40 protein-coding genes, 5 tRNA genes, 5 rRNA genes and 1 riboswitch (2 of these 51 running past the window's edge) are annotated in these 57671 nt (G+C 39.9%); of the genes, 30 read left to right on the top strand and 20 right to left on the bottom strand.

Annotation, left to right across the window (positions count from 1 at the left end; all coding sequences use genetic code 11):
* The 4 genes from WH390_RS12855 to birA form a co-directional block, all read left to right on the top strand.
* A 23S ribosomal RNA gene (locus tag WH390_RS12855) occupies positions 1-551 on the top strand (it extends 2353 nt beyond the left edge of the window).
* Between the two features lie 154 nt (positions 552-705).
* Positions 706-821, top strand: a 5S ribosomal RNA gene (gene rrf / locus WH390_RS12850).
* A 135-nt stretch (positions 822-956) separates the two neighbouring features.
* On the top strand, positions 957-1997 hold the full coding sequence (murB, locus tag WH390_RS12845) for a UDP-N-acetylmuramate dehydrogenase (RefSeq protein ID WP_032116413.1): 1041 nt from the start codon (positions 957-959) through the stop codon (positions 1995-1997).
* The gene (gene birA / locus WH390_RS12840; protein WP_032116414.1) at positions 1994-2956 is read left to right on the top strand and encodes a bifunctional biotin--[acetyl-CoA-carboxylase] ligase/biotin operon repressor BirA; all 963 of its coding nucleotides are present in this window, start codon (positions 1994-1996) and stop codon (positions 2954-2956) included. Before murB ends, birA begins: the two co-directional genes overlap by 4 nt.
* 41 nt (positions 2957-2997) lie before the next feature.
* On the opposite strand, the gene coaA is transcribed toward birA, so the two are convergent.
* Positions 2998-3951 carry a type I pantothenate kinase gene (gene coaA / locus WH390_RS12835; RefSeq protein WP_032116415.1) on the bottom strand — a complete coding sequence of 318 codons (954 nt, stop codon included), beginning with the start codon at positions 3949-3951 and terminating at the stop codon, positions 2998-3000.
* A gap of 397 nt (positions 3952-4348) precedes the next feature.
* Between coaA and WH390_RS12830 the strand changes: the two genes are divergently transcribed.
* The 14 genes from WH390_RS12830 (at position 4349) to WH390_RS12765 (ending at position 19949) form a co-directional block, all read left to right on the top strand.
* Positions 4349-4424, top strand: a tRNA-Thr gene (locus WH390_RS12830).
* A 24-nt stretch (positions 4425-4448) separates the two neighbouring features.
* Positions 4449-4533 (top strand) — tRNA-Tyr (locus WH390_RS12825).
* A 98-nt stretch (positions 4534-4631) separates the two neighbouring features.
* Positions 4632-4706: transfer RNA gene (locus WH390_RS12820), tRNA-Gly, on the top strand.
* Between the two features lie 6 nt (positions 4707-4712).
* A tRNA-Thr gene (locus WH390_RS12815) sits at positions 4713-4788 on the top strand.
* Between the two features lie 128 nt (positions 4789-4916).
* Positions 4917-6101, top strand: coding sequence for an elongation factor Tu (tuf, locus tag WH390_RS12810; RefSeq protein ID WP_032116381.1), 1185 nt, complete (start codon positions 4917-4919; stop codon positions 6099-6101).
* Positions 6102-6381: 280 nt separating this feature from the next.
* Complete coding sequence (gene secE, locus WH390_RS12805) at positions 6382-6765, top strand: preprotein translocase subunit SecE (protein ID WP_032116416.1); 384 nt, start codon at positions 6382-6384, stop codon at positions 6763-6765.
* Position 6766: 1 nt separating this feature from the next.
* The gene (gene nusG, locus WH390_RS12800) at positions 6767-7312 is read left to right on the top strand and encodes a transcription termination/antitermination protein NusG (protein ID WP_032116417.1); all 546 of its coding nucleotides are present in this window, start codon (positions 6767-6769) and stop codon (positions 7310-7312) included.
* A 143-nt stretch (positions 7313-7455) separates the two neighbouring features.
* Positions 7456-7884: a 50S ribosomal protein L11 gene (rplK, locus tag WH390_RS12795; protein ID WP_032116418.1), complete on the top strand. Its 429-nt coding sequence runs from the start codon at positions 7456-7458 to the stop codon at positions 7882-7884.
* 3 nt (positions 7885-7887) lie between these two features.
* Positions 7888-8589, top strand: a complete 702-nt coding sequence (rplA, locus tag WH390_RS12790; RefSeq protein ID WP_032116419.1) for a 50S ribosomal protein L1 — start codon at positions 7888-7890, stop codon at positions 8587-8589.
* Between the two features lie 305 nt (positions 8590-8894).
* Entirely contained in the window at positions 8895-9392 is a 498-nt protein-coding gene (rplJ, locus tag WH390_RS12785) for a 50S ribosomal protein L10 (protein WP_032116420.1), read from the top strand.
* A 61-nt stretch (positions 9393-9453) separates the two neighbouring features.
* Complete coding sequence (gene rplL / locus WH390_RS12780; RefSeq protein WP_032116421.1) at positions 9454-9825, top strand: 50S ribosomal protein L7/L12; 372 nt, start codon at positions 9454-9456, stop codon at positions 9823-9825.
* A gap of 345 nt (positions 9826-10170) precedes the next feature.
* Positions 10171-14199: a DNA-directed RNA polymerase subunit beta gene (gene rpoB / locus WH390_RS12775; protein ID WP_032116422.1), complete on the top strand. Its 4029-nt coding sequence runs from the start codon at positions 10171-10173 to the stop codon at positions 14197-14199.
* Between the two features lie 115 nt (positions 14200-14314).
* The gene (gene rpoC, locus WH390_RS12770) at positions 14315-18541 is read left to right on the top strand and encodes a DNA-directed RNA polymerase subunit beta' (protein WP_032116423.1); all 4227 of its coding nucleotides are present in this window, start codon (positions 14315-14317) and stop codon (positions 18539-18541) included.
* A 73-nt stretch (positions 18542-18614) separates the two neighbouring features.
* Positions 18615-19949 carry a polysaccharide deacetylase family protein gene (locus WH390_RS12765; RefSeq protein ID WP_072012876.1) on the top strand — a complete coding sequence of 445 codons (1335 nt, stop codon included), beginning with the start codon at positions 18615-18617 and terminating at the stop codon, positions 19947-19949.
* A gap of 143 nt (positions 19950-20092) precedes the next feature.
* Here the strand turns inward: WH390_RS12765 and thiH are convergent, their stop codons facing one another.
* From thiH to thiC, 6 genes are read right to left on the bottom strand one after another with little or no spacing between them, the layout of a single operon-like run.
* Complete coding sequence (thiH, locus tag WH390_RS12760; protein WP_238565706.1) at positions 20093-21214, bottom strand: 2-iminoacetate synthase ThiH; 1122 nt, start codon at positions 21212-21214, stop codon at positions 20093-20095.
* Positions 21211-21981, bottom strand: a complete 771-nt coding sequence (locus WH390_RS12755) for a thiazole synthase (RefSeq protein WP_032116425.1) — start codon at positions 21979-21981, stop codon at positions 21211-21213. The genes thiH and WH390_RS12755 overlap by 4 nt, the downstream gene beginning before the upstream one ends.
* 3 nt (positions 21982-21984) lie before the next feature.
* Positions 21985-22185, bottom strand: coding sequence for a sulfur carrier protein ThiS (gene thiS, locus WH390_RS12750; RefSeq protein WP_032116426.1), 201 nt, complete (start codon positions 22183-22185; stop codon positions 21985-21987).
* A gap of 2 nt (positions 22186-22187) precedes the next feature.
* Positions 22188-22937 (bottom strand): HesA/MoeB/ThiF family protein, encoded by a 750-nt coding sequence (locus WH390_RS12745; RefSeq protein WP_032116427.1) that lies wholly within the window; start codon positions 22935-22937, stop codon positions 22188-22190.
* Entirely contained in the window at positions 22930-23583 is a 654-nt protein-coding gene (thiE, locus tag WH390_RS12740; RefSeq protein WP_032116428.1) for a thiamine phosphate synthase, read from the bottom strand. The genes WH390_RS12745 and thiE overlap by 8 nt, the downstream gene beginning before the upstream one ends.
* Complete coding sequence (gene thiC / locus WH390_RS12735) at positions 23567-25501, bottom strand: phosphomethylpyrimidine synthase ThiC (protein ID WP_032116429.1); 1935 nt, start codon at positions 25499-25501, stop codon at positions 23567-23569. Before thiC ends, thiE begins: the two co-directional genes overlap by 17 nt.
* Positions 25502-25618: 117 nt before the next feature.
* Positions 25619-25736: riboswitch (TPP riboswitch) on the bottom strand.
* A gap of 144 nt (positions 25737-25880) precedes the next feature.
* Here thiC and nudC point away from each other — a divergent pair.
* The 6 genes from nudC (at position 25881) to WH390_RS12705 (ending at position 30530) form a co-directional block, all read left to right on the top strand.
* Entirely contained in the window at positions 25881-26672 is a 792-nt protein-coding gene (gene nudC / locus WH390_RS12730; protein WP_032116430.1) for an NAD(+) diphosphatase, read from the top strand.
* A 105-nt stretch (positions 26673-26777) separates the two neighbouring features.
* Positions 26778-27842 carry a uroporphyrinogen decarboxylase gene (gene hemE / locus WH390_RS12725; protein WP_032116431.1) on the top strand — a complete coding sequence of 355 codons (1065 nt, stop codon included), beginning with the start codon at positions 26778-26780 and terminating at the stop codon, positions 27840-27842.
* 174 nt (positions 27843-28016) lie between these two features.
* Entirely contained in the window at positions 28017-28685 is a 669-nt protein-coding gene (nfi, locus tag WH390_RS12720; RefSeq protein ID WP_406850597.1) for a deoxyribonuclease V, read from the top strand.
* Between the two features lie 74 nt (positions 28686-28759).
* Positions 28760-29347 (top strand): DUF416 family protein, encoded by a 588-nt coding sequence (locus tag WH390_RS12715; protein WP_339053767.1) that lies wholly within the window; start codon positions 28760-28762, stop codon positions 29345-29347.
* Positions 29348-29568: 221 nt separating this feature from the next.
* Positions 29569-29841 carry an HU family DNA-binding protein gene (locus WH390_RS12710; protein WP_119711947.1) on the top strand — a complete coding sequence of 91 codons (273 nt, stop codon included), beginning with the start codon at positions 29569-29571 and terminating at the stop codon, positions 29839-29841.
* 98 nt (positions 29842-29939) lie between these two features.
* Positions 29940-30530 (top strand): DUF1481 domain-containing protein, encoded by a 591-nt coding sequence (locus tag WH390_RS12705; protein WP_406850596.1) that lies wholly within the window; start codon positions 29940-29942, stop codon positions 30528-30530.
* A gap of 5 nt (positions 30531-30535) precedes the next feature.
* Here the strand turns inward: WH390_RS12705 and purD are convergent, their stop codons facing one another.
* The gene (purD, locus tag WH390_RS12700; RefSeq protein ID WP_406850595.1) at positions 30536-31819 is read right to left on the bottom strand and encodes a phosphoribosylamine--glycine ligase; all 1284 of its coding nucleotides are present in this window, start codon (positions 31817-31819) and stop codon (positions 30536-30538) included.
* A 16-nt stretch (positions 31820-31835) separates the two neighbouring features.
* Positions 31836-33425 (bottom strand): bifunctional phosphoribosylaminoimidazolecarboxamide formyltransferase/IMP cyclohydrolase, encoded by a 1590-nt coding sequence (gene purH / locus WH390_RS12695; RefSeq protein WP_406850594.1) that lies wholly within the window; start codon positions 33423-33425, stop codon positions 31836-31838.
* A 650-nt stretch (positions 33426-34075) separates the two neighbouring features.
* On the opposite strand from purH, the gene WH390_RS12690 reads away from it, so the two are divergent.
* From WH390_RS12690 to rrf (WH390_RS12675), 4 genes are all read left to right on the top strand, one after another.
* Positions 34076-35618: ribosomal RNA gene (locus tag WH390_RS12690) — 16S ribosomal RNA — on the top strand.
* 87 nt (positions 35619-35705) lie between these two features.
* Positions 35706-35781 (top strand) — tRNA-Glu (locus WH390_RS12685).
* Between the two features lie 375 nt (positions 35782-36156).
* Positions 36157-39060: ribosomal RNA gene (locus WH390_RS12680) — 23S ribosomal RNA — on the top strand.
* A gap of 154 nt (positions 39061-39214) precedes the next feature.
* A 5S ribosomal RNA gene (gene rrf / locus WH390_RS12675) occupies positions 39215-39330 on the top strand.
* Together the 16S, 23S and 5S rRNA genes with 1 tRNA gene alongside form the textbook arrangement of a ribosomal RNA operon.
* A 112-nt stretch (positions 39331-39442) precedes the next feature.
* On the opposite strand, the gene pssA is transcribed toward rrf (WH390_RS12675), so the two are convergent.
* Both pssA and WH390_RS12665 read right to left on the bottom strand, forming a co-directional pair.
* Complete coding sequence (pssA, locus tag WH390_RS12670) at positions 39443-40804, bottom strand: CDP-diacylglycerol--serine O-phosphatidyltransferase (RefSeq protein ID WP_032116203.1); 1362 nt, start codon at positions 40802-40804, stop codon at positions 39443-39445.
* Positions 40805-40997: 193 nt separating this feature from the next.
* Entirely contained in the window at positions 40998-43631 is a 2634-nt protein-coding gene (locus WH390_RS12665) for a bifunctional acetate--CoA ligase family protein/GNAT family N-acetyltransferase (RefSeq protein ID WP_032116204.1), read from the bottom strand.
* Positions 43632-44074: 443 nt separating this feature from the next.
* On the opposite strand from WH390_RS12665, the gene WH390_RS12660 reads away from it, so the two are divergent.
* Entirely contained in the window at positions 44075-46414 is a 2340-nt protein-coding gene (locus tag WH390_RS12660; protein WP_052044938.1) for a pentapeptide repeat-containing protein, read from the top strand.
* A gap of 291 nt (positions 46415-46705) precedes the next feature.
* Here the strand turns inward: WH390_RS12660 and WH390_RS12655 are convergent, their stop codons facing one another.
* Both WH390_RS12655 and WH390_RS12650 read right to left on the bottom strand, forming a co-directional pair.
* Positions 46706-47107: a hypothetical protein gene (locus WH390_RS12655; protein WP_032116205.1), complete on the bottom strand. Its 402-nt coding sequence runs from the start codon at positions 47105-47107 to the stop codon at positions 46706-46708.
* 146 nt (positions 47108-47253) lie between these two features.
* Entirely contained in the window at positions 47254-47628 is a 375-nt protein-coding gene (locus WH390_RS12650; protein ID WP_032116206.1) for a CesT family type III secretion system chaperone, read from the bottom strand.
* Positions 47629-47979: 351 nt separating this feature from the next.
* Here WH390_RS12650 and WH390_RS12645 point away from each other — a divergent pair, with 351 nt between their 5' ends.
* Positions 47980-48981, top strand: a complete 1002-nt coding sequence (locus WH390_RS12645; protein ID WP_032116207.1) for a tRNA/rRNA methyltransferase — start codon at positions 47980-47982, stop codon at positions 48979-48981.
* A gap of 85 nt (positions 48982-49066) precedes the next feature.
* Here WH390_RS12645 and emrB read toward each other — a convergent pair whose 3' ends face one another.
* The 7 genes from emrB to nrdF form a co-directional block, all read right to left on the bottom strand.
* Positions 49067-50608, bottom strand: a complete 1542-nt coding sequence (gene emrB, locus WH390_RS12640; protein ID WP_032116208.1) for a multidrug efflux MFS transporter permease subunit EmrB — start codon at positions 50606-50608, stop codon at positions 49067-49069.
* Positions 50609-50620: 12 nt separating this feature from the next.
* Positions 50621-51787 carry a multidrug efflux MFS transporter periplasmic adaptor subunit EmrA gene (gene emrA, locus WH390_RS12635; protein WP_032116209.1) on the bottom strand — a complete coding sequence of 389 codons (1167 nt, stop codon included), beginning with the start codon at positions 51785-51787 and terminating at the stop codon, positions 50621-50623.
* A gap of 149 nt (positions 51788-51936) precedes the next feature.
* Entirely contained in the window at positions 51937-52485 is a 549-nt protein-coding gene (gene mprA, locus WH390_RS12630; RefSeq protein WP_032116210.1) for a transcriptional repressor MprA, read from the bottom strand.
* A gap of 530 nt (positions 52486-53015) precedes the next feature.
* Positions 53016-54005, bottom strand: a complete 990-nt coding sequence (gene proX, locus WH390_RS12625) for a glycine betaine/L-proline ABC transporter substrate-binding protein ProX (RefSeq protein WP_032116211.1) — start codon at positions 54003-54005, stop codon at positions 53016-53018.
* A 74-nt stretch (positions 54006-54079) separates the two neighbouring features.
* On the bottom strand, positions 54080-55132 hold the full coding sequence (proW, locus tag WH390_RS12620; protein ID WP_052044939.1) for a glycine betaine/L-proline ABC transporter permease ProW: 1053 nt from the start codon (positions 55130-55132) through the stop codon (positions 54080-54082).
* Positions 55125-56324 (bottom strand): glycine betaine/L-proline ABC transporter ATP-binding protein ProV, encoded by a 1200-nt coding sequence (gene proV, locus WH390_RS12615; RefSeq protein ID WP_032116212.1) that lies wholly within the window; start codon positions 56322-56324, stop codon positions 55125-55127. The genes proW and proV overlap by 8 nt, the downstream gene beginning before the upstream one ends.
* 548 nt (positions 56325-56872) lie before the next feature.
* A protein-coding gene (gene nrdF, locus WH390_RS12610; RefSeq protein WP_032116213.1) for a class 1b ribonucleoside-diphosphate reductase subunit beta crosses the window boundary here: on the bottom strand, positions 56873-57671 show its 3' portion. The gene runs 167 nt beyond the window's last position; only the last 799 of its 966 coding nucleotides appear in the window; its start codon lies off the right edge, out of view; the stop codon is at positions 56873-56875.

The following is a 57671-nucleotide window of genomic DNA, read 5'->3' as shown; positions in this document are numbered from 1 at the left end:
AGCGTGACGGCGCGAGCAGGTACGAAAGTAGGTCTTAGTGATCCGGTGGTTCTGAATGGAAGGGCCATCGCTCAACGGATAAAAGGTACTCCGGGGATAACAGGCTGATACCGCCCAAGAGTTCATATCGACGGCGGTGTTTGGCACCTCGATGTCGGCTCATCACATCCTGGGGCTGAAGTAGGTCCCAAGGGTATGGCTGTTCGCCATTTAAAGTGGTACGCGAGCTGGGTTTAGAACGTCGTGAGACAGTTCGGTCCCTATCTGTCGTGGGCGAAGGAAGATTGAGGGGGGCTGCTCCTAGTACGAGAGGACCGGAGTGGACGCACCACTGGTGTACAGGTTGTCATGCCAATGGCATCGCCTGGTAGCTAAGTGCGGAAGAGATAACCGCTGAAAGCATCTAAGCGGGAAACTTGCCTCAAGATGAGTCTTCCCTGACAGTAATGTCCTATAAGGGGTGTTCGAGACGAGGACGTAGATAGGCTGGGTGTGTAAGCGTAGCGATACGTTGAGCTAACCAGTACTAATGACCCGAGAGGCTTAACCTGACAACACCGAAGGTGTTTTTGGAGAGAGAATTTTAGCTTGTTTTGAGATTGAATCTGGTCGAATTTTGCTGAAGGCCGAGGTGTGTTTGCTACTGAGGTAGGTGAGCAGCCTGTAAGGCAGCGAAATGAGACGGGATAAATAGAAAAGAATTTGTCTGGCGGTAATAGCGCGGTGGTCCCACCTGACCCCATGCCGAACTCAGAAGTGAAATGCCGTAGCGCCGATGGTAGTGTGGGGTCTCCCCATGTGAGAGTAGGGAGCTGCCAGACTTTGATTATGTTAAGAAAGCCACCTTTGGGTGGCTTTTTGACGTTTTATTGTTTGATTTTGTAACTCTTATCTATTCTCTATATATCTACATTAATAGACTATATAATTACTATATATTAATTGAGTTTTGATATATGCATTCTGATAATCATAATGAATTAAAAAAATATAATACTTTTAGTCTTGATGCTAAGGCAAAAGCAATATACTCGGCTACTTCAGTAGAAGAGTTGCTTATGTTATGGAAAAATGCACGACTAAAAGGGTGGCCTATTTTATTATTGGGCGGCGGGAGTAATGTTCTCTTCATTAGTGACTTTGATGGCCTGGTTATTTTAAATCGAATTATGGCGTTAGAAATAACTGAATCAGCTAAGGAATGGTTTATTCATGTTGGCGCAGGAAATAATTGGCATCAATTGGTTGAAACACTTATAAAAAATGGCATCTATGGATTAGAAAATATGGCGTTAATTCCTGGATCTGTAGGGGCTGCGCCTATACAAAATATCGGTGCTTATGGTATGGAATTTAAAGATGCATGTCATTATGTCGATATTGTTAATCTAAATAATGGTCAACAATATCGTTTGGATGCCGCTGAATGTCAATTTGGTTATCGGGATAGTATTTTTAAGCATAAATATCGTGAAAATTTTGCTATTGTTGCAGTTGGTCTGAAGCTTAACAAGCTATGGCAACCCAGATTAACCTATGCTGGTTTGACTTCCTTAGCAGCACAAACAGTGACAGCGGAAACTATCTTTGACGCTGTTTGTAAAATCCGGCAAAGTAAGTTACCTGATCCATTTTTGGTAGGAAATGCGGGTAGTTTTTTTAAAAATCCCGTTATTTCTAGTATGGCGGCAAATGAAATAAAGGCCCATTATCCTCGATGTCCAGAATATCCTCAAATTGATGGTACAGTAAAGCTTGCTGCTGGATGGCTCATTGATCAATGTGATCTAAAGGGTTATCAATGTGGTGGCGCGGCAGTACATAAGGAGCAAGCATTGATTTTAATTAATAAAAATAATGCGACTGGAGAAGATATTGTAGATTTAGCCCGTTATATCCGAAAAAAGATTATAGAGAAATTTGCTATTACACTAGAACCAGAAGTGCGTTTTATTGGTAAATATGGTGAAGTAAATGCTATGGATGCTATTTCATGAAAGATGTAACTATTCCTTTAAAACTCATCAAAATACTTTCTGATGGTAGTATACATTCAGGCGAGCAGTTGGGTGAATTACTTGGCATGACGCGAGCTGGTATTAATAAACACATTCACACACTACGTAAATGGGGTATTGAGGTTAATACTATTACTAGTAAGGGTTACCAACTTACTAGAAAAATGGATTTATTAGACTACGAGCGAATTTATGGTTTAGTGAGACGCGGAAATATAATAGTAAAACCGGTTATTAATTCTACCAATCAATATCTACTTGAGCGCATTGATCAATTAAGTTCTGGTGATGCTTGTGTTGCAGAATATCAAACAGCCGGTAGAGGGAGGCGTGGTCGATATTGGGCTTCTCCTTTCGGCTGTAATCTTTATTTATCATTGTACTGGCATTTAGACCAAGGGCCGGCTGCTGCCATGGGTCTAAGCTTGGTTGCGGGGATTGTGATAGCTGAGACCCTTAATAAATTGAGCGGTAGTAATATAAAAGTTAAATGGCCTAATGATCTTTATCTTAATGAAAAAAAGCTTGCAGGTATTTTAATTGAAATGGTAGGTAAAACTGGCGATGCGGCACATATTGTGATTGGTATTGGGCTTAATATTGCAATGAGTCGTAATTATGAAACAAATATTAATCAAGGATGGATTAATCTTGAGCAGGCTGGTATTCAAATAGAAAGAAATGTGATCGCAGGTCAGATCATTATGGCATTACGTCATGAATTAGTGCAATTTGAGAAATATGGTCTTGTTCCTTTTATTAAGCGTTGGCTGGCGTTGGATAATTTTTTACATAAAAAAGTAAGATTACATATTGGTGATCACCTTGAAATCGGTATCGTGAAAGGTATTAATGAACACGGCGCAATTTTGTTAGAACAAAATGGTGAAATTGTTTCTTATATAGGTGGTGAAATTTCATTACGGCCAGATAATTAGAACAATTGAGTCGAAGCTAATCATCGACTCAATGTTTGAAATTATTTTCTTAATCTAACATTTGTAATTGAATGATTAGAGCCTTTAGTCATGATCAAACTGGCTCTTTCTTTGGTTGGTATTATATTCTCTTCCAAATTTATTTTATTAATTTCTTCCCATATTGTTTTAGCTGTATTGATTGCTTCTTCTTGCTCTAATTTAGAATAATGGTAGAAATAGGCGTGAGGGTCGGAAAAAGCGCCTTGGCAAAATTTCAAAAATCGACTGATATACCATTTTTTCAATAAATTTTCCGGAGCATCAACATAAATTGAAAAATCGACAAAGTCAGATACAAAAACATGATGGGGAGCATGCGGATAATCCATTCCGCTTTGCAAAACGTTTAAACCTTCCAAAATAAGAATATCAGGCTGCTCAATCACTTGCTTTTTATCGGGAACGATATCATAAGTAAAATGGGAGTATACCGGAGCGGTAACCTGTTTGACTCCAGATTTTATATCAGAAACAAATTTTACTAAACGATGCATATCATAGGATTGCGGAAATCCTTTTTTCTTCATTATTCCACGTTCGTTTAAAATCTGATTTGGGTATAAGAAACCATCTGTTGTAATAAGATCAACTTTACGATGCTCGGGCCACCGACTTAATAAAGTTTGTAATAGGCGAGCTGTGGTACTTTTACCAACTGCAACACTGCCTGCAATACCGATAACATAAGGTACTTTAGTACCATTAGTACCTAAGAATTGTTGTAAAACTGTTTGTCTACGTAAATTTGAACTGATATAGAAATTAAGTAGCCGTGAAATAGGAAGATAAATTTTATTTACTTCATCCATTGAAATTTCATCATTGATACCCTTCAGTTCCAGCAGCTCTTTATCCGTTAGTAGCTCTAGTGGAACAGAATCACGTAATGTTGCCCAATGTTCACGGTCAAATTCTAAATAAGGTGTTATTGAAAAGTTTTGTTGTTGTTTCATAAGTCAACATTTACCTGTGTACAGGTTGTCATAATCATTCATAACCAATAAAAAAATAGATTGCATAATAACGATTGAATATCTTTAGGCGTAGAGTTTTTTCTGTTTTTTTTGTATTAATTAAATAATTGATCACAATTCATCCGTTTTTTATTTTTAGCAATGAAATAATATTGTATGTTTTACGATACGTTTTTATTAGTGAGAAAAATTTGATGTCATTTTTCACTAGAGTAAATAGTAAATAAAAAATTTATACTGTTGAGTATTTAAACATTTACTATAGAAAAAAGCAGCAAAAAAGGTTAAAGTGAGTGTTTTATAAGCAAAAGAACAAATATTTTAATTTTTTTGTTGCAACATGCTCGTTCTCTACCTAGAATGCGCAGCACCTGATGCCGGCATAGCTCAGTTGGTAGAGCAACTGACTTGTAATCAGTAGGTCCCGAGTTCGACTCTTGGTGCCGGCACCATTAAAAATTTGGATATAAGTAAAAGGTGGGATTCCCGAGCGGCCAAAGGGAGCAGACTGTAAATCTGCCGTCACAGACTTCGAAGGTTCGAATCCTTCTCCCACCACCATAAGTTTCATCTTAAGTGTTCAGCTTAAAATGCTACCTCGATGCAAAATACTTAAGATAAAATTTGCAGCTGATTAAAGTCAGGTAGCCGAGTTCATCGCGGGCATCGTATAATGGCTATTACCTCAGCCTTCCAAGCTGATGATGCGGGTTCGATTCCCGCTGCCCGCTCCAAGATGTGCTGATATAGCTCAGTTGGTAGAGCACACCCTTGGTAAGGGTGAGGTCGGCAGTTCGAATCTGCCTATCAGCACCACTCCTAGAATGTGTTCTTAATTGTTCCCTGATTTTTTTCCTGCGAAAAAACAAGCAACGAGTATATGACTTTTACTGCTTGGTTAATGTGGTGTAACCACCGATTCCGTGTCTTAGAGGGACAATCTAATGTCTAAAGAAAAATTTGAACGTAAAAAACCGCACGTTAACGTTGGTACAATCGGCCACGTTGACCATGGTAAAACAACTTTAACTGCAGCAATCACCACCGTATTAGCGAAAACTTATGGCGGTAGTGCACGTGCATTTGATCAAATTGATAATGCACCGGAAGAAAAAGCGCGCGGTATCACAATTTCTACCTCTCACGTAGAATATGATACGCCAACCCGCCATTATGCCCACGTTGATTGCCCAGGCCACGCAGATTATGTAAAAAACATGATCACCGGTGCGGCACAAATGGACGGCGCGATTTTAGTGGTTGCGGCAACAGATGGTCCAATGCCACAAACACGTGAGCATATCCTATTAGGTCGCCAGGTAGGAGTTCCTTACATCATCGTTTTCCTGAACAAATGTGATATGGTAGATGATGAAGAGCTGCTGGAATTGGTTGAAATGGAAGTGCGTGAGCTTCTTTCTCAGTATGATTTCCCAGGAGACGACACGCCGGTAATCAAAGGTTCAGCGTTGAAGGCGTTGGAAGGCGTTGCTGAGTGGGAAGAGAAAATTCTAGAGTTAGCGAAAGCATTAGATGACTACATCCCAGAGCCAGAGCGTGCGATAGATAAACCGTTCTTGTTGCCAATCGAAGACGTATTTTCAATCTCAGGCCGTGGAACCGTAGTAACAGGCCGTGTAGAGCGTGGTGTAGTTAAGGTTGGTGAAGAAGTTGAAATCGTCGGAATTAAAGAGACGACCAAAACGACGTGTACGGGCGTAGAAATGTTCCGCAAACTGCTGGACGAAGGTCGTGCAGGTGAGAACGTAGGTGTATTATTACGTGGTACCAAGCGTGAAGATGTAGAGCGTGGTCAAGTATTAGCAAAACCAGGTTCAATTAATCCGCATACTCAATTTGAATCAGAAGTATATATTTTGAGCAAAGATGAGGGCGGTCGCCACACGCCATTCTTTAAAGGTTACCGTCCACAGTTTTATTTTAGAACGACGGATGTAACGGGCACAATCGAGTTGCCAGAAGGCGTAGAGATGGTAATGCCAGGTGATAATATCAACATGAAAGTGACGTTGATAGCGCCAATCGCGATGGATGAAGGATTGCGTTTTGCGATCCGTGAAGGTGGCCGTACAGTCGGTGCCGGTGTCGTTGCTAAAATTATTGCTTAATCTTTAGAGCAATAATTGTAAAAAGGGCATCATCTGATGCCTTTTTTATACTAGCTTGGATAATTTAAGAACCTATCTCATCAATAGTTTATATGGTAGTTTAATTATTGGTGAGATAGGCTCTGATTAAAGAATTATTGGATGTCTCTCAATAGTTGAATGTCATACTGGTTTATGGCGTAAAGTGAGATACAATAGTGGTATGTTTTATTTCGGTCAAATTTGAATTGTTTTACGAGGCAAATTGACTTTTTATTATATCATAGTAGCGGGTTGATTTATGAGTGTGAATAGCGATGCTCAAGAAAGCGGACGTAGTTTTGATGTAGCAAAATGGGTATTAGTCGCGATTCTTTTAGTTATTGCTATTGTTGGTAATTATTATTTCCGACAATACAATCTTGCATTACGTGTCATAGCAGTTGTTGCTATTGCCGCGCTTGCTGGTGGCATTGCATTGTGGACAGCAAAAGGAAAAGCAACTTTAGTATTTGCTCGCGAAGCTCGTATTGAAATGCGTAAAGTCATTTGGCCAACGCGCCAGGAAACATTACAGACAACATTAATTGTTGCGGCAGTTACTGCCGTTATGGCACTAATTCTTTGGGGATTAGATGGTATACTGGTGCGTTTAGTTTCATTTATTACAGGCCTGAGGTTCTAAGATGTCTGAATCCCCTAAAAAACGCTGGTATGTTATTCAAGCATTTTCTGGTTTTGAAGCTAGAGTTGCCCAGTCATTGCGTGAACATATCAAGTTGCATGATATGGAAGATAAGTTTGGTGAAGTGATGGTGCCAACCGAAGAAGTTATGGAAATTCGAAGTGGCCAACGTCGTAAAAGTGAACGAAAATTCTTTCCAGGATATGTTTTAGTTCAAATGACTATGGATGATGCTAGCTGGCATTTAGTGCGCAGTGTACCACGTGTTATGGGTTTTATTGGTGGTACACCAGATCGCCCAGCTCCTATTAGCGATAAAGAAGTTGATGCGATTATGAATCGCTTGCAGCAAGTAGGGGATAAGCTGCGACCCAAAACACTGTTTGAGCCAGGAGAAATGGTTCGTGTTAGTGATGGTCCATTTGCAGATTTCAACGGTGTGGTTGAAGAAGTTGATTATGAAAAGAGCCGTCTTAAAGTATCGGTTTCTATTTTCGGTCGTGCAACACCGGTAGAATTAGATTTTAGTCAAGTAGAAAAAGTGTAATACACTTGGCAACTTGCTAAAGGCGGGAAATTTAGCTACAATTTCGCGCTTTTATTTTTTATAGTCTGAAAATTGCACAGGTCATTATATACACAGGGGAGCTTCATAATTGAAGCGACATTACCCAATTAGAGGAAATATGCATGGCTAAGAAAGTACAAGCCTATGTTAAGCTGCAAGTTGCAGCAGGCATGGCTAATCCTAGTCCTCCTGTTGGTCCAGCTTTGGGTCAGCAAGGTGTGAATATCATGGAATTTTGTAAAGCGTTTAATGCTAAGACAGATAGCTTAGAAAAAGGCTTGCCAATTCCAGTTGTAATTACTGTCTATTCAGACCGTTCATTTACATTTATAACCAAGACACCACCTGCCGCCGTATTACTGAAAAAAGCAGCAGGTGTTAAATCAGGTTCAGGTACACCAAATAAAGAGAAAGTTGGTAAAGTAACCAGCGCACAAATTCGTGAAATTGCTGAAACTAAAGCTGCGGATATGACAGGGGCTGATATTGAAGCGATGATGCGTTCAATTGAAGGTACTGCTCGTTCCATGGGCTTGGTGGTGGAGGGTTAATCAATGGCTAAACTAACCAAGCGTATGCGCAATATCCGTGAAAAGATTGATGCAACTAAACAATATGATATTACTGAAGCAATTACACTCTTGAAAGAATTAGCGACGGCTAAATTTGTAGAAAGCGTTGACGTTGCAGTTAATCTTGGTATTGATGCACGTAAATCTGATCAAAATGTTCGTGGGGCAACTGTTTTGCCGCATGGTACCGGTCGTTCTGTTCGTGTTGCGGTATTTACTCAAGGAGCAAATGCTGAAGCTGCAACAGCTGCTGGAGCTGAATTAGTTGGTATGGAAGAACTGGCTGATAAAATTAAAAAGGGTGAAATGGACTTTGATGTTGTTATTGCTTCGCCAGACGCAATGCGCATTGTTGGCCAGTTAGGTCAGATTTTAGGACCTCGTGGCTTAATGCCAAATCCTAAAGTTGGTACAGTAACGCCTAATATCGCTGAAGCGGTTCAAAATGCCAAAGCTGGTCAGATCCGTTATCGTAATGATAAAAACGGTATCATTCATACCACTATCGGTAAAGTTGATTTTGACGATAGTAAATTAAAAGAAAACCTTGAAGCACTATTGGTTGCGTTGAAAAAAGCAAAACCCTCTTCTGCTAAAGGTGTTTATATTAAGAAAATTAGCCTATCTACTACGATGGGAGCAGGAGTTGCTGTTGATCAAGCAGGATTATCTGCGTCAGCATAATTTTTGAGTATCATTTTTAGCTTTACCTTTGTGTTAAATTTGTATAGAATTTGGCGCCTTATGTTTGCTATTTCTATTTTAAACAGAAAATAGCAAACGCTGAATTTAGGTTGGTGCCTGGCCTTATCCAGGCCCCGTCCAAGACCGTAGGTGTAAGTGATTACTTAATATCCTACGTAGACGGTGACAGAGCCACTAAGATTAATTTCTGGATTCTGCTCACCGTATTTAACGCTCAAACATATGGGATGTTTTGAGTGATGTGAGTCCCGGGGTAACCCGGTTAATCCAGGAGCAAGAAGCTAATGGCACTAAATCTTCAAGACAAACAAGCGATTGTTGCTGAAGTCAGCGAAGTAGCCAAAGGTGCGCTGTCTGCAGTTGTCGCGGATTCTCGTGGTGTAGCTGTAGATAAAATGACTGAACTGCGTAAAGCAGGTCGCGAAGCAGGTGTTTATCTGCGTGTTGTTCGTAATACGTTGATGCGCCGTGTTGTTGAAGGTACTGCTTATGAGTGCCTCAAAGAAGCGTTTATTGGTCCAACCTTGATTGCTTTTTCTAATGAACATCCGGGCGCAGCAGCTCGTTTGTTTAAAGAATTCGCGAAAGCGAATCCAGCATTCGAGATTAAAGCAGCAGCCTTTGAAGGAGAGCTTATCCCAGCGAATCAAATCGATCGTTTGGCAACTCTTCCAACTTACGAAGAAGCAATTGCGCGTCTGATGTCAACCATGAAAGAAGCCTCTGCAGGTAAATTGGTTCGAACTCTGGCGGCACTACGCGATCAGAAAGAAGCTGCTTAAAGCTATTTCCGTTGTTGCTTTTTAACGTATAAAATATTTCTGAATTTTAGGAACCCTTGTTATGTCTGTAATAACTAAAGAACAAATTCTTGATGCAGTTGCAGAAATGTCTGTAATGGACGTTGTTGCACTGATCACTATGATGGAAGAGAAGTTTGGCGTTTCTGCTGCGGCAGCAGTCGCAGTTGCTGCACCAGGTGCAGCTGAAGCAGTTGAAGAAAAAACTGAATTTGATGTTATCTTGTCTGCTATTGGTGCTAACAAAGTTGCGGTTATTAAAGCTGTTCGTACAGCAACTGGCTTAGGACTAAAAGAAGCTAAAGAAATGGTAGAATCAGCGCCAGCAACAATTAAAGAAGCAGTAAGCAAAGACGAATCTGAAACATTGAAGAAATCGCTGGAAGACGCGGGTGCTTCTGTTGAAGTTAAATAAGCTTTGCTTTAAGTTGGCAGCCTAATTTTATAGGCTGACGGCTGGTGATTTTTTAGTCACCAGCCTTTTTGCGCTATAAAGTGTATTAGGGTATCAGTAATATTTCACACTGTTTAGTTACTGAGTGATCCTTTCAATGCTTTTTGCTATTGACGACTTAATATACTGCGTTTATGACTCTGACAATTAAAGCTTGGTAGTTATATAATGCAATGAAATGATTTAAGAGTAATAGCAATAAGTATTATGGAAAATAATCTGTTTTCCGTTCCAAAAAATAGTGTTGCAGATGCTGTCCTTTAGGACGGACAGAGTGGGCCACTGATCAGCAAGCTGAGGAACCCTATGGTTTACTCCTATACCGAGAAAAAACGTATTCGTAAGGATTTTGGCAAACGTCCGCAAGTTTTGGATGTTCCTTATCTTTTATCTATCCAACTTGACTCGTTCGCTAAATTTATCGAGCAAGATTTAGAAGGTCAGAATGGGCTGGAAGCAGCATTCCGTTCTGTATTTCCAATTCAAAGCTATAGTGGCAATGCTGAATTGCAATATGTTAGCTATCGTCTTGGTGAACCTGTATTTGATGTTAAAGAATGTCAGATCCGTGGTGTCACTTATTCTGCTCCTTTACGGGTTAAGCTACGCCTTGTTATTTACGAGCGTGAAGCACCAGAAGGCACAGTAAAGGATATAAAAGAGCAAGAAGTTTACATGGGTGAAATTCCACTCATGACAGATAATGGTACTTTTATTATCAATGGTACAGAGCGTGTTATTGTCTCTCAATTACATCGCAGCCCTGGTGTATTTTTTGATAGTGATAAAGGTAAAACCCATTCTTCAGGTAAGGTATTATATAATGCACGCATTATTCCTTACCGTGGTTCATGGTTAGATTTTGAATTTGATCCTAAAGATAATCTTTTCGTTCGTATTGATCGCCGTCGTAAATTACCGGCGACCATTATTCTACGTGCGATGGATTATGGTACCGGAGAAATCCTCAATCTCTTTTTTGAGAAAACGATTTTCCAAATCAGTGATAATAAACTGTTGATGACGTTGATACCTGAACGTTTGCGTGGTGAAACGGCTTCTTTTGATATTGAAGCCAACGGTAAAGTCTATATTGAAAAGGGCCGCCGTATTACTGGACGTCACATTCGTCAGCTAGAAAAAGACCAAGTCAGCAGCATTGAAGTACCTGTTGAGTATATTGCTGGTAAAGTGGTAGCTAAAGATTACATTGATGAAAGTACCGGCGAATTAATCTGTACAGCTAATACAGAGCTTTCTCTGGATATGTTGGCACGTCTAAGTCAAGGCGGTCATAAAACCATTGAGACCTTATTTACTAATGACTTAGATCATGGTGCGTATATTTCAGAAACATTGCGTACTGATCCAACAAATGATCGTTTAAGTGCATTAGTTGAAATTTACCGTATGATGCGTCCAGGCGAGCCACCTACTCGCGAAGCGGCAGAAAATCTGTTTGAGAACTTATTCTTTTCTGAAGAACGTTATGATCTTTCCGCTGTAGGGCGCATGAAATTTAATCGCTCACTAGATCGTGAAGCAATTGAAGGCTCAAGCATCTTAAGTAAACAAGATATCATTGATGTGATGAAAAAACTCATTGGTATTCGTAACGGTAAAGGTGAAGTTGATGATATTGACCATTTAGGTAACCGTCGTATTCGTTCGGTTGGCGAAATGGCTGAAAATCAGTTCCGAGTTGGTTTAGTGCGAGTTGAGCGTGCGGTTAAAGAGCGTTTATCATTAGGTGATTTAGATGCATTAATGCCTCAGGACATGATTAACGCGAAGCCTATTTCTGCTGCGGTTAAAGAGTTTTTTGGTTCCAGCCAATTATCGCAGTTTATGGATCAGAATAACCCACTGTCTGAAATCACACATAAACGTCGTATTTCAGCATTAGGGCCAGGTGGATTAACACGTGAACGAGCTGGCTTTGAAGTTCGTGACGTACATCCAACGCACTACGGACGTGTATGTCCAATTGAAACACCTGAAGGACCAAATATCGGTTTGATTAACTCATTGTCTGTCTATGCACAAACCAATGAGTATGGTTTTTTGGAAACGCCTTATCGTTTGGTACGAGATGGTATCGTTACTGATGAAATTCATTATTTGTCAGCGATTGAAGAAGGTAACTACATCATTGCTCAGGCGAATACTGTTTTAGATGATGATGGTCGGTTTGTTGAAGAATTAATCACTTGCCGTAATAAAGGTGAATCCAGTTTATTCAGCCAAGATCAAGTGGAATATATGGACGTTTCAACCCAGCAGGTTGTTTCTGTTGGAGCTTCATTAATTCCATTCCTTGAGCATGATGACGCAAACCGTGCATTGATGGGCGCGAACATGCAACGTCAGGCGGTACCGACGTTACGCTCAGATAAACCATTGGTTGGAACGGGTATGGAGCGTGCTGTTGCTGTTGACTCTGGGGTAACAGCGGTAGCTAAACGTGGTGGTACCGTTCAGTATGTTGACGCTTCACGTATTGTTATCAAAGTTAATGAAGATGAAATGTATCCTGGTGAAGCTGGCATTGATATCTATAATCTGACTAAATATACGCGTTCTAATCAGAACACTTGTATTAATCAAATGCCATGTGTTTCGCTCGGTGAACCGATTGAACGCGGTGATGTTTTGGCTGATGGACCATCGACTGATTTAGGTGAATTGGCGCTTGGTCAAAATATGCGCGTGGCGTTCATGCCCTGGAATGGTTACAACTTTGAAGATTCTATTTTGGTATCTGAACGAGTGGTACAGGAAGATCGTTTCACCACCATTCATATTCAGGAATTAGCTTGTGTATCGCGTGATACTAAGTTAGGGCCAGAAGAGATTACGGCAGATATTCCTAACGTAGGTGAAGCTGCATTATCCAAATTGGATGAATCAGGTATTGTTTATATCGGTGCTGAAGTAACGGGCGGCGACATTCTGGTTGGTAAGGTAACACCGAAAGGTGAAACGCAATTAACGCCAGAAGAGAAATTGTTGCGCGCCATTTTTGGTGAAAAAGCTTCTGATGTTAAAGATTCTTCACTGCGGGTACCAAATGGGGTATCAGGAACGGTTATTGATGTACAAGTCTTTACCCGTGATGGCGTAGAGAAAGATAAACGTGCGTTAGAAATCGAAGAAATGCAGCTTCGTGATGCGAAGAAAGACTTAACTGAAGAGTTGCGTATCTTTGAAGCAGGTCTATTTGCCCGTATCCGAGCAGTACTAACTAATGGCGGTATTGAAGGTGAAAAACTGGATAAATTACCGCGTGAACGTTGGTTAGAATTATCCTTAAAGGATGAAGAAAAACAAAACCAGCTAGAGCAATTAGCTGAGCAGTATGATGAGCTGAAAGCTGAATTTGAGAAGAAGCTAGAGGCTAAACGTCGTAAGATCACTCAAGGTGATGATTTAGCGCCAGGCGTATTGAAAATCGTTAAAGTTTATTTGGCAGTAAAACGCCAAATCCAACCGGGCGATAAAATGGCCGGCCGGCATGGTAACAAAGGTGTTATTTCAAAAATAAACCCTGTTGAAGACATGCCTTACGATGAAAGTGGTAACCCTGTTGATATCGTTTTGAACCCACTGGGCGTACCATCACGTATGAATATTGGTCAAATTCTGGAAACCCATTTGGGGATGGCTGCTAAAGGTATTGGTGATAAAATCAATGCCATGCTGAAACAACAGCGTGAAGTAGCCAAATTGAGAGAATTTATTCAGAAAGCTTATGACTTAGGAGATGATCCTCGTCAAAAAGTTGATCTCAGTACCTTTTCTGATGAACAAGTTCTGCGGTTAGCACATAATTTGAAGAAAGGTATGCCAATTGCGACACCGGTCTTTGATGGTGCAAAAGAAAAGGAAATCAAAGAACTATTGACTTTAGCTGAGTTGCCGACTTCCGGTCAGATTACATTGTATGATGGTCGTACAGGCGAGAAATTTGAACGTCAGGTGACAGTTGGCTATATGTATATGCTAAAACTGAATCATCTTGTTGATGATAAAATGCATGCACGTTCAACAGGCTCCTATAGTCTGGTTACTCAACAACCGTTGGGTGGTAAAGCACAGTTTGGTGGTCAGCGTTTTGGTGAGATGGAAGTTTGGGCTCTGGAAGCATATGGCGCCGCTTACACCTTGCAAGAAATGCTTACCGTTAAATCCGATGATGTGAACGGACGTACTAAGATGTATAAAAACATCGTAGACGGCAACCATCAGATGGAACCAGGGATGCCGGAGTCTTTCAATGTATTATTGAAAGAGATCCGTTCGCTGGGTATTAACATCGAACTGGAAGACGAGTAATAAGTGATGTTGTAAAGCTTAGTCGCGACTAAGCTTTATAAATTGTTACACTGGGTTTAGGAGGAAGTGGGTAAAACCGCTTCCTCGCAGGTTTAACTCCGACAGGAGCCATTCCGTGAAAGACTTATTAAAGTTTCTGAAAGCACAGACTAAAACAGAAGAGTTTGATGCGATCAAGATTGCTCTGGCCTCTCCAGATATGATCCGTTCATGGTCATTTGGTGAAGTGAAAAAGCCAGAAACTATTAACTACCGTACGTTCAAACCTGAGCGTGATGGTCTTTTCTGTGCACGTATTTTCGGGCCAGTTAAAGATTATGAATGTTTGTGTGGTAAATATAAACGATTAAAACACCGAGGTGTGATTTGTGAGAAATGTGGTGTTGAGGTTACTCAGACTAAAGTGCGTCGTGAACGTATGGGTCATATTGAGTTGGCTTCACCGACAGCACATATCTGGTTTTTAAAATCATTACCGTCACGTATTGGTTTGTTACTTGATATGCCTTTGCGTGATATTGAGCGGGTACTCTACTTCGAATCTTATGTTGTGGTCGAAGGGGGTATGACAAGCTTAGAGCGTGGACAAATCTTGACTGAAGAGCAATATCTTGATGCTTTGGAAGAGTTTGGTGATGAATTTGACGCTAAAATGGGTGCAGAAGCTATCCAATCTTTGCTAAAAAATCTCGATTTGGAGCAAGAGTGTGAAGTGCTACGTGAAGAGTTAAATACAACTAACTCTGAAACTAAGCGGAAGAAATTGACTAAGCGTATCAAACTGCTAGAAGCGTTTATTCAGTCTGGTAATAAGCCTGAGTGGATGATCCTGAATGTACTACCGGTATTACCGCCGGATTTGCGTCCGCTTGTTCCGCTAGATGGTGGTCGCTTTGCAACTTCTGATTTAAATGATTTATATCGTCGCGTTATTAACCGTAACAATCGTTTAAAGCGTCTATTGGATTTGGCTGCGCCTGATATCATTGTACGTAATGAAAAACGAATGCTACAAGAAGCGGTTGATGCACTGCTGGATAATGGACGTCGTGGACGTGCGATTACTGGTTCGAATAAACGTCCGCTGAAATCTTTGGCCGATATGATCAAAGGTAAGCAAGGCCGTTTCCGTCAGAACTTACTGGGTAAGCGTGTTGATTACTCAGGTCGTTCTGTTATCACGGTTGGTCCTTATCTTCGTCTGCACCAATGTGGTTTGCCGAAGAGAATGGCATTAGAATTATTTAAGCCATTTATTTATGGTAAATTGGAATTACGTGGATTAGCGACAACGATCAAAGCAGCCAAGAAGATGGTTGAGCGTGAAGAAGCTGTCGTCTGGGATATTCTCGATGAAGTGATTCGTGAACATCCGGTGATGCTAAACCGTGCTCCAACGCTGCATCGTCTTGGTATTCAGGCGTTTGAGCCTATTTTGATTGAAGGTAAAGCAATCCAATTACACCCACTTGTGTGTGCTGCTTATAACGCTGACTTTGACGGTGACCAGATGGCTGTTCACGTCCCGTTAACTTTAGAAGCGCAGTTAGAAGCGCGTGCCTTAATGATGTCGACAAATAATATTTTGTCGCCAGCCAGTGGTGAACCTATCATAGTACCTTCTCAAGACGTGGTACTTGGTTTGTACTATATGACACGTGATTGTGTAAATGCTGAAGGTGAAGGCATGGTATTGTCTGGCCCGAAAGAAGCTGAGCGGGTTTACCGTGCAGGCTTAGCATCATTACATGCTCGCGTTAAAGTCCGTATTACAGAAGAAGTCCGTGATGGTGAAGGTAATGTTGAGGTTGCAACTCAGTTAGTTGATACCACAATTGGTCGCGCTATCTTATGGATGATTGTACCTAAAGGCCTGCCGTACTCATTGGTTAATCAGCCGTTGGGTAAAAAAGCAATTTCTAAAATGCTTAATACTTGTTACCGTGTTTTAGGTTTAAAACCAACCGTTATCTTTGCCGACCAGATCATGTACACCGGTTTTGCTTATGCAGCTCGTTCTGGTGCTTCTGTTGGTATTGATGATATGGTAATACCGGAGAAGAAAGCCAGTATTATTGCTGAAGCTGAAGCTGAGGTTGCTGAAATTCAAGAACAGTTCCAATCAGGTCTGGTTACTGCGGGCGAACGTTATAACAAAGTTATTGACATTTGGGCTGCGGCTAATGAGCGTGTCGCAAAAGCGATGATGGAGAATTTATCCACAGAAACCGTTGTTAACCGTGATGGTCAAGACGAACAACAAGTTTCGTTTAACAGCATCTTTATGATGGCTGACTCTGGAGCACGTGGTTCTGCCGCACAGATCCGTCAGTTAGCGGGTATGCGTGGTTTGATGGCGAAGCCGGATGGTTCAATTATCGAGACACCGATCACCGCTAACTTCCGTGAAGGTTTGAACGTATTACAATACTTCATTTCAACTCATGGTGCACGTAAAGGTCTAGCCGATACCGCCTTGAAGACAGCAAACTCAGGTTATTTAACCCGTCGTTTAGTTGATGTTGCACAAGATCTGGTTGTCACTGAGGATGATTGTGGTACCCACGACGGTATTTTAATGACACCAGTTATTGAAGGTGGTGACGTTAAAGAACCTTTACGCGAACGTGTCTTGGGTCGAGTCACCGCGGAAGATATATTAGTACCTGGTACAGCGGACATTTTAATACCACGTAACGCCTTATTAAGTGAAAAATGGTGTGATGAACTGGAAGCTAACTCTGTTGATAGCGTAAAAGTACGCTCTGTTGTAAGTTGTGAAACTGACTTCGGTGTTTGTGCGAAATGTTATGGACGTGATTTAGCGCGGGGTCATATCATTAATAAAGGTGAAGCTGTTGGTGTTATTGCTGCTCAATCAATCGGTGAGCCTGGCACACAGTTGACAATGCGTACATTCCATATTGGTGGTGCGGCATCACGTGCTGCTGCGGAATCGAGTATTCAGGTACGTAACAAAGGTAATATCAAACTAGTTAATGCTAAGTTTGTAACAAATTCCGAAAGTCACTTGGTTATCACTTCTCGTAATACAGAATTGCGAGTGGTAGATGAATTTGGTCGAACCAAAGAAAGCTATAAAGTTCCTTACGGTGCACACCTGAATAAAGGTGATGGTGATGGCGTTAATGGTGGTGAAACCGTTGCTAACTGGGATCCACATACTATGCCGGTTATCAGTGAAGTTGCGGGTATTATTCGTTTCTCTGATATGGCAGATGGACAATCTATTATACGTCAGACAGATGAACTAACGGGTTTATCATCAATTGTTGTGCTCGATACAGCTGAGCGTACTGCGGGTAGTAAAGATTTGCGTCCTGCATTGCGTGTTGCTGATGCGAAAGGCAATGATGTATTAATTCCGGGTACTGATATGCCAGCGCAATATTTCTTGCCTGGTAAAGCGATTGTTCAATTGGATGATGGTGCAACAATTAATATTGGTGATACCTTAGCTCGTATTCCACAAGAATCGGGCGGTACTAAGGATATTACTGGTGGTTTACCACGGGTTGCTGATCTATTCGAAGCACGTCGACCAAAAGAGCCGGCTATTTTGGCTGAAATTAGCGGTATTATTTCTTTTGGTAAGGAAACTAAAGGTAAGCGTCGCCTAGTTATCACACCGATAGATGGTGATGATGCATACGAAGAAATGATACCTAAATGGCGTCAGCTTAATGTCTTTGAAGGTGAGCGAGTTGAGCGTGGTGATGTGATTTCTGATGGCCCGGAATCACCGCATGATATTTTACGTTTGCGTGGAGAGCATGCTGTTGCTCGTTATATCACCAATGAAGTCCAGGAAGTTTATCGTCTACAAGGCGTTAAAATTAACGATAAGCATATTGAAGTTATCGTTCGTCAGATGTTACGTAAAGTCACAATTGTTGATGCTGGTAGCTCTGAATTCTTGGAAGGTGAACAAGTAGAGTATGCACGCGTTAAAGTAGCGAATCGTAAATTAGAGCAAGATGGAAAAGTGCCTGCTACCTTCAGTCGTGATCTGCTAGGTATTACCAAAGCGTCTCTGGCGACAGAGTCCTTTATCTCAGCAGCGTCATTCCAGGAAACAACACGTGTGCTTACCGAAGCTGCGGTGGCTGGAAAACGTGATGAACTTCGTGGTTTGAAGGAGAACGTCATTGTTGGCCGTCTAATTCCTGCCGGTACAGGCTATGCATATCATCAAGATCGGATGCGTCGTCGTCATATGGTTAATGAACCTGTTGAATCATCACAAGTTAGCGCTGATGAGGCAACGGCTAATTTGGCAGAATTGCTAAATGCGGGTTTTGGTAACCGAGACCATGAGTAATGCAGCTTGATCTGTAAAAAATGCCCTCATAACGAGGGCATTTTTATAGCTATATTATGGAGAAAATTAAATAATGACACGCTGTCGTTTTATTACTTTATATATATTGAGTATTTTTATTTCTTTTTTTCTCAGTTTTCCACTTTATGCGGAAAACAGCATGGTTCCATTGTTAGAAAAACGTCTTGATGTTGATCTCAACAAACCAATGAAAGTTAGCCAGGATAGTGTGATTTATGCGGTAGTGGGAGGAAAAATACGGCCAGCTGGTTGGTTATTGAAAAATTCGGTTTTACTTATGCAACCGGCGAAAAATAATTTTTACCGTTTTCATTTTGGTAATAGTGTTGGCTATATTACTCAGCAACAAGCTTTTGAGGCAAAAAAAAATCAGTTTCCGGCTGATACTTTAAAACAATTAGATCAGCCAGTTTATGACTATTTAGTGACCACTGAAAAAACGCCTATCTATGAAAATGCAGATGAGAAAAGCACGGTTATTGTTTTTCTGTCCGCCAATTTGCGTTATCCAGTACTAAGTCGAATAGCGAAGAAAATTGAGTTTGACTCATCATCCATGAGCTCTTGGTTTATTATTGATCTTGGTGGTAGACTGGCTTTTATTGATGGTCAAGATGTTTCATTAGATAAAGGGATCCCAATTCTCACCTATCATCATTTACTTCCTGATAATGAAAATAAATTATTTCGCCATATTTCAACAACTACTTCGGTAACAGCTTTTAAAGCTCAAATGGATTACTTAAAACAAGCGGGTTATCAGACAATTACCTTGGATGAAGTTGATGGTTATTTAAAGAAAAAAATTAATTTACCAGGTAAGGTAGTCAGTATAACTTTTGATGATGGCTTAAAATCGGTTTATCGCTATGCTTATCCAATCTTGAAAGCGCATGCGCAGCTGGCAACGCTTTTTGTTATCTCCTCGCGGATTAAATTTCATGATCAAAAATGGGATCCGAATGGTTTACAATTTATGAGTAGACATGAGTTGAAAAACAGTCGCGATGTCTTTGATATTCAATCTCATTCCCATTTTCTGCATAGATTAGATAATAAAAATCAACCGATTATTTTTAGCCGATCTTATCGTACAGTAAAACTTGATTTTGCCCATTCTCGTCGTGTATTAGCGCCATTTAATCCCTTTCAACGTTACTTGGCATATCCTTTTGGTGCCTATAATGGACAGGTCATGGATGCGGCAAAAGCTGCTGGAATGATGTTGGCACTGACGACTATTCAAGGTAAAGTGAAACTGGGTGATAATCCGTATGCATTGAAACGATTATATGCCTTGCGGAATGATCCAATGGAAAGATTTGCCCAAATGGTGGGCAATGGCGAGCAACAAATTATTAATAAAGACATTATTGTTGATCAATAAAGACTTATTATGTAGGTACTACTATAGGTAAGATCATAGCTAGGCAAATTTTTATTCTATTTAGTTGCTAGAAAAAAAGGAATTAAAAATTAACCATGTGATTGAGTAGACCCGCTATCACCACCGATTAAGGTGGTGTTTTATTAACGGCCTAAATGGTGATCCCAATCTTTCCAGACGGGTTGGAGTCCAGCATTAATAATAACCTTAGCCATGGTTTCAGCGCTGCGATTATCATAGACAGTAAATTGCTCCAGTGCTTGATGATTATCAGCATAACCACCGGGTTGAGTTTTTGAACCAGCGCTAAGGGTATTGATAACCAGTGGAATAATATTATCACGGAAAAAAGGAGATTCACGGGTTGATAATGAAAGCTCAACTTCGGGTGCCAATAAACGGAAAGCGCAAATTAATTGAATTAATTCTGCTTCGTGGATGGTTGATGCTGGCTGAATACCCCCTATACAAGCGCGTATTCGGGGGAAAGAAATAGAGTAACGGCTTTTCCAATATTTTTTTTGCAGATAAGATAGATGATTTGCGACGAGATAATAGTCAACTCGCCAATTATCGGATAATCCGATTAGTGCACCTAAGCCGATTTTATCAATACCGGCCTGGCCAAGGCGATCCGGTGTTTCTAGACGCCAAAAAAAATCTTGTTTTTTCCCCCGTAAATGGTGCTGCTGATAAGTTGGTTGATGATAAGTTTCCTGGTAAACCAGTACACCATCTAAGCCAATTTCTTTCAGTTCACTATATTCTGTAATTGTTAATGGCTGAACCTCCATCAATAGCGTACTGAAATATTTTTTAATTAATGGAATATATTGGCGAAAATAATTCATCCCCACTTTGCTTGGATGTTCACCGGTTACCAGCAAGAGATTATTATATCCAATGGAACGTAGCGCTTCGCATTCTGCAATAATTTCTGTTTCGTGAAGTGTTTTTCGTTTGATTGGGTTGTGCATGGAAAAACCACAATAAGTACAATTATTAGCACATAGGTTAGACAGGTAGAGCGGTACATAAAGACCAACAGTATTGCCAAAGCGCTGGCGGGTTAATTTTTGCGCTTTTTGAGCAATAACTTCCAGATAGGGATAAGCAGCGGGTGAAATGAGAGCCATAAAATCATTCAGGGACGGTCTGTCTGAGCAAATCGCTTTTTCAACCTCTTGAGCCGATTTGCTATTAATTTGTATCGCTAGTTGCTGCCAATCAAGTTGCTGATAAATTTCAGTAAAAGCCGTCATTATTGAAATGCCTCGAGGAATTGAGTTAAAGGGCTAGTGGATGCCGCTTGATGCTGCTGCGCCGCGAGTCCAGCCGCTTGTACTATCTCACCTGCTTCAGTGGCAATGCGAAAAGCGTGAGCCATTGCAACAGGATCATTAGCAACGGCAATGGCGGTATTTACCAGTACAGCATCGGCTCCCATCTCCAAAGCGGCTAATGCATGACTGGGTGCTCCGAGCCCTGCATCGACAACAACTGGGATCGAGGCTTGTTCAATAATAATTTGTAGAAAATCGTAGGTAATTAATCCTTTATTGGTACCGATAGGTGCGCCAAGCGGCATCACAGCAGCGCAACCTACCTCCTCTAAACGCCGACACAAGACAGGATCGGCACTACAATAAGGTAAAACAATAAAACCTTCTTTTACCAATAGTTCAGCCGCTTTTAACGTCTCAATCGGATCGGGTAATAAGTATTTTGTATCGGGGTGGATCTCAAGTTTTATCCAGTTTGTGGCTAAGGCTTCACGCGCTAGACGAGCGGCAAATAGAGCTTCTTGGGCATTTTTAGCACCAGAAGTATTAGGTAATAATTTGACGCCGATTTTTTGTAATGGCGCTAAAATATCATCATTTTTATTTATTAAATCAAGCCTCTTCATCGCCATGGTGACTAACTGACTGCCAGAAGCTTGTATAGCTTGGGTCATCAATGATGAATTAGCGAATTTTCCGCTACCAATAAATAAACGTGATTGAAAAACAGTATCAGCAATTTTTAACATAAATTAGCCTCCGGCAATGGCCTGGAATAGCAGGATCTTATCTTGGTGGTTAATATAGTGATGGTTCCAATCTTCACGGGGAATAATGATCTGATTAATTGCTATTGCAATACCTGATGCGTTAAGTTTCAGATGATCAAATAATTGGCTGATTGTGATCGCACTATTAAGTTCGATCAGTCGATCATTTAGCATAATGTGCATATTTATCTCCTGGTTCCACAAATTAAACAGCTTTTTGCTTTGCTAAGTTGCAAGGTATGCCAATTGTGTTGTTTACCATCGAATAATTTCAGTTTTCCATTGAGAGAAGAAGGTAAATTGATTAATAATTTAATCGCCTCTAAGGCTTGCAGAGTACCGATAACGCCAACAATCGGTCCGACAACTCCTGCTGTGCGGCAGTTTTGATAGGGTTCATTGGTATCAGGATAAAGGCAAGCATAGCAGCCTTGGTTATAGGGAGGTTCAAGCACTAACAGTTGACCATTGAACCCTACTGCACTACCACTAATGAGGTTTTTTTTTTCTGCCACACAAGCTGCATTAATTGCCTGGCGGGTTGACATATTATCAGTACAATCCAATACCAGATCCGTATTACGGACAAGTGGACGGAGAGAATGATAATGTTGTTTGGTGTTAAATGTTTTCACCTTGATTTGTGGATTGAGCTGATTAAGCTGTTTTGCTGCTAATGTGACTTTAAGCTGAGAAACATCCTGCGTATGGTAAAGAATTTGTCGTTGCAGGTTGGAAATATGTAGCTTATCGTTATCGGCCAACCAGAGTTCGCCGACACCGGCCGCCGCTAAATAAAGTGCCGCCGGTGAACCCAGTCCCCCCAATCCCACAATAAGCACTTTGCTCATTGTTAATTTTTGTTGTCCTTTATTACCGATTTCTTCAAGTAATAGCTGACGGCTATAGCGCATAAAAATAGCATCATCAAGCATCGATCATTTCCTTACCTTCGATGAGATAGAGTAACTGAGCAACAACTTTGCGCCAGTTAGTCGATTCGGTGATCGCACTAACCATAGCAATACCCCCGACGCCAGTTGCAAGCACTGCGGGAACACACGCTAAAGAGATACCGCCTATTGCAATAGTGGCATAATCTGGTGTGTCATTAACCTGCTGTTTTAGGGTTACTAAACCTTGCGGTGAAGAGGACATTAATTTTGTAGTAGTAGGAAAAATATGTCCTAATGCAATATAAGAGGGTTTTAACTGCTTTGCTCTGATGAGTTCTTGTTGATTATGGGTCGAAATTCCTAGGCGCAATCCCGCTTTTTGTAGGCGATTCAGATCAGCGAAATTAATATCCTCTTGCCCTAAATGGACGCCATAGGCGCCATATTTTATGGCTAATTGCCAATAGTCATTAATAAATAGGCGAGCTTGATATTGCTGGCCTAGCATAATTGCCTGATTAATATCTTGTTCGAGGTTACTGGCTAATCGATCTTTGATCCTTAATTGAATAGTGGTAACACCGACGCTAAGCAAGCGCCTTATCCACTCGACGGAATCAACCACTGGATACAAGCCAAGTTTATGCTCAGTAGTTGCAAATGCGTGATCAGGCCATTTTGTCATCGGAAATCGTCTCCATATCGTGGTATAGCTCACTACCGTGGGCGCGAAATGTTACCGACATCTGTGCCATTTGAGCTGCATGCTCACGGACTTCTTGTGAAATTTTCATGGAGCAAAATTTAGGCCCACACATTGAGCAAAAATGGGCGACTTTACCAGCGGCTTGCGGTAGTGTTTCATCATGGTAGGCACGTGCGGTTGTAGGATCGAGAGCTAGATTAAATTGGTCTTCCCAACGAAACTCAAATCTGGCTTTGGATAAGGCGTTATCACGAATTTGAGCCCCAGGGTGGCCTTTAGCCAGATCAGCGGCATGGGCAGCAATTTTATAGGTAATAAGTCCTTGTTTTACATCTTCTTTATTAGGTAAACCCAAGTGCTCTTTTGGGGTAACATAACAGAGCATGGCACAGCCAAACCAACCAATTAAAGCCGCACCGATACCAGAGGTAAAGTGATCATAACCTGGTGCGATGTCGGTGGTTAAAGGCCCTAAGGTATAGAATGGTGCTTCATGGCAATGAGTTAATTCTTCCGTCATATTGCGGCGGATCATTTGCATTGGGATATGACCAGGGCCTTCTATCATAACTTGAACATCATATTGCCAGGCTATCTTGGTTAATTCGCCTAATGTATATAGTTCAGCAAATTGCGCTTCATCATTAGCGTCTTGTAAGGAGCCAGGTCGTAATCCATCGCCAAGGGACAAAGAGACATCATAAGCAGCACAGATTGCACAGATTTCTTCGAAATGGGTATACAAAAAATTTTCTTGATGATGTGACAAGCACCATTTGGCCATAATAGAGCCACCGCGAGAAACAATACCCGTCAATCGATTAGCAGTCATTGGTATATAGCGTAGTAAGACACCGGCGTGGATGGTAAAGTAGTCTACGCCTTGTTCGGCTTGTTCAAGTAAGGTGTCGCGAAATATTTCCCAGCTCAAATTTTCTGCAACGCCATTGACTTTTTCTAGTGCTTGATAAATTGGCACTGTACCAATAGGAACTGGGCTATTACGTAAGATCCATTCTCTCGTTTCATGGATATAGCGGCCTGTCGATAAATCCATCACGGTGTCAGCTCCCCAGTGAGTCGCCCAGATTAGTTTTTCAATTTCTTCTTCAATCGATGAAGTTACTGAGGAATTACCGATATTAGCATTGACTTTCACCAAAAAATTTCGACCAATGATCATCGGCTCGGATTCAGGATGGTTAATATTGGCTGGAATAATGGCACGTCCAGCGGCAACTTCTTGTCGAACAAATTCAGGGGTAATATTGTTTGGCAGGTTAGCATTAAAGCTTTGGCCTGGGTGCTGTTGAGTTAATATTTTACTATTGATACGCTCGCGTCCCATATTTTCGCGGATCGCAATAAATTCCATTTCAGGTGTGATTATCCCTTGACGGGCATAGTGCAACTGCGTGACTGTTTTTCCGGTTTTGGCTTTTAATGGTTGTGGTCGGTGATTGAAGCGAAGATGATTCAATCCTGCATCAGCCAGTCGTTGTTGGGTAAAATAAGAGCTTGGTTTTTTAACTAACTCAGTATCATTGCGATCGAGGATCCAGTATTGGCGGCATTTTTTTAAACCCTCCTTAATATCTACAGTTACATCAGCATCGCCATAGGCGCCAGAAGTATCATAGACAGGTATTGCCTCATTCTCTACAAACAAGGGTTTATCTTTTGTACCGCCAACCAAGGTCGGTGAAAGCTGAATTTCACGCATAGGAACTTGGGTATTATAGTGATAACCTGTTAAATAGATCCGTTTTGAATTGGGAAAGTTGATATTTTGTAGCTTATCAAGAAAACGTTGTGCCGCTTCACGTTGTGCTTTTCGTGGCGAAGTGGTATTGGTTTTAACGGTAATATCGCTGGTTGCAATAATATTTTTCGACATAGCAAATTCCTAAAATCATTACAAATGGTTCACGTAAGAGAGAAATTGCTTGTCTGGAGCTCGGTGAGAGTAATAGTATAATAATTGCGCTGTTTACTTTTGATAAGTCAAAATCGCGGGTTGATTACTCTTGTTCCCTTCGCAGGTATTAGCCTGATCAGGTTCCGCGGATCCCGAATTAACGGTCTCAGCCTGTAGGTATTATTAAACCGACTAGGCACTCCGACAAGATGATGTCAGTATATAAGATAGATAATGAAAACTGCAATGGATAACTTCTTCATCAAACAATTGTTAATCAAAGTAGACACTTGATATTGATGAATAAGGCATATTTTCAAAATTCACTAATCAATAAAATATAGAAGAATTGAGCTATATGATTAGAAAAAAGTTAACAGGAACAGAAACAGGCTGGTGGGTGGTTAGTTCTGGTGGTCGAATTTGGTTGCCAAATGGTGATTTACCGAAAGGTTCCGCCCAATTTTGGTCGCTAACAGGAAAAGAGGCACTCCCTATTGGTGAATGGCAAGCGGAAACGATTTGGTTAATTATAGCAAAATCACCAACGGATATGTGTTCGCCGCGATGGATTGCCAGTCAAGATGAGGGGCTATTTAAACTAGTTGGACGCGGTATTCAACTGGCAGAGTTTTATCGTTCGCACCATTATTGCGGTTATTGCGGCAACAAAATGACAGCCAGCTTAACCGAATGGGCATGTTTGTGTAGTCATTGTCATGAGCGCTATTATCCGCAAATTGCGCCCTGTATTATTGTTGCTATTCGGCGTGCTGATCATATCTTATTGGCTCAACATCGGCGTCATAAAAAAAAGCCAATATTTACTGTATTAGCAGGATTTGTTGAACTAGGTGAGACTATTGAAGAAGCGGTGAAAAGAGAAGTAAAAGAAGAGAGTAATATTATCATTAGTAACATTCGCTATATTGCTTCACAGCCATGGCCTTTTCCTCATTCATTAATGATCGGTTTTCTGGCTGATTATGCCAGTGGTGAAATCCAGGCTAATCCTGATGAGTTAATTAGTGCGGATTGGTATCATCATGATAAATTACCGCTTATACCGCCTCCTGATACCATAGCTCGCCGTTTAATTGAAGATACACTGGCTTTATGTCGGCAAGAAAATGATAACTTATACAAATAATATTAATCACGCCATATCTAAGTTGTTGCTAATTTAAGCAACAAGAAAAAGGCAAATACACGATGATAATTGGCAATTTCTAATTGCCATTTAATGGAGCTAATGATGTCTGCATTAACAAACGATCGCTACTTACGTGCGCTATTACGGCAGCCAGTTGATAAAACCCCAGTATGGATGATGCGCCAGGCCGGTCGTTATTTACCGGAGTATCGAAAAATTCGTCAGCAAGCCGGTGATTTTCTTTCATTGTGCAAAAATACCGAGTTAGCCTGTGAAGTGACATTACAACCACTACATCGTTTTCCATTAGATGCGGCGATCCTGTTTTCAGATATTCTTACTATTCCTGATGCGATGGGCTTAGGCCTTTATTTTTCAGCTGGAGAAGGGCCTATGTTTCAGCGTCCAATTGATTGTTTGGCTGATATAGAGAAACTGCCAATTCCTGATCCTGAGCAAGAATTGGTTTACGTAATGAATGCTGTACGCGCTATCCGCAAGGCGTTACAAGGAAAAGTGCCATTAATCGGTTTTTCTGGTAGCCCATGGACATTGGCAACTTATATGGTCGAAGGGCGAAGTAGTAAGGCTTTTACCCATATTAAGAAGATGATGTATACGGAGCCAAAAGCGTTACATTTATTATTGGATAAGTTGGCCCAAAGTGTCATTCTTTATCTAAATGCTCAGATTCGGGCTGGTGCTCAATCGGTGATGATTTTTGATACTTGGGGTGGTGTATTAACCGGGCCTGATTACCATCAATTTTCTTTACATTACATGCATCAGATCATTGATGGTCTACAGCGAGAACATGAAGGGCGTAAAGTCCCGGTGACCTTATTTACTAAAGGCGGTGGCCAATGGTTAGAGGCAATGGCTGCGACCGGTTGTGACGCGTTAGGGATCGACTGGATGACAGATATTGAAGAGGCTCGTTCTCGTGTAGGAAATAAGGTTGCCTTACAGGGAAACATGGATCCTTCTATATTATATGCATCAAAAGAACGTATCGAGTTTGAGGTTAAAACAATTTTAAAGCAATTCGGTCCAGGCAGTGGCCATGTTTTTAATTTAGGTCATGGCATTCACCAGGATATTCCACCTGAGCATGTTAAAAATTTTATTAATTCAGTACACAAGTTATCAGAGCAATATCATCAATAAGTAAGGTTTATCCAAACAAAGAAAATGCCGATAAATAATAATTGTTATATTTTTTATTTATTATTAAATCTAAATTAAATATTTACAATTATTTAAATATATTTTTTTAAATTTTGTGTTATAAAACAAATAATAAAATATATTTATATAAAAATTTTTTAAGTAAAAATAAATATGATTGATACCAAATTATTACGTCAGGAACAGACCACAAAAGCTAAACAAATTATTCTTACGGATAATTTTGCTACCCCTAATCTTATTGCTGGTGCTGATGTTGGATTTGAAGAAAAAGGTACTATAACCCGAGCCGCAATGGTTGTTATGCACTGGCCTTCACTTGCTATTGTTGAATATCATATTGCCCGTATACCGACTGAATTTCCTTATATTCCAGGTTTACTCTCTTTTCGAGAGTATCCTGCACTACTGGCGGTTTGGGAAAAACTGCAACATAAACCCGATCTTATTATGGTTGATGGCCAAGGAATTGCCCATTCTCGTCGTTTTGGAGTAGCTAGTCATTTGGGTCTTTTATTAGATATTCCAACGATTGGTATAGCAAAAAGTCGTCTATGTGGTCACCATGAAGCTTTAGATGAAATAGTGGAAAGCTGCCAACCATTGAATGATAATAATGAGCAAATTGGTTGGGTGTTTCGTAGTAAAAAAAGATGTAAACCACTTTATATCTCACCTGGCCATAAAATCAGTTTAGATGCTTCACTATTATGGGTTAAGCATTGTATTAAAGGTTATCGTTTACCTGAACCTACTCGTTGGGCTGATGGAATCGCTTCTAATAGAGCGTTTTTTAATCGAATGAAACAGAATTTGGCATAATTAAAGTTAAAATATGTGGAACCTGTTGATTTTCAGGTAAACTTCGGCGTAAAAGGTAAGTGAGTAGAAATTTGATGTTAAGAAACCCAATTCATTTGCGGTTGGCAAAATTAGATAGTTGGCGGCATATTACTTTCATGGCCTGTTTATGTGAGCGTATGTATCCTAATTATCAATTGTTTTGTAAACAAACGAGCTTTTTAAATCCAATACGTTATCGTATTATTTTAGATTTAATCTGGGAATCACTGATTATTAAAGATAGTAAAATTGATTTTGATAATCAGTTGGAAAAGTTAGAGGAAGTTATTCCCGTCGCAAATGATTTTGATATATACGGAGTTCATCCTGCTATTGATGCATGTATTGCGTTAAGTGAAATAATTCATTCTTACTTAAGTGGGGAAACATTAGAAAGTGCTATTGAAGTAAGTAAAATTTCGATTCGAACTATCGCAATGTTTGAGATGACTCAGACAGGTAAAGAGATGTCTGATGAAGAACTGAAAGAATTGCTTACCATTGAAGAAGAATGGGATATTCAATGGGAGATTTACCGTTTACTTGCCGCTTGTGAAGAGCGGGATGTAGCGCTGATTAAAGGATTAAAATCCGACCTCCGTGAAGTAGGGATCAGCAATATTGGCATTAAGGTTACCTAATTTCCGTTCATAGTGTTTAAAAACGTGATTTGGTACCATAAATGCTGACTTTTAACGCTTCACATTCGCCTATACTATGCTCTACAGTGAAGGTGGAGAGGAGTACTTTCGGGACGTATATTAAGAATTAATAGGTTCTACATATCCAACGTACTCGATGCTATGCAAATGATAAACACACTGTGTAAGGATAACTTATGAATAAGACTGTAAATAAGAACATGAATAAGGGTCATGTAATTGAATGTGTCGCGCAAAAGGCAAACTTGACTAAGACTCAAGCTAAAAGTGCGTTAGAAGCAGTCATTGAATGTATTACAGATGCATTGAAAGAAGGTGAGCAAGTTCAATTCGTTGGTTTTGGTACTTTTAAGATTAATTATCGTGCAGCTCGTACTGGTCGTAATCCTAAAACAGGTGCAGAACTCAAAATTGAAGCCGCTAATGTACCAGTATTTGTTGCTGGAAAATCACTGAAAGAAGCAGTTAAGTAATTCAGTTGCGAAAGAGAATATTCAGAGGGGGTATTAAACCCCTTTTATTGATTGGGCACATCCTCATTTTACTTGGCGCTTGCACTAGTAAACCTAAAATGCCCGAATTTAGCGCAAGTGGATTTATTTCTGATGCCGGCGTCGTTAGGCTATGGCGCTTAAATGATCAAAAAAGCAACCCTCAAGTAATTGTCGCTGTATATAGTCCTTACCAAGACAAAAATACTACCATTACTTTCTTTGAATATCGTCAAAATAAACTTTGGCAAATTCGGTATCAATCTTTTGACTATAAAAATAAACAGCAACAACAGCTAAGATTTGATCAAAATGACCATATTATTTTTATGCAGCGCATAATAAATAATAACAAAATTCCTTTAACTAAGGATGATATTGTTCGCTGGCGATTTGAATCAGAGCGTTTAATTGAATTGAGCAACACACTTATTGCTGGTAATGTTCATCTTTACCAAGGTCATTGGCGTCAAGGACAGATTATAACTTGTAGTGGTGAAAAACGTGATACATCGTTTACCGCTCAAGCTGAAAATTGGTTGTTGCAAAGAGCCAAGACTAGTTCAGATGACTTGGCTATTGCCTGGTTAGAAGCACCAGAAGGCAACGAGTTATTGCTCGTTGCCAATGAGAATTTTTGTCTATGGGCGCCAACAAAAGAGAAACTTTAAATTTTTTATTTTAAACGAGCGAGTGCTCGATAACCGATATCATCCCGATAGAAACAACCCGTCCAGGATATTTTTTCTGCTTTCTGATAAGCTGCTTTTTGGGCATCAAGAATTGTTTTTCCAAGCGCGGTAACACACAGTACACGGCCACCGGCAGTAATGACTTGGTTTTGTTTTAATTCTGTTCCGGCGTGAAAAACTTTACACATTTCTGCTGGGTTATCATCGATCCCTTCAATAATATCACCTTTACGATAATTGGCCGGATAACCTTCAGCGGCCATGACAACACCTAAGGCACAGCGTTCATCCCAACATGATGTTTTACCCGCTAATTCTCCTTTAGCGCCGGCTAGACAAAGTTCTACCAGATCAGATTGTAAGCGCATCATAATGGGTTGTGTTTCTGGATCACCAAATCGACAATTAAATTCAATAACCTTTGGATTTCCTTGTTTATCTATCATTAATCCGGCATATAAAAATCCTTGATATCGCCGATCTTCGAGCGCCATACCTTTTACCGTAGGATAAATAATTTGATCCATTACACGCTGATGAATAATGTCTGTGACAACCGGAGCAGGAGAATATGCCCCCATTCCACCTGTATTTGGCCCGCTATCATTATTACCAACCCGCTTATGATCTTGGCTTGTTGCCATAGGAATGACATTTTCACCATCAACCATTACGATAAAACTGGCTTCTTCGCCGTCAAGAAACTCCTCAATAACGATACGGTGACCAGCTTGGCCAAATGCATTACCGGCAAGCATATCATGAACAGCATTTTTGGCTTCTTCTAAAGTCATAGCAACAACCACGCCTTTACCTGCGGCTAGCCCATCAGCTTTAATAACAATCGGGGCGCCCATTTTGTTTAGGTAGGCGAGTGCGGGTTCAACTTCGGTAAAATTCTGGTAAGTGGCGGTCGGAATATGATGACGAGTAAGAAAATCTTTCGTAAAAGCTTTAGAGCCTTCTAATTGTGCTGCTTTTTGACTGGGACCAAAGATCGTTAAACCAGCATGTTGAAAAGCATCAACAACGCCTAGAATTAAGGGGGTTTCTGGTCCAACGATCGTTAAACCAACATTATTATTTTTGGCAAAATCGACTAATCCAGTAATATCTGTTATTGAAATATTAATATTGGTTAGATTTTTTTCTAGTGCAGTTCCGGCATTACCGGGTGCAACATAAATCTTGTCAGTGAGAGGTGATTGTGCTGCTTTCCATGCTAAAGCATGCTCACGACCACCATTGCCGATAATTAAAATATTCATGTTATTGCTCCCTAAATTAATGGCGGAAATGGCGCATATCAGTAAAAATCATCGCGATATCATGTTCATTAGCTGCGGCTATGATCTCATCGTCACGAATTGAACCGCCTGGTTGGATAACACAGGTTATGCCTGCGGTAGCGGCAGCATCAATACTATCTCGGAATGGAAAGAAAGCATCAGATGCCATTGCACATCCGACAAGATCTAAATTTTCGTCCTGAGCTTTTAATGCCGCGATTTTTGCTGAATAAACTCGGCTCATTTGTCCCGCACCAATACCGACTGTCATATTATTTTTGGCATAAACAATGGCATTGGATTTTACAAATTTTGCCACATGCCAGCAAAATAGGGCATTATCTATTTCTTGTTCGCTTGGCTGACGTTTGGAAACGACACGCAGATCAGCTTTGGTCACTAAACCTAAATCGCGATCTTGCACCAATAAGCCACCATTTACCCGTTTGAAATCTAAACCTGCAATAGGTGAATGCCATTGGCCACAGGCCAGAACACGCACATTCTGCTTGCTTGCAAGTATTGCGAGGGCAGCTTCAGTAACCGCAGGTGCAATAATGACTTCAACAAATTGACGCTCAATAATTGTTTTAGCCGTATTTGCATCTAATTCACGATTAAATGCAATAATACCACCAAATGCAGAGGTTGGATCAGTTTTAAAAGCGTGATCGTAAGCCGCACAGATATCAGTACTGACCGCAACACCACAAGGATTAGCGTGTTTGACAATGACACAAGCCGGTTTGGAAAAACTTTTTACGCACTCCAAGGCTGCGTCAGTATCAGCAATATTATTATAAGAAAGCGATTTGCCTTGTAGCTGTCTTGCTGTAGCAACAGAGGCTTCTACTCTATTTTCCTCTATATAAAAAGCCGCAGCTTGATGACTATTTTCACCGTAACGCATATCCTGCTGTTTAATAAAATTCAGGTTCAATGTACGAGGAAATTTACCTGAAGGCTGGTTCATCTCACCATAATAAGAAGGTACTAACTTACCAAAATAATTAGCAATCATCCCATCATAAGCGGCAGTATGTTCAAAAGCCTTAACTGCCAAGTTAAAGCGGAACATGTTAGTTAGAGAGTTTTGCTGATTATCCATCTCTTCGATGATTTTGTGATAATTCTGACTATTAACCACGACCGCCACATCTTTATAATTTTTGGCAGCAGAACGGATCATGGCTGGCCCACCAATATCAATATTCTCAATGGCATTTTCTAGCGTACAATCTGGCTTGGCAACAGTTTCTGCAAAAGGGTAAAGATTAACAACAACCATATCAATTGGCGTAATTTGATGTTGTCTCATTATTTCGTCATCTTGCCCGCGCCGGCCGAGAATACCGCCATGTACTTTCGGATGAAGCGTTTTGACACGGCCGGCCATCATTTCTGGCCATCCGGTATAATCGGAAACTTCTATAACAGTTAACCCGGCCGCTAGCAATAATTTAGCTGTACCGCCGGTAGAGATAAGTTCAACCTTACGTTGAGATAAAGCTTTAGCAAATTCAACAATACCTTCTTTGTCAGAAACACTTAGTAGAGCACGCTGAATAGGGCGGAGTTGTGGCATGAAATAGATCCCTTGGAATAATAAAATGTTTTAAAACATTAATTAAATTTTATGGCTATTTGCTTTTACAAATGATATTCGAAAATAACTAGTTTCAATCAAATATTTTTTGTCGCAAACGCAATTGTAACGCAAACGTTTGCGTATTTCGCTATAATTTTTGTCATTTTATTTTTGTGGATAACTCTGTTAATAATTCGGTATAATATAATGCTTTGCTGTTTAATTAATCAATTAAACAAAATTATGCAAAATTAAGCTTGCTAGCTGCGTAAAACTGCCTATAATGCGCCCCCACTGAGTCAGTATAGAACGAATCAATTGAATTGAATTTTCTTGACGCAGGGTAAAGAAAAGTAGAAATAACTACTTGACTTTACAGGTGAAAAGCGTAATATACGCCACCTCGCGGCCTAGGTCGCACGCTCTTTAACAATTAATCAGACAATCTGTGTGGGCACTCGCAAGACATCATCAAAAAATATTTGATTTTAAAGTCTTGAAGAGTGACAAAACAGTTAATTCATATATGAACTAATATGCAGTAACGTTATTTTGGACGGCAGCGGCGAAGGTGGTCAAACATCGGCAAAGCGGGTTGAATAAAAGGGCGTTACGGTCAGTAAAACATTCTTTGAGCATCAAGCTTTTAATTGAAGAGTTTGATCATGGCTCAGATTGAACGCTGGCGGCAGGCCTAACACATGCAAGTCGAGCGGCAGCGGAAGGAAGCTTGCTTCCTTGCCGGCGAGCGGCGGACGGGTGAGTAAGGTATGGGGATCTGGCCGAAGGCGGGGGATAACCACTGGAAACGGTGGCTAATACCGCATAATCTCTAAGGAGCAAAGTGGGGGACCGTTCAGGCCTCACACCTTCGGATGAACCCATATGAGATTAGCTAGTAGGTGGGGTAATGGCTCACCTAGGCGACGATCTCTAGCTGGTCTGAGAGGATGATCAGCCACACTGGGACTGAGACACGGCCCAGACTCCTACGGGAGGCAGCAGTGGGGAATATTGCACAATGGGCGCAAGCCTGATGCAGCCATGCCGCGTGTATGAAGAAGGCCTTCGGGTTGTAAAGTACTTTCAGTCGTGAGGAAGGTATTAAGGTTAATAACCTTAGCAATTGACGTTAGCGACAGAAGAAGCACCGGCTAACTCCGTGCCAGCAGCCGCGGTAATACGGAGGGTGCGAGCGTTAATCGGAATTACTGGGCGTAAAGGGCACGCAGGCGGTTAATTAAGTTGGATGTGAAATCCCCGGGCTTAACCTGGGAATGGCATTCAAGACTGGTTAACTAGAGTCTTGTAGAGGGGGGTAGAATTCCATGTGTAGCGGTGAAATGCGTAGAGATGTGGAGGAATACCGGTGGCGAAGGCGGCCCCCTGGACAAAGACTGACGCTCATGTGCGAAAGCGTGGGGAGCAAACAGGATTAGATACCCTGGTAGTCCACGCTGTAAACGATGTCGATTTGGAGGTTGTGGTCATGAACTGTGGCCTCCGGAGCTAACGCGTTAAATCGACCGCCTGGGGAGTACGGCCGCAAGGTTAAAACTCAAATGAATTGACGGGGGCCCGCACAAGCGGTGGAGCATGTGGTTTAATTCGATGCAACGCGAAGAACCTTACCTACTCTTGACATCCAGCGAATCCTTTAGAGATAGAGGAGTGCCTTCGGGAACGCTGAGACAGGTGCTGCATGGCTGTCGTCAGCTCGTGTTGTGAAATGTTGGGTTAAGTCCCGCAACGAGCGCAACCCTTATCCTTTGTTGCCAGCGATTCGGTCGGGAACTCAAAGGAGACTGCCGGTGATAAACCGGAGGAAGGTGGGGATGACGTCAAGTCATCATGGCCCTTACGAGTAGGGCTACACACGTGCTACAATGGCGTATACAGAGAGAGGCGAGCCAGCGATGGGAAGCGGAACTCAGAAAGTACGTCGAAGTCCGGATTGGAGTCTGCAACTCGACTCCATGAAGTCGGAATCGCTAGTAATCGCGGATCAGCATGTCGCGGTGAATACGTTCCCGGGCCTTGTACACACCGCCCGTCACACCATGGGAGTGGGTTGCAAAAGAAGTAGGTAGCTTAACCTTTTGGATGGCGCTTACCACTTTGTGATTCATGACTGGGGTGAAGTCGTAACAAGGTAACCGTAGGGGAACCTGCGGTTGGATCACCTCCTTACCTAGATAGATGGAATGTGAGTGTTCACACAGATTGTCTGATGAAATAGCGCGTCAAGCCAATCTAAGATTGACTAAAGAGCTTGAAGTCCCCTTCGTCTAGAGGCCTAGGACATCGCCCTTTCACGGCGGTAACAGGGGTTCGAATCCCCTAGGGGACGCCACTTTAGTGATTTAGAAAGGTGGTGCATCACGCTTTTAGTGTTGTGCACTGTTTGTGCTTTACGCAATAATGATTAAACCAATTTAGTGAGTTGGTTTACCAATTATGCTCTTTAACAATCTGGAACAAGCTGAAAATTGAAACACACATTATTGAAAAAATAGTGTGGAGAACTCTCAAAACTCCAATTTGAAGTGTTATTCAAATAGGCAGACGAGTAGCATGAGCGAGCAGGGTGAAATTTGCGGCGTAGGCGCGCAGTCAGCGCAGCGTACATAAGTACGTGAGCATGACGAGCACCGCACAACAAAAAATTTCGCACGGCGCAGCCATGACGCTTCTCTATTATTTGATAAGAGACACCTTCGGGTTGTGAGGTTAAGCGAATGAAGCGTACACGGTGGATGCCTAGGCAGTCAGAGGCGATGAAGGACGTGCTAATCTGCGAAAAGCGTCGGTAAGCTGATATGAAGCGTACTAGCCGGCGATGTCCGAATGGGGAAACCCAGTGCATTAATGCACTATCGTTTGATGAATTCATAGTCAAACGAGGCGAACCGGGGGAACTGAAACATCTCAGTACCCCGAGGAAAAGAAATCAACCGAGATTCCCCCAGTAGCGGCGAGCGAACGGGGAGCAGCCCAGAGTCAACATCAATATTTACCGCAGGAGAAGGGTCTGGAAAGGCCAGCAATAAAGGGTGATAGCCCCGTATCTGAAACGGTAAGTGTTGTGAACTCGAAGAGTAGGGCGGGACACGTGTTATCCTGTCTGAATATGGGGGGACCATCCTCCAAGGCTAAATACTCCTGACTGACCGATAGTGAACCAGTACCGTGAGGGAAAGGCGAAAAGAACCCCGGCGAGGGGAGTGAAATAGAACCTGAAACCGTGTACGTACAAGCAGTGGGAGCACCCGAAAGGGTGTGACTGCGTACCTTTTGTATAATGGGTCAGCGACTTATATTCTGTAGCAAGGTTAACCGCATAGGGGAGCCGTAGGGAAACCGAGTCTTAACTGGGCGTTAAGTTGCAGGGTATAGACCCGAAACCCGGTGATCTAGCCATGGGCAGGTTGAAGGTTGGGTAACACTAACTGAAGGACCGAACCGACTAATGTTGAAAAATTAGCGGATGACTTGTGGCTGGGGGTGAAAGGCCAATCAAACCGGGAGATAGCTGGTTCTCCCCGAAAGCTATTTAGGTAGCGCCTCGTGAATTCATCTTCGGGGGTAGAGCACTGTTTCGGCTAGGGGGTCATCCCGACTTACCAACCCGATGCAAACTACGAATACCGAAGAATGTTATCACGGGAGACACACGGCGGGTGCTAACGTCCGTCGTGAAGAGGGAAACAACCCAGACCGCCAGCTAAGGTCCCAAAGTCATGGTTAAGTGGGAAACGAAGTGGGAAGGCTTAGACAGCCAGGATGTTGGCTTAGAAGCAGCCATCATTTAAAGAAAGCGTAATAGCTCACTGGTCGAGTCGGCCTGCGCGGAAGATGTAACGGGGCTAAACCATGCACCGAAGCTGCGGCAGCGACATTTAGATGTTGTTGGGTAGGGGAGCGTTCTGTAAGCCGTAGAAGGTGGACTGAGAGGTCTGCTGGAGGTATCAGAAGTGCGAATGCTGACATAAGTAACGATAAAGCGGGTGAAAAACCCGCTCGCCGAAAGACCAAGGTTTCCTGTCCAACGTTAATCGGGGCAGGGTAAGTCGACCCCTAAGGCGAGGCTGAAAAGCGTAGTCGATGGGAAACGGGTTAATATTCCCGTACTAAGGGTTACTGCGAAGGGGGGACGGAGAAGGCTAGGCTATCCGGGCGACGGTTGTCCCGGTTTAAGCGAGTAGGTGGGTAGTGCAGGCAAATCCGCACTGCTACAACACTGAGACGTGATGACGAGCCACCAAGGTGGTGAAGTAGTTGATGCCCAGCTTCCAGGAAAAGCCTCTAAGCGATAGGTAATCATTAATCGTACCCCAAACCGACACAGGTGGTTAGGTAGAGAATACTCAGGCGCTTGAGAGAACTCGGGTGAAGGAACTAGGCAAAATGGTGCCGTAACTTCGGGAGAAGGCACGCTGGCATTAGGTGAAGGGTCTAGCATCCGGAGCTGAAGCCAGTCGAAGATACCAGCTGGCTGCAACTGTTTATTAAAAACACAGCACTGTGCAAACACGAAAGTGGACGTATACGGTGTGACGCCTGCCCGGTGCTGGAAGGTTAATTGATGGGGTAAGCCGTAAGGCGAAGCTCTTGATCGAAGCCCCAGTAAACGGCGGCCGTAACTATAACGGTCCTAAGGTAGCGAAATTCCTTGTCGGGTAAGTTCCGACCTGCACGAATGGCGTAATGATGGCCAGGCTGTCTCCACCCGAGACTCAGTGAAATTGAACTCGCTGTGAAGATGCAGTGTACCCGCGGCAAGACGGAAAGACCCCGTGAACCTTTACTATAGCTTGACACTGAACATTGAGCCTTGATGTGTAGGATAGGTGGGAGGCTTTGAAGTGTGGACGCCAGTCTGCATGGAGCCAACGTTGAAATACCACCCTTTAATGTTTGATGTTCTAACTTGGGCCCGTAATCCGGGCTGAGGACAGTGTCTGGTGGGTAGTTTGACTGGGGCGGTCTCCTCCCAAAGTGTAACGGAGGAGCACGAAGGTTGGCTAATCACGGTCGGACATCGTGAGGTTAGTGCAAAGGCATAAGCCAGCTTGACTGCGAGCGTGACGGCGCGAGCAGGTACGAAAGTAGGTCTTAGTGATCCGGTGGTTCTGAATGGAAGGGCCATCGCTCAACGGATAAAAGGTACTCCGGGGATAACAGGCTGATACCGCCCAAGAGTTCATATCGACGGCGGTGTTTGGCACCTCGATGTCGGCTCATCACATCCTGGGGCTGAAGTAGGTCCCAAGGGTATGGCTGTTCGCCATTTAAAGTGGTACGCGAGCTGGGTTTAGAACGTCGTGAGACAGTTCGGTCCCTATCTGTCGTGGGCGAAGGAAGATTGAGGGGGGCTGCTCCTAGTACGAGAGGACCGGAGTGGACGCACCACTGGTGTACAGGTTGTCATGCCAATGGCATCGCCTGGTAGCTAAGTGCGGAAGAGATAACCGCTGAAAGCATCTAAGCGGGAAACTTGCCTCAAGATGAGTCTTCCCTGACAGTAATGTCCTATAAGGGGTGTTCGAGACGAGGACGTAGATAGGCTGGGTGTGTAAGCGTAGCGATACGTTGAGCTAACCAGTACTAATGACCCGAGAGGCTTAACCTGACAACACCGAAGGTGTTTTTGGAGAGAGAATTTTAGCTTGTTTTGAGATTGAATCTGGTCGAATTTTGTTGAAGGCCGAGGTGTGTTTGCTACTGAGGTAGGTGAGCAGCCTGTAAGGCAGCGAAATGAGACGGGATAAATAGAAAAGAATTTGTCTGGCGGTAATAGCGCGGTGGTCCCACCTGACCCCATGCCGAACTCAGAAGTGAAATGCCGTAGCGCCGATGGTAGTGTGGGGTCTCCCCATGTGAGAGTAGGGAGCTGCCAGACTTTGATTATGTTAAGAAAGCCACCTTTGGGTGGCTTTTTGACGTTTTAATTATTGATAACACATTGATTCAAAAAAGCTTATTATTTTGTAGTTGGAAATTGAGCTAACCTATTAAAGAATGCGACGTATTAGCCTATCAACGCGGATCCTGCGTAAACGGCGAATAAGTTTTTTAATTTTTACTGGATAGCGCTGGATATTTTCAAGCTCTTGATAGTGACTTACAATATGAGTATTAGTTGTTATACATTTTAATTCTTTGTTTTTTTGCTGTAACAAAACTTTTTTGGGATCATGAATTAATATTGCATTCTCCAAATCCAGTACCCATGCACGAGGATTGAGATTATTACCGGTTATTAATTGCCAGTTATTATCTATCCAAATTCCTTTTAAATGATAGCTATTTTCTCCGTCTTTCCATAATCTAATAGTTAATTGCTGGTTATCTACAAAGCGTTGTAACCGACAGATAAAACGGCGTAGGTTAATTTCATATAAATAAGGTAATGCACTGATAATTTTAAAAGGTTCTTCTGGTGGAATGTAAAAGTCATTAGCCGTTTTATCGCCAATGATAATTTCAATTTGTTTGCCGTCACGCAGTAATTTACTAATTATACGCGTTAAAATAGTGGGTAAATTAAAATAGGGTGTACAGATAGTCATTTTCTTTTCTGTACTGTTCATTAAATGCGTAATAGTTTTATTTAATTCGTTTTTTTTGCCTAAACCGATTAATGGAGTTACTGCTAACTCTTCATTTGTGGCATTATTTTGCAATTGATAGTGACAACTTTTTAAGTTATGGCGAAATTGTTTAATTAAACTTTTAATTTGAGTATTGCGGGGACGATGTGCTTGATCTAGACGCTGGATGGCGGGTGAAGGTGAAGATAGCAAACTTTGGTCGATAAAACTTTTCATAATTGCAGCTAATTGCGCATTATCTAATATATGATAACGATCGTAACGATAACGTTGGTGTTGCTGGAGATAGACATCATTAATACTGGCGCCGCTATAAATAACCGTATCATCGAAGATAAAACCTTTTAGATGTAAAACACCTAATGCTTCACGTGTGTTGACCGGGATACCAAAAATAGCGATTTCTGATCCTGGGTGTGCCATTGCCATTTGATAATACCAATCGGCATTAGTTGCGCTGGCATCTGCACCAATGCGACCACGTTGAGCACGATGCCAGTCAACCATTATTTTGATATCTAATTCTGGTCGTACCATTTTTGCTTGATAAAGCGCATTTAGTATGTCTCGTCCTGCATCATCATGTTCGAAGTAAAGTGCAGTAATATAAATATACCGTTGAGCGTTGGCAATTTTGTCCAACAGAGCTTTTCGAAAACTTTCTGTTTGGTATAGGGTGACAACTCCAGCAGCAGACTGAGGTAATTTTGCTAATTGCTCAAGATATTGTTGATGCTTTGCTTTTTTTAATTTGGACAACATCACAGTGTAAATTTTCTCTTTTTTATTAAAGGAGTAGATTACATACTCTGGTTTAGGTTTATTGAAAATTGGTGATTCATGATACCATTAGTTTAATTTTTTGTATCTATTAATCCTAGCTATGTTGACCGATTGTTCAGCCACTATTTATTGCATTATTAGTTCTATTTATTTAGTTATAAGATTATTTTCTTCATAGTGTTAGATCAAGATTGACAATACTATCTTCAAATTGAATATCGAGACTAAAACCTAATTTTTGTGCTAACTGTAGCATTTTTTTATTTTCAGGCATGGTGATTGCAGTAAGTTGTCGAGTGCCTCGACTACGGCTATATCTAATAATTTTGTCCATTAACTGATATCCAAGTGTATTACCTTTCATATCAGAACGTACTAAAACGGCAAATTCTGCTTGCTGATTGTCAGGATCTTCTACCACACGAACCACGCCAATAATCTCGGAATTTTTTTTAATAGCGATAAAGGCCATTTCTCGGTCATAATCGATTTGTGTCATATTCGCTAAGTCATCATGGGTAAATTCGCTAATTTCACTAAAATAACGATAATAAAGATCTTCTTTTGTTACCTGAGTAATAAAATCTTTGAGTAAATGTTCGTCTTCGGGCAGGATAGGTCTAAGTTGACATTTTATGCCATTTTTAAGAGAGATAATTTCTTCTAATTCATTAGGATAGGGTCTAATTGCTAATCTTGCTTTAGGATCACCGACTATTGGACAGAGTTCCATAGCAACATCCAGTAAAGTGAATTCTTCATCACATGCTAAAAGTGGGTGAATATTTAGTCGTACAATTTGCGGGCAATCTATTAGTAAGTTTGAAACGCGGACGAGTAATTGGCAGAGACCATCAATATTCAATTGATGGGATGAATTAGTTGATTTTATTTTGTGATTTTTAATTGCTTGAATAACTAAATATCTGGCTAATGTCATGTTAAGAGGAGGGATTGCCACCGCAGCATGGGTTTCTGGCTGCCATTCGATATCTCCATCACCTAATAAGATCAAAGGACCAAAAATAGGATCTTGTTCAATGGCTATTTTTAACTCGAGAGCGCCTGTTTTATTTGCCATACTTTGTACTAATAAACCTTGGATCATGGCGTTAGGAAAGTGTTGCGCTGCGCGATCAAAAATTCCCTGGCTAGCATCTGCTACCTCTTGGGCATTACGTAAATAGAGCATAACGCCTTGAATATCAGATTTGTGAGGAATATCTGCAGAGCGTAATTTTAAAGCAACAGGATAGCCAATTCTTTCAGCGATAGTGATTGCCTGATCACTGTTATGAGCTATCCAGGTGGGTAAAATTTTTAAGCCATATGTGCGTAAAATGGGTTCCACTTCGTGTGTATCAAGTTGGGTGATCCCTTTTTTTAATGCTTTTTGGATTAATGCATGGGCTTTTGTTGTGTTAGCCGTTAATCCAATAGGCAGTGCAGGTGTTTCAGTCAATTGTTTTTGGTTACGGCGATATTCTACCATATGCATATAAGCAGTAATGGCGCCTTCTGGTGTTCGATAAGTTGGAATACTCGCTTCACTAAAACGTTTACGTGCATCTTGTGATGAATATTCGCCACACCAGTTAGTTAATATGGTTATCCACTTGCTGCGGGGATGTGATTGAATGGTTTGAATAATCCTTTCAGCAGTAAATAAACTGGGGGCAATGGTACTAGGTGAATGAATAAGTAATATAGCATCATGATCCTGGCTATCTAACATAATATTTAGGATTTTGATGTAACATTCTATGGTTGCATCATCACCGATATTAATTGGATTTTGGTTCGAGTAAAGATTGGGAAAAATGGCTTGAATTTTTTGTTGAGTATTAGCATTAAGAATTGCCAGTTTTCCTTTGCGTCGAAAAAGCTCATCGAGTGCCATTGCGGCAGGTCCGTTACCATTACTAATAATAGAAAGTCTGTCTCCCTTTAGAGGAGACATGTGACTGAGTGTTTCTACAGCAGAAAACATTTCATGGGTATCTTGTACTCGAAGTAATCCTGCCCGTTGAATAGCTGCGTCATAAGCAGCATCAAAACTTTGTACTTCACCTAGTAAATATTGGGCTTGTTGGGTGCGCCCGCTTTTAACAACCAGAATGGGTTTATTACGTGATGCACTGCGAGCCGCTGAAAGGAATCTCCGTGCCTGTTGTATATGTTCTATATAGAGTAAGATGGCGCTAGTTTTATTATCTCTGGCAAGAAAATCAAGTAGATCATCGATATCAATGTCTAAACTGTTTCCCAGAGCGATAAAGTAAGAAAAGCCAATTTTACGTTGTTGTGCCCAGTCCAGAATAATATTAGAAACTGCTGCAGATTGTGAAATGAAAGCCAGTTTGCCTTTTAGAATTGGAATTGGTGAAAAGCTGGCATTTAGTTGCTGCCAGGGGGCAAGGATCCCCAAACTATTGGGTCCCAATAGTCTTATATTGTACTGCTGAGTTAATGCTTTAAGTTTTACAAACTGAGAGGGTGGTGATGAGAGGATAATGGCCGCTTTACAACCCATTTTTCCCAGTTGTTTTAGGCAGGTTAAATTTCTGTCTGAATTTGTGCAGATAACAGCTAAGTCTGGTGAGAATGGTAATTTATCAATCGTAGGGTAAGTGAGTATTCCCATTACCGCATTTTTATTTGGTGTAACCGGCAGGATCGGGCCTGTAAAGCCACTAGAAAGTAGATTCTTTATAATAACGGAACCCGCTCGTTCTGGTTTTTCTGAGGCACCAATAACTGCAATGGATTTAGGTCGCAATAATGCGTCGAGTCCACGCTGGCTCATAGATATTTACCTTTTTATGGGTATTGTCTATCAATGTAGCTGATTTTTTCGCATTTTTCTGTGATTTTTACTGCTTGAAGACAAAGTATGCTTGCTGGAAATTATTTGTAAAAATAAGTTATGCAGTGATAATTTCATAATTATTAGTTTTTTATGGATTTTTTATTCTTAAATGGTGGTTATTTTAACGTCGCATATATACACGATAAAATTGAACGGTGTTAAAAAATTAGCTTGCTATTGAAAGCGGAATTTAAAAGCAAAAAAATGATAAAAGTTTATCATTTTAAATAGCGCAGAATATTGTATTGTCATTAATAAAAAATAAAACCATTTCTTCATGTTACTATCAATGACTATTGCCCTAAACAAAATTAATAAGATGGTGTTTTAAGCGATACACTATTGGCAACAATCGAGAATTCAACATCATAGAGGTTAATATGTTTAGGATCTCCAAAGAGGAAAATATTTTATTTTCATCTTTGGAGCCTGATCTTATTACGGAAGAGCAGGCTAAAATAACAACCAATTTGGCAATTTTAACAGAAAAATTAGCTTTAGATTGTAGTTTAGCTGATAGACAAGATTGGCAAAATAAAAAATTAGCCAGTTTAATGGAGCAATTACAAATAAGAGAAGCCGGTGATTATTTTGAGTTAGCTAAAATTGATTTGACGGGCATACAGTTACCAGCAGAAATTAATCTTAGTCACGTTAACTTAATGCGTAGTAGACTAATCGCGGTTAAAATGAAAAATGCCTATTTACAAGGTAGTAATTTATTTGGAGCTGATTTGAGCAAAGCAGATTTAAGTAATGCCAAATTAAATAATGCTCTTTTAGACCGGTCGGTTCTGGCAGATGCGAATATATCTAATGCGGATTTGCAAGGCGCAAAGCTCAATAATGCTGATTTAAAATTCTGTAATTTAGCCATGGCTAATTTGAGCGGAGCTCAACTAAAATATGCTGATTTAACCCATGCTAAATTAATGTCAGCAAATTTGTCGCAAACATTTTTATTATGTAGCGTTATGTCGAGGGTTGATTTAACAACCGCAAATTTGTCAAACGCTCAGTTGTACCATATTGATTTAACTGATGCTAATTTGACTAACGCTAATTTAGAACGCACTAATGGTGAAAGTTCAATATTAACAAATGCTAAATTAATAGGTGCAAATTTAACGCGAGCTCATTTTCGTTGCGCTAATATGCAAAATGTAGATTTGACCAATGCGATTTTACTAAATACTGATTTATGGGGCGCAGATTTGACTGATGCGAATCTCACGGATGCTAATTTAAAAAAAGCCAATCTAACAAATATTAATTTTACTAATAGCAATTTAACTGGTGCGACGATATCTTTGGAGTCGTTAATTAATTTAGACCTCCATTCGATCGTGTTGAATAAAGCAATTATTTTATCGATAGATTTTAAGTGGGATCAATATCACCTTGATCGATGTTTAAATCATATAAATAATCGAGAGACAAATAGTGTATTAATGCAAATAGCTAGCATTGATAAAATGTATGACGTTGCAAAAATAGACATGATAAAGCAAATTATTTCATCATTAACAAAACAGAAAGTTGATACTTCTACCATTGAAGTATCATTAATCGATATTTTAGTTGAACAACCCTATTATGCAGATACTGAAATTTCAAATTGGCTAAAAAGTGTTTGTATTAACTATATTGGCAAATTTAATGATTGGCCGATGTCATTACAAAAAGACTCTGTTATTAATTTAATGATAGATACTTTCCAACATTATCCTGATTTATTTTTTAATTATAATTCAGCCTTTATACAGACTATTTCCCAAGCTATATATGAAACTAATTCAGAGGAATTAAATGTAAAAGCAAAAGCGATAACTATTTATGATCACTACTTGAAAAGTAGTCAAACCCAGCCTTATGTACAGATGGATGATTTTGGTGATTATGGCAATAATAAAACCGATTGGTTAGACAAAAATGCGGCAAACTATATTCTCTTCTCTTCTAACGAAAATTTTTATGTCATGATGCTGTCGCAGAATGTATTAACTGAAATGCTTAAGCCAAATCTGACAGAAAAAGATCAAGTATTAAATCAATTTTTTCTCTATCAGCAACAAAATAATTTAACTCAAGCTGATTATCAATTAGAGGATATTTTTAAAAATAAATTTCCAATATTTTATAACGGATATCAATCTCGGCAACGAATAAATACTTTTAACCGTTTGCTAGAATTGTTAGATCTTGGTGAAACGTTGCAAGATTTATTTATTGAGGCAACAAAAAAATCTATTTCAATAGAGAAATTAGTTGACCCAGAAGCACAAATGCAGTTAGAAAAACTATTCGCGCATAAAACATATCAATTTATTGAGCCATATGATTATAAATTAACTGAAAATTTTTATCAGGATATTATCAATACTTATGAATTAAAAGAGGCAACCGATAAAGAAAAAGCAGAAAAAATTTTTAGTTTAGCAGCTGTATTTGTCAAATATACTTCGAGTGCTATTTTTGGTACGGAGATGGAATCGCCTAATGCATTAAGATTTTTTTCCTGCGCGATGTTGAATAAAGCTTATCAACTTTGCCCGACCATTTTTAATTCTGAACAACAAATTAAAGAGTGGAAAAATATATTGCTTGGCTTAGATAAAAGTTTTTCTTGTACTGCCGTATTGTCCAGTGTAATGATATGTCATGCAAGGGAGCAATTTTTTAATGTATTAGCAACGGTATTACCGTCTAATTGGTATTAACTGTGAATCTTAAATTTTTACCGATAGAATTTTTTTAGCTTTAAACTGTATATTGTTTAATAGTGTTATTAGCAAATAATAATAGCGAGTTCTCTGAGTTAGGGTAAAAATATATCTTCATATTGCCATTTACCCATCAACATTTGATTTGCATGGTGTAGTATTAATGTCATGATGTAACGCTAAACCTTAACATAATACCGATAACATGCAGGCCAAAATATTGGCTAATGATAAGAATTAATACTCATAGAACTCGCAGTAATATATGTATATGGCTATTTATTTAACTTAAACTAACTTCTCCATACGGAGAATATTTCCTGTAGTATAATTAGTACCATCTATTGCGCCGGCTAATAATGCTCCGCCAAAATTCATTATGGTACCAGCAGGATCACCAATTTGGGCCCAACCTACCGATGATCTGGCAAAGGCAGAGGTATTTGACCTGAGACCATTTTCAACATCAGTGCTATCTTGCGCATACTGTCTGGCTTTCCAGCTGGGTATATCTGCACCATGAGTTCCCATACTACCGTTTATATTATAAACAGCTCTGCCAAACGGTTGATGGCAATTCTGCGTCTGCTCAGAAAGCAACTGTCGAGTTTGGTTTAATTGCTGAGGAGTGGTTTGGTTTGGAAATAGCGCTTGATTAACGCCGGCAATAAAATCATTCAATATCTTCATTTTTCCCCCTAGTAAAGTATTTAATTGCAGATCTTAAAATTAGTTATATCTATTTAAACTTTTCGCTAAAAACTTATTCAATATGCTTAAGTAATGGCAATAGATTGCTATTTTTACTAGCAAATAAGTTTATTGTGGCAAATTTATTATGTTATTATCTTTAGCATTAATTCAGAAAATTGAACAAAGTCATCGAACCTGCCGATTAAATTTTTTTCAGAAAAAACAAGATCGGGAAATCCTTGCCAAATAACTAGCTGTTTATCATCACTGATTGCTAATACTGGTTGATAGAGTTGGTGGCTTATTAAATTATATTTCATTAAATCAATAATTTTTTCTTGACTGATATTTTGTAAAACCGTGCACATAACTAATCTACCCACAGGGTATTCAATCAATCTAACGGAAAATTTCCCATCTACTCTGATAGAAAATTCAATTTGGTTAAAATTTACCGGCAATTTCAGTCCAATATTTTCATACAGTAATGTTAATTGAGCCGCAAATTCGTCTCTCATATATTTATCTCTTTCAAATAATACAAATTAGATGGTTTAATTATTCAATGAATAAAAATCAATCATGATCAGGTGTAGACCTGAAATATTTCAAATTATGTCAAAATACATATTGGTAGCTAAAAATAAGGTAACTTAGGTGTGATAAAATGATTAAATAGTTAACAACATGTCAGGTAAATATCTTTTATGCTTGAATTGGCTAAAAATCCTTCTAAACAATCTAAATTTAATCATCTTGTGTTAATGCATAAGCTTTCTATCTTGTGCTAATGATAAAGTACAAAAAGTCAGTAGCGTTAGATCCTAACATCATGTAATCTGCCTGACATAACGTGGCTGGAGGCACTCATGAACGATTCATATAGCGGTAAAAACGGTAAAGTAAAAGTGAGGTATGTTCGTAATAGCGAAAACAACACAAATAATGATCGACGAAAGAATAAACATCTTTCTGCTAAAAATAGAAAATCGTCATCACGCCGTAGTGATCGTAATAATGAACGTTTAACTGATGATCCCTGGAAAGTGGTTTCTCAACGGAAAGAGCCTATTACTAGCCATAGTGGTATCAGTGGTAAAAGCCAGGTTGATCCCGAACAAATTCGTCGTCAGCGTTTAGAAGAGACGCGTATTTACGGCGAATATGCCTGCCAAGCAACGTTTAAACATCGCCCGGAAGCAATTGTTCGTGCCTGGTTTGTTCAGTCCATTACCCCGCATTTTCGCGAAGCCCTTAAGTGGATGGCGGCAAACCGTAAAGCCTATCATGTGGTTAGTGAAGAAGAGCTAGTAAAAGCTTCTGGTACTGAGCATCATGGTGGTGTTTGTTTCTTAATTAAAAAACGGATCGGATTTGACGCTGAATCCTATCTAGCCCAGTCGACTAACATTGATTGTGTATTAGCTATTGAGGATATTGGCAATCCACATAATTTAGGGGCGATTATGCGTAGTGGCGCTCATTTCGGCGTACAAGGCATTATTCTCCATGATGTTGCAGCGATGGAGTCAGGCTCCGCAGTTAGAACCGCAGCAGGTGGCGCCGAGTACATTAAAAGCATCCAATCGGATAATTTTTCTGCCACACTGAAAAAATTCCATCATGCAGGCTATACCATTGTTACGACATCTAGTCATAAAGATAATAGTAATATTGATATTGCCAAGGCTGAGTTACCGGAAAAAATATTACTACTATTGGGGCAGGAAAGTAATGGGTTAACTGAAAATGCTTGGCAGGAAGACAGTATAAACCTCTGTATTGGTGGCACAGGTCAGGTGGAAAGTTTAAACGTTTCGGTCGCTGCCGGTATTATATTGGCCAAATGGTGGCAACAAAATAAAATTTAGTCATATTTTATTGAGATAGTTAGCATAAAACTATCTCAATAACTATCATTTCTGTTATCTAGCCTATTTTTTATCAGTCTCGCTATTAATGTGCGCCGCCGCTGCTTTGGCTATCGCCGGCATTGAAAGGGGGTTTTGCCAACCAAAGTAAAACTAAAAGGGCAATAAAAACGCCTGCTGATAACCAAAAAATTTCATTGGCTGAGATAATTAATCCTTGATCAGTAATCATTTTTGCTAGATAAGCGGATGACTGTTGCTCATTTAATCCTAATGCGGACAATTTTGCATAGAATTGTTGCGACTCTGGATTATAGGGGGTAATAATTTCAGTAAAGTGGGCATGATGCATAGCTTCCCTTTGTGTCCATAAAGTGGTTGTCACAGATGTTCCTATCGCTCCGGCAAGTGTCCGGGCAAAATTTGATAGACTGGATGCTGAGGCGAGCTTTTCAGCTGGTAAACCAGATAAAGTAATGGTGGTCAGTGGCATGAAAAAGCAAGCAATAGCTAATCCTTGCACGAATTGTGGCCATGCCGCCGCGGCAAAATCCATCGATGGCTCAAATGTCCATGCTCGCCAATAATAGCAGACGGCGTAAACAATAAAGCTGAAAGTAACGATAACACGCATATCAATTTTATAGCTATATCGCCCGATCAATGGCGTTATTAATAGTGGTAAAATCCCAACTGGTGCTGAGGCTAAACCCGCCCATGTTGCCGTATAACCAAACACTTCCTGTAATAACTGTGGTAGTAATACAATAGTACCAAAGTAGAGCATATAAGCCAGACTGAGTGACAAACAGCCAATAGTGAAATTACGCTCCTTGAACAGGGAAAGATCAATAACAGGGTTATTATCTGTCAGTTCCCAAATAATTAGGAAGCTCAATGCAATTACTGCGGTTATTGCCAGCACAACAATTTCTGTTGAATTAAACCAATCTAGCTCTTTACCTCGATCAAGCATAATTTGTAATGCACCGATACCAACGATCAGTAATGTTAATCCAATGGTATCAATTGGCTTTATCTCAGTTGCGGTTTCACGATCAGCGAGTGTTTGCATAATAATGAAAATAATCGCAATACCGAATGGAACATTAATAAAAAAAATCCATCCCCAGTGATAATTATCACTAATATAGCCACCTAAGATCGGCCCGCAAATGGGGGCAATAACAATTGTTATTGACCAAAGTGCAAGCGCCATATTACGTTTAAGAGGAGGGTAATTATTAAGCAGCAGGCTTTGTGACAAAGGAATAAGCGGACCTGCCACCATTCCTTGTAAGATGCGAAAGAAGATCAATGTTTCTAAACTGCCGGCAATACCACATAGCCATGAGGTTAGGGTGAATAGCGCGGTTGACCAAAGAAAAAGTTTAACTTCGCCAATGCGTTTAGCCAACCAACCTGTGATGGGGATCGAAATTGCATTAGCTACGCCAAAGGAGGTGATCACCCAGGTACCTTGTGAATTAGAAGCACCTAAATTACCAGCAATAGTTGGGATTGCAACATTAGCAATGGTAGAATCTAAAACCTGCATAAAGGTAGCTAGTGATAGCGCAAATGTCATCCATGCCAGTTTTGTACCTTGTAAGGGCTCTTTCGCCACGATGAGCTCCTTTTATTTTGATCCTGAATTATTATTAATAATATCGGTAACTAGTTGATCGACAGGAGCCATATTAATTTTAAACGCATTAGTATGATAAGCTGGGTTATCGCGAATTTTTCGTGAAAGTATTGGGCCATTTTTGTCACTTGTATCGATGGTAACGTCACTGGAAAGTCCGATCCGCAAAGGGTATTTTTTTAATTGTTCTGTATCAATGGTTATACGAACAGGTAAGCGTTGCACAATTTTGATCCAGTTACCGCTTGCATTTTGGGCCGGTAATAGTGAAAACGCGCTACCTGTTCCCATATCTAAGCCTTCAACACGTCCTTGATAAACAATGTTTTTACCATAAAAATCGGTAGTGATTTTTGCTGGTTGACCGATACGAATATCGGCAAGTTGAGTTTCTTTAAAATTTGCGTCAATCCACATATTGTCAGTTGGTACTACCGCCATAAGCGGTGTTGCCGGGGTGATACGAGCGCCAACTTGAACACTACGACGTGAAACATACCCATCAACAGGGGTAACAATTTGTGTCCGTTCTAATGTTAGCCAAGCGTTACGAAGTTCAGTAGCGGCTTGTAAAACTGTAGGTTGTTTATCTAGTGGAGTATCTAACACGATAGCTTGGTTAGCATTAAACTGCTCAACAGCCACATCGAGGGCGGCTTTAGCACTGGTTACCGCCTCACGAGCATGTTGTAATTCTTCTTTACCAATAACTTTTGATTGGCCAAGTATTTCGCGACGTTGAAGATCTTGCTGTAATTTATTCAGTTCAGAACGACGAAGAGAGATATTGGCTTGATACTGTCGGCTATTAATCATATGTTGATGAGTTTGTCTGACGCTGTTAGCTAAGTTAGTTTTTGCTTTTTCCAATTCTAAAATAGCATCTCTGGGATCAAGTTTAACCAGCACTGTGCCACTTTTTACAAAATCAGTATTTTCAACATTAACGGTAATAACGCTGCCAGGTACTTGAGACATTATCTGAATTTGATTGCCTGCAATGTAAGCATTATCAGTACTTTGATGGTGTCGGAGCACTAAAAACCAATAAATTCCACATATTAGTGCAGTAATGATAAAAAAAATGCTAACTAGTACAATTATAGTTCGGCGTTTTTGGGTTTTAGTCGCTGTTAATTGTTGTTCATTAACGCCCATGTTGTATTAAACTCCATATTATTCATTTTACTAATGTTTAATCTACGCTTAATAAGCGAAAGTTTCCAGTAGCTTATAATTATACCACTGGAAACGGTATGGTTATTATTAATAATTTTTTATGATTTGGGATGGTTTTGGGGTAATCATCAACATACTGTTTGATTGTCAAGGTCATCAAGTTTAACTAATAACTTTCTCATCAATTTTTCGATAGTATTTTTTTCTTCAGCGCTAAAAACAGACCAAATTTTTTCTAAATTTTCGTTTTGGCGAGGAAGTATTTTTTTTAGAAAGTTTGAACCCTCTTCGGTTAAATGGAGATATAAGCATCGGCGATCATTGTGACTTTCTTTGCGTTCAATCCATTTTCGATTTTCCAATTCATCTGCAATGCGCGTTGCATTTGTTCTCGAGGAGCCTAAAGCATCGCTAAGTTCAGACGGTTGAATACTATGTGTTGTTTGGGTGTCGAGAATGATTAATGCCATAAATAACGTTTCATTAATTCCTTGTTTTTTAAGCATATTATTTCTATTTTCTAACAATTTCCCTTGCACATGCATACATAAACGCGTTAGCAAAATTTGCTGATAGGGTAGCGGAATAGTTGATTTTTGTTGTTGCTGTTTGCGTTCATTAAGTAATTGCTCTATGGGAGAAAATGAAGTTTCTTTTTGTGTTTGTGTGCTTTCCATTATTTATATACCTTATTAGTTTCAGTTGGTAAGATAGCAACTGTCATAATCAATCTAAATGGTATATCAAAAGCTAAAATTATCAATTATAGTTATTTATTATCGCGAAATTTATTTTGCTATTGGTATTTAATTCATAAATATTTTAAATGTTAATATAATAAAAATAGATTTTAAAATAGCTTTAAATAATCTATAACTTCTTATTTGCAAAATAATTTCATTATCTAATTAATAAAAAATAAATATCATTTGTAATAAATTATATACATTTAATATTAATTAATTGTTTTGTTATAACATTAATGTCAAATTAAACATAGATAAATTAAAATAAACAATGGTTAATCTAAACTAGCTATCTACTTGATTGTTAGATGATAAGTCAAAAATTAATTTCCTTATTCATTTAAATAAAGGCGAATGTCTTTATTGCCATTAAGTTGCCATATAATATAAAAAAGGCTAAAAAGATAACATTCAGCCTATTTATAGAAAATCACATAAAATGTGTAACGACAAAATTTTTGCTAGTTAGTTTTTAAAGCAATCTTTATCCAGTTATTAAACAGTTGTTGATGAGCTTTTATCCAACCTTGAGCATGACGTTCAATGTCAGCTTGCGAAGCTTCACCATCATGCATACGAAGATTTTGGGCATTAATATCAGTAATTGGAATTTCCATAATGGCAAATAGTTTTGCCGCCGCAGGATTTTTTGCTGCCCAAATTTTATTGGCGACTATATGCATTGTACTAGGTGGAAAACCATAATTTTTACCATTTGCTAACGTGGTATCACTTTTATCATCATTTGGTAGTGAAGAAAAAGGAACTTGCAACCAAATAACGTCTTTACCCGGTTTAAGCACGGCGTTGACCCAATAAGGTGCCCAGGTATAATAGAAAATGGGTTTACCTTCTTTGTAACGAGTGATGGTATCCGCTATCATCGCTGCATAATTACCCTGATTATGCTCAACGGTTGTGTTTAGTTGATAAGCATTTAAATGGTTATTAATGGCGGCTTCACAGCCCCAACCTGGATTACAACCAGTGAGATCGGCTTTGCCGTTACCATTGGTATCAAATAATTTAGCAATATTAGCATCTTTAAATTGCGCTATGTTGGTGATGTGGTATTTATCCGCCGTTTTTTTATCTATCAGATAACCTTGAACAGCATTACTGACATAAATGCCTTTACGGTATAGGCGGTTATCTCCACCAACCGCTGCATATTGGGCATTATGTAATGGTTGCCAATTGACAGCCATAAACGTCGCATCACCGGCCGCAATTGATGCGTAAGCAACGGTATAGTCGACCTCTTGGATGGGTAAAATTTGATAGCCTAATTTTTCCAATGCTTTATTGACAATCAAAGTTTGGAAAGTCTCTTCTGCAATTGTGCTTTGTATCGGTTGTACTTTTATACCTTTACCTGGTAGTTCAGTGGCGGAAAGTTTAATACTGATTAATGTTGTTAAAGCCGCAGCCAGTAAAATAGTTTTACGCATGTGATTTCCTCTCTAGGGGGTATCGACAAAATGAATAGGCTAAAATTGTTTATATGATAAAAATGACATCATGTTTATTTGCAGAAACGAGTTTTAATTTTTTGCAATAAACAGGTCATTAAGCCAATAGGCCCCGAGTGATACCAAGCGGTATTTTTTTTAATGCAGGCTTTTTCACCTAATGATTGGGTTAGTCGATCCAGAATAATAGCCAATATAACAATACCAGTACCACCTACCGCTGCTAGTCCCATATCTAATCGACCAATTCCCCTTAGCACCATTTGCCCTAACCCGCCAACAGCAATCATAGATGCAATAACAACCATTGAAAGTGATAACATCAATGTCTGATTAACTCCCGCCATGATAGTAGGCGCAGCAAGCGGTAACTGAACTTTAAACAAAAGTTGATTTCGACTGGCACCAAACGATTCTGCAGCTTCAATAAGATCATCGGGTACTTGCCTTATTCCCAAAATAGTTAGTCGAATAATTGGCGGTAGAGCAAAAATAATTGTGACGACAATACCAGGGACATTACCAATACCAAATAACATAACAATAGGTACCAAATAAACAAATGCTGGTGTAGTTTGCATTGCATCTAGTAGAGGCCGAATTATTTGGCTTGCTGGTTTGCTATTTGCTAACCATATTCCCAATGGTAAACCTATTAACAGACAGAAAAATAAGGAAGTTAATACCAGAGATAAAGTTATCATTGCTTCTGGCCAGGCGCCAATAGCTCCAATGAAGACCAATGAGATGAAAGTTGCTACTGCCACTTTTTTATTTGATAACTGCCAGGCTAATAGAGCGAAACAAACAATGATAAAAGTAGCAGGTAATGTTGTTAGGATTTGTTCAAAACGACTTAACATAAAATCAATCGGTAGACGGATCCCTTGAAATAATGGGCGGAAGTGTAAAACTATCCAATCGATAGCATGTGAAACCCATGAGTCTAACGGTATGAGCGGCTGTTGAAAGGGATGCATGATATCAAAATGTTTTATTGGTACATCGGTTACCGGGATGTCTAACCAATCTGTAGGGGTTTCTGTTGTTATAGAGTTCCAAGGATCATGAATTATTTCTTGACTTATGTGAGTTTGGTTATCCATTTATTGTCTCCTTATCCAATGTTTGCAGTAAGATCCCTTTAGAAATAACGCCAATATAATGTTGATTATCACCAATAACAGGAACTGCACAGGGAGATTGAGCAATAGTTGAAATAAGTTCATTAAGTGGAGTGTTGGCATCAATAGCACAAGGTGAGGTTAAGATTGCCTGTTCAATATTTTTTTTATCGAATAATGCTTGTTCCAATGAGTTGATTGAAACGATACCGACAAATTTTTGACCTCTTTCAATTAAATAACCATAATCACGATCTTCATCATTCAGTATTTTTAGTGCTGAACGTGGGCCAAAACCAGGAGCAATATGTAACAGGGCGTCGGGTCGACGGCGGGCAATATCTTTGGCAGAGAAGACTTGGCTAATATCGACGCCACGAAAAAACGTTTTAACATAATTATTAACCGGATTATTTAAGATCTCATCAGGGGTACCAACTTGGATAATAACGCCATCTTGCATAATTGCAATCCGGTCACCTATCCGCATAGCTTCATCCAGATCATGAGAGATAAAAATAATCGTGCGTTGTTTATCACCTTGTAATGACAGTAATTCATCTTGCATTTCTGTTCTAATTAGTGGATCTAGCGCAGAGAATGCCTCATCCATCAGCAAAATATCAGGATCATTAGCCAATGCTCGTGCAAGGCCAATACGTTGGCGCATACCACCTGATAATTCGTTTGGAAAGGATTGTGTCCATTGTTCAAGATTAACTTGTCGCAAAGCGGCTAATGCTTTTTCTGTTCGTTCTGGTTTGGCAACACCAGCTAATTCCATACCAAATGCGACATTATCTAATACATTGAGATGGGGCATTAATGCGAAGGATTGAAATACCATACTAATTTTTTTACGCCGTACTTTACGTAATTTTTCCTGCGAAATATTAGCAATATCTTCGCCGTCAATTAAGACTTGGCCTTTGGTCGGTTCAATTAGGCGATTGAGGAGGCGCACTAGGGTAGACTTTCCTGAGCCCGATAGACCCATAATGACGAAAATTTCGCCTTCTTCAATGGCCAGATTGGCGTCTTTAACACCAATAGCTAAACCGGTTTTATTAAATATTTGTTCTTTAGTTAAGCCTTTATTGATAAGTTTAAAAGCTTGGTTAGGATGATCTCCGAATATTTTGTACAAATTTTTCACTTCTATTTTAAATGACATGCAATAACAATATCCTATGGTTAGTTAATTAATTGGCGTATTAATTTTTCGTATCCTTATTTAAATTTATGTTTTATATAACCTAACATAATGAAATATGCTGGCAACCTTCTGTTTAACAAAATTAATCAAAAAGGTGGGTGTAATTTTTAGCAAATATTGCATAAAACGTTATTTTTATTGCCAAATTATTTTTTAATAAATGAGGTTTTTGTTTTTAACTAGTTGTTATTAATGAAAATATATTGACTTTCACTTTGAGAATGGCATTTTTTTATTATCAAATAATCTTTAATATGATTTTTTATTTACCAATTAAATTAATTTATAAATTTAATTATTTTTTGTTTTTTTATAGAAGAATAATATGAGTAATTGATTAATATAAAGCGTAAAGATAGGTTTGCTTTGGCGTTAGCAACTAAAAAATTGATTTGCTAGCTGTTATTGATAATAAAAAGCAGGCTAAATAAAATATAGATATATAATATTATATGTCGTATTTATTTAACTGCTTTTTTATCATTATTTAATAGAATATTAATAAATTAAAAGTTCCAATCCTCATCTTCTGTGGTGATCATTTTACCAATAATGTAAGAGGAACCTGAACCAGAAAAGAAATCGTGATTTTCGTTAGCATTTGGTGAGAGTGCTGACAAGATTGCCGGGCTGACATTAGTCGTCTCTTCAGGGAAAAGAGACTGATAGCCTAAATTCATTAATGCTTTATTGGCATTATAGTGAAGAAATTTTTTCACATCCTCTGTCCAACCAACGTCATCATATAAAGATTCGCTATATTTAATTTCATTATCGTATAAGTTTAATAATAATTCATAAGCGAAACCTTTTATTTCATTTTTTTCTTTATCACTATATTTGATGAGTGATTTTTGAAATTTATAGCCGATATAGTAGCCATGAATCGCTTCGTCGCGAATTATTAATCGAATAAGATCGGCCGTGTTGGTTAGTTTTCCTCGGCTTGACCAGTACATTGGCAGGTAAAATCCAGAATAGAAGAGAAAGGATTCGAGAAAGACACTGGCAATTTTTTTCTTAAGAGGGTGAGTGTGACAATAGTGCTCCAATATTAAATGGGCTTTTTTTTGTAAAGCGCTATTTTCTTCACTCCATTGATAAGCATCATCAACATCGGAAGTCAGACAAAGGGTTGAAAAGATAGAGCTATATGAACGAGCATGGACTGCTTCCATAAAGCTGATATTTGACATGACGGCTTCTTCATGCGGTGTTAAGGCATCCGTCATCAATGCAGGCGCTCCTACGCTATTTTGAATAGTATCAAGTAGGGTTAAGCCAGTAAAAACACGTATTGTTAGT

The sequence above is a fragment of the Candidatus Arsenophonus nilaparvatae genome (genome assembly GCF_045346035.1).
Lineage (GTDB): Bacteria > Pseudomonadota > Gammaproteobacteria > Enterobacterales > Enterobacteriaceae > Arsenophonus > Arsenophonus nilaparvatae.
This window is presented reverse-complemented; position numbering and strand designations above follow the sequence as displayed.

What these genes read in the sequence shown, in the direction of transcription:
- murB (WP_032116413.1), top strand. Translation starts at nt 957, where the DNA reads ATGCATTCTGATAATCATAATGAATTAAAAAAATATAATACTTTTAGT.
- birA (WP_032116414.1), top strand. Translation starts at nt 1,994, where the DNA reads ATGAAAGATGTAACTATTCCTTTAAAACTCATCAAAATACTTTCTGAT.
- coaA (WP_032116415.1), bottom strand. Translation starts at nt 3,951, where the DNA reads ATGAAACAACAACAAAACTTTTCAATAACACCTTATTTAGAATTTGAC.
- tuf (WP_032116381.1), top strand. Translation starts at nt 4,917, where the DNA reads ATGTCTAAAGAAAAATTTGAACGTAAAAAACCGCACGTTAACGTTGGT.
- secE (WP_032116416.1), top strand. Translation starts at nt 6,382, where the DNA reads ATGAGTGTGAATAGCGATGCTCAAGAAAGCGGACGTAGTTTTGATGTA.
- nusG (WP_032116417.1), top strand. Translation starts at nt 6,767, where the DNA reads ATGTCTGAATCCCCTAAAAAACGCTGGTATGTTATTCAAGCATTTTCT.
- rplK (WP_032116418.1), top strand. Translation starts at nt 7,456, where the DNA reads ATGGCTAAGAAAGTACAAGCCTATGTTAAGCTGCAAGTTGCAGCAGGC.
- rplA (WP_032116419.1), top strand. Translation starts at nt 7,888, where the DNA reads ATGGCTAAACTAACCAAGCGTATGCGCAATATCCGTGAAAAGATTGAT.
- rplJ (WP_032116420.1), top strand. Translation starts at nt 8,895, where the DNA reads ATGGCACTAAATCTTCAAGACAAACAAGCGATTGTTGCTGAAGTCAGC.
- rplL (WP_032116421.1), top strand. Translation starts at nt 9,454, where the DNA reads ATGTCTGTAATAACTAAAGAACAAATTCTTGATGCAGTTGCAGAAATG.
- rpoB (WP_032116422.1), top strand. Translation starts at nt 10,171, where the DNA reads ATGGTTTACTCCTATACCGAGAAAAAACGTATTCGTAAGGATTTTGGC.
- WH390_RS12765 (WP_072012876.1), top strand. Translation starts at nt 18,615, where the DNA reads ATGACACGCTGTCGTTTTATTACTTTATATATATTGAGTATTTTTATT.
- WH390_RS12755 (WP_032116425.1), bottom strand. Translation starts at nt 21,981, where the DNA reads ATGTTAAAAATTGCTGATACTGTTTTTCAATCACGTTTATTTATTGGT.
- thiS (WP_032116426.1), bottom strand. Translation starts at nt 22,185, where the DNA reads ATGCACATTATGCTAAATGATCGACTGATCGAACTTAATAGTGCGATC.
- WH390_RS12745 (WP_032116427.1), bottom strand. Translation starts at nt 22,937, where the DNA reads ATGCTTGATGATGCTATTTTTATGCGCTATAGCCGTCAGCTATTACTT.
- thiE (WP_032116428.1), bottom strand. Translation starts at nt 23,583, where the DNA reads ATGACAAAATGGCCTGATCACGCATTTGCAACTACTGAGCATAAACTT.
- thiC (WP_032116429.1), bottom strand. Translation starts at nt 25,501, where the DNA reads ATGTCGAAAAATATTATTGCAACCAGCGATATTACCGTTAAAACCAAT.
- nudC (WP_032116430.1), top strand. Translation starts at nt 25,881, where the DNA reads ATGATTAGAAAAAAGTTAACAGGAACAGAAACAGGCTGGTGGGTGGTT.
- hemE (WP_032116431.1), top strand. Translation starts at nt 26,778, where the DNA reads ATGTCTGCATTAACAAACGATCGCTACTTACGTGCGCTATTACGGCAG.
- nfi (WP_406850597.1), top strand. Translation starts at nt 28,017, where the DNA reads ATGATTGATACCAAATTATTACGTCAGGAACAGACCACAAAAGCTAAA.
- WH390_RS12715 (WP_339053767.1), top strand. Translation starts at nt 28,760, where the DNA reads ATGTTAAGAAACCCAATTCATTTGCGGTTGGCAAAATTAGATAGTTGG.
- WH390_RS12710 (WP_119711947.1), top strand. Translation starts at nt 29,569, where the DNA reads ATGAATAAGGGTCATGTAATTGAATGTGTCGCGCAAAAGGCAAACTTG.
- WH390_RS12705 (WP_406850596.1), top strand. Translation starts at nt 29,940, where the DNA reads ATGCCCGAATTTAGCGCAAGTGGATTTATTTCTGATGCCGGCGTCGTT.
- purD (WP_406850595.1), bottom strand. Translation starts at nt 31,819, where the DNA reads ATGAATATTTTAATTATCGGCAATGGTGGTCGTGAGCATGCTTTAGCA.
- purH (WP_406850594.1), bottom strand. Translation starts at nt 33,425, where the DNA reads ATGCCACAACTCCGCCCTATTCAGCGTGCTCTACTAAGTGTTTCTGAC.
- pssA (WP_032116203.1), bottom strand. Translation starts at nt 40,804, where the DNA reads ATGTTGTCCAAATTAAAAAAAGCAAAGCATCAACAATATCTTGAGCAA.
- WH390_RS12665 (WP_032116204.1), bottom strand. Translation starts at nt 43,631, where the DNA reads ATGAGCCAGCGTGGACTCGACGCATTATTGCGACCTAAATCCATTGCA.
- WH390_RS12660 (WP_052044938.1), top strand. Translation starts at nt 44,075, where the DNA reads ATGTTTAGGATCTCCAAAGAGGAAAATATTTTATTTTCATCTTTGGAG.
- WH390_RS12655 (WP_032116205.1), bottom strand. Translation starts at nt 47,107, where the DNA reads ATGAAGATATTGAATGATTTTATTGCCGGCGTTAATCAAGCGCTATTT.
- WH390_RS12650 (WP_032116206.1), bottom strand. Translation starts at nt 47,628, where the DNA reads ATGAGAGACGAATTTGCGGCTCAATTAACATTACTGTATGAAAATATT.
- WH390_RS12645 (WP_032116207.1), top strand. Translation starts at nt 47,980, where the DNA reads ATGAACGATTCATATAGCGGTAAAAACGGTAAAGTAAAAGTGAGGTAT.
- emrA (WP_032116209.1), bottom strand. Translation starts at nt 51,787, where the DNA reads ATGGGCGTTAATGAACAACAATTAACAGCGACTAAAACCCAAAAACGC.
- mprA (WP_032116210.1), bottom strand. Translation starts at nt 52,485, where the DNA reads ATGGAAAGCACACAAACACAAAAAGAAACTTCATTTTCTCCCATAGAG.
- proX (WP_032116211.1), bottom strand. Translation starts at nt 54,005, where the DNA reads ATGCGTAAAACTATTTTACTGGCTGCGGCTTTAACAACATTAATCAGT.
- proW (WP_052044939.1), bottom strand. Translation starts at nt 55,132, where the DNA reads ATGGATAACCAAACTCACATAAGTCAAGAAATAATTCATGATCCTTGG.
- proV (WP_032116212.1), bottom strand. Translation starts at nt 56,324, where the DNA reads ATGTCATTTAAAATAGAAGTGAAAAATTTGTACAAAATATTCGGAGAT.